We start from the raw sequence: 57,671 nt of genomic DNA, 5'->3' as shown, positions 1-57,671 counted from the left end.
AAAGCTCATAAATCAAAATAAGCCTGATATATTAAATAGAAGGCTGATAAAGAAAAATAAGGGCACATAATTCAAAATGAAGGCTCATTAACCAAGAAACTGGCCCCTTTTAGGCGAGTCCGTATACATTTTTCAGTCTTTCCCGTTTCCAACGTCAAATGTTGGATGTATAAAAGGAGATCCATGCGGTTTCTTTTTGCTTTCAAGCAGTTCTCTGTTTTCGGAAGTGTTCCAGCCGATATCATTCGTTGGATGAACCCATTCGTCCCCAGACATAATCGCAGGATCAGTATTGTCGCTCCATTTTTCAAGCGGGGAATTAGGAGATGCGTATTTGCTGTCTCCAATAATAACTCCGTATGATTTCTCGAATGGAGGTTCAATCTCTATTCCGGTTCCTTTAAAACTTGGTGCATGAATTTGATGGGGCAACGTTCCGTCTATATCGAGCTTTTTCTCTTTCATAGTCTCATCCTTTTTTTAATTATTTTTTTGTCCTTTTTGTGTTTTTATTAGCAAAAAAGGATTGAAAAATAAGGAAAAGGATGAGTGAATGTTTTCTGCTGTTATGATAAAAAATAAAGCCATGCATCATGATAAAGCAGGAGGCAAAAAAATGGCAAAGAGAAAAGCGGAAGTAAATGCAATAGAAAAATATAGTAAAACACCGAAAAAAAACCTGCAGGAAAGCGAATATTCCGCAGAATTCAGTCAAGACGAAGATCCGATGAAAATGGCGAACAGAAATTCAAAACACGGAAGAGAAGGCAGAGCGTAAAATGAAAAAGAAAGAAGATAAGCAAAACTTAAACAGTGCGAATGTCGAATTTGGAAATGAATTTGGAGATATAAATGCAAATAAATTTTTCGAGATATCATTTATGAATCAAAAAAATAAGGAAAAATCTGATCAGAAGTCGAACTGCTAAAATAAAAAGCCGGACCTGCTTTTAAGAGGCCGGCTTTAAGATATTCTTTTTACATGTGTAAATAACAGCTTTTTCTTCATGAGGCGGAAAATAAGCAAGAATCGATGTCGGTTCCATTTCGATTTGTCCAGTCAGCAAATATTTTTCTAAATCAAAAGGAACTTCCTCGAGCATCGTGTGTTTGTAAAGCTCTTTTTCAGTGAGATTTAAATGTTTAAATTCGGAACCGAGCATGTCAGGATCATTAAGGAACCTTTGATATAAAATGAATCTTTCATCTTTTTCATACGTTGGTTCCCACCACGGTTTTCTAGGTTTATATTTTTGACCGGCAAGGTAGTCATATTTCATAAGTCCTTCAACAACGGTCAGTTCTTTCAGTTTCATTGCATTTAAAAAATTCAATAATCGCTTAAACAAATCTTCAAGCTGGTGACCGATTTTTTCCCAGCCATTCTCTTCCCAATAAGTGCCGAATTCTTGGAAAAAGTCAAAAGGAGTAGGGAAGCCTTTTGAAACAAGATATTCAATCGTATGATCCATCCGGTGATCATTCCAATATTTTTCAAGCACATCTTCAACTTGTTTTATTTTAATAATATCATCAAAGGAAAGAACACTATTGCTGAGAATTTCATATGGCGCATGGTCCATAAAAATATATTGATGTTCATTTGCTCGAATCCTTAAACCGGTGCCTCTTAGCATTTTTAAAAATCCAAGCTGAAGCTCTTCCGGACGCAATGCAAAAACATCGTTAAACGTTTTCTTAAACGATGCATAGTCTTCTTCAGGAAGCCCGGCAATTAAGTCCAGATGTTGAGCAATTTTTCCGCCATCTTTCACCATTGTGACCGTACGGGATAACTTTTCAAAATTTTGCTTTCTCATGACAAGTTCATTCGTATAATCGTTTGTGGACTGAACCCCTATTTCGAAGCGGAACAGCCCCGGAGGAGCATTGCGGTTCAAAAACTCTATAACTTCAGGGCGCATAATATCGGCGGTAATTTCAAATTGAAAAACGGTGCCCGGTACGTGTTCGTCAATTAAGAATTGGAACATGTCCATCGCATAGCTTCTGCTGATATTAAAAGTCCGGTCTACGAATTTGATTGTTTTAGCGCCATGCTTCATTAAATAACGAATATCTTCTTTTATTTTTTCACGGTCAAAATAACGCACGCCAACTTCGATGGAAGAAAGGCAAAATTGACAGCTGAACGGACATCCACGGCTTGTTTCAATATAAGTTATGCGCTTGGAAAGATGTTGAATGTCCTCTTCAAACCGAAAAGGGGAAGGAAGTTTCTTCAGGTCCAGTTTATTGCGCTGAGGATTTATCTTCACTTTTCCTTCGTTTCGATATGCAATTCCGTGCACGTTTTCGAATTGTTGATCCCCGTCGAGCTCTGTAAGGAGCTGTTTGAATGTTTCTTCACCTTCCCCGATCACAATAAAATCGAATTCGGGAACCTTCTCCATCCACTCCATCACATCATAGGAAACTTCAGGACCGCCAACAATGATCTTGATGGCAGGATTGATTTTCTTGATCATTTTGATCACTTTAATCGTTTCTTCAATGTTCCATATATAACAGCTGAAACCAATGATATCAGGCTTTTTTCGGAAAAGATCTGTCACAATGTTCATTGCCGGGTCTTTAATTGTATATTCTGCAAGTTCAACAAGATACTCCGGTTCTGCATAAGCCTTTAAATAGCGTATTGCCAAGTTTGTATGAATGAATTTTGCATTCAGCGCCGCACATATTACTTTCATTTATTTCAATCTCCTTCAAGAGAAGCTGCATAATTAAACACAAGTTTTTATTATATCTCATTGTGAAGTTTTTTTCTATAAAATTTTACAATACTAACAATCCATGTCTGCAGATGCTTTAGTCTTGATAATTTAAATTCGATAAGAGGCTGTGCCAAGGAAATTGCAATTTGGCTCGATAATACAATTGTAAGAAGCAACGAAATTCCCGCAAGTAATAAGAAGTTTTCGGGCTCATGGAAAAATTTTTGGAATTCACTTTCACGGAATGTACGGACAAAAAATCCATGAAGCAAATAGACATACAATGAATTTTTTCCCAAGCTAGTAAAGAAATATTGTTTTCTTGGAACGAATGCAAAGAAACTGAAAACCATGATCACACTTAAAATATACAACCCCAGCCTTGTAAACATTGCTGTGAATGAAGCTTCTCCAAGTTCCCCATATGGTTTTGAACCGAGCAGCCATTCATAATTCATTTCCGGATAGAAATAAAATCCGATAAATACGATGATAAAGGCAGCCAGAGAAAATAATCGAAATTTTACTCTAAATAACGCGAATATGTGTTCTTTTCTCAAGTAATATCCAAGCAAAAAGAACGGAAAAAAGACGAACGTTCTTGATAAACTTAAATAATTTGAAACTGAATCGAAATATCCGATCAAAAGCCCAATAATAAGTGCCGCGGTGATCGATACGGCAGCTTTGTATTTGGCAAACAGCAAGAGCATTATATTCCAGCAAAATAAACTGATAAGGAACCACAGAGACCAATGAGGATCGAACGGGTCCATTTTTAGCTTGGACTGCTCATATAAGAAATAATAGAAAATGGAGTATATGATTTGGAAGATAATATAAGGTAAAATTAATTTTTTGGCAATTTTTTTTACGTATCCTTTTTGATAAAAACCTTTTGCAAAAAAACCTGAAACGACGATAAAAGCAGGCATATGAAAGGTATAAATTACTTTATAGATTGTATAGACGGTTTCGTGATCTTCGATAAAGGGCCGGAGCAAATGCCCGAAAACGACAAAGAAGATTAAGATAAATTTTGCATTATCAAAGTAATAATTACGTTGTTTCATTGTTGTCCTCCCTGATTTCTGACCCCGTAATTATCTATATTTATATATCCTTCCCTACTTTACCATGCTGTAAACTAGTAGTTCAGTGTAAAATTATCGGTGTATATGGAAAAAAATAAAATAATTTTAAACATTAAACAGGTAAATTTGTGTTTGAATGGCAATTATTTCTTTCAAACCTCTTATACTTTTATTATAATAGAAAAAAATATAATGATCTTTTATCTGTATTTTAAGATATCGATTTTCGTTCATGTTTTATGAATTAAGGGGGCAAATCATGAAAGGGGTCCAAAAGGTTTTATACAATAATGAAAAAAAAGGCAACAAGAGAGAAAACCTGGTCCAAATCTTAATCGGTATTAATTTTTGGAAAAATTTAAGGCTGGGGCAAAAATATGGAGTTGCATTATTTATTACTATTGGATTGTTCACGATTTCTACTATAATTACATTCGGTTTATTGTCGCAGGTAAACTCTAAAATGGATTCAGTGAAAGAAACGGGCGAAAAAGCCATAAATATGACGGAAGCGGCAGCTATTTTTCATCAAAAAGGAAGTACGATTGGGAATTTTATTATCGATTCAAATCCTAAACATATAACAAATTTTAAAGGGTTAACCAAAAATTTTGACCAATTAAAGAAAAATATTAAGTTTTCTCTTACGACATCGGAAACAAAGAAATTATTTCAACAAATAGATGAGAATGACAAGAAAATTACATTGCTTTTTAATGATGTGATCAAACCTCAGGTAAAGCTTCAGCACGAACGCGAGTATATGCATGAAAAGCTCAAAGCCGATCATTTAATTGCGGAAACGGTTATAAAGCTAGACAAACTACATGAAATTTTGAAAAAAGAACAACAGAATGCCGTCACTTCTGCAAAAGCCGATTTAATTACTACGTTAGTTGTCCTTGTTGTTTCAATTTTTGTATCTGCTTTTTTAGGAATATCAAGCATCTTAATTATCGAAAAACTTGTTTCTGGAAAGCTCGGCCAAATCGTGAACGTTTCAAATGAAATTGCAGCAGGGAATTTAAATATCAAAGCGGTCGAATATTACGGGAAAGATGAAATCGCAGAATTAAGCAAAGCGACAAATTCAATGAAGGAAAAACTCCAGTCGATGATCCATGAAATTTCCGTTGTTTCAAATGATGTAACAAATAATAGCAGCATATTAAATACAGCAGCGATTGAAGTAAGGGCAGCGATCCAGCAAATTACTTCGACCATGCAGGAACTTGCAGGAGGTGCCGAAGAACAAGCAAATTCTGCAACCGGTTTGGCCAAAATGATGGAAGACTATATGCTAAAAGTGAAAAAGGCAAGCGAAAGTGGAATGATGATTCGAAATGCGTCGAATGACGTGTTATCTATGACAAAAGATGGGGATAAATTGATGAGAGAATCCCAGCAGCAAATGGAAAGAATTAATGAAATTATGAAAATATCCGTAGAAAAAGTACAGGGACTCGATGAACAGACGAAACAAATTTCTAAACTCGTTCAAGTGATACAAGAAATAGCCAACCAAACAAATCTCCTTGCCTTAAATGCTGCGATTGAAGCAGCCCGCGCGGGAGAACATGGAAGAGGGTTTGCTGTTGTAGCAGATGAAGTCCGCAAATTAGCTGAGCAAGTTTCGTTTTCCGTTACTGACATCACAAAAATTGTAAAGGGAATTCAATCAGAATCTGACAATGTTGTTTCTTCCCTTCAAGCCGGATATAAGCAAGTGGAAGAAGGCACCGTGCAAATCGAAATTACCGGACAAACATTCCATAAGATTTACAAGGCTGTATCGCTTATGGCTGAAAAGGTAAATGATATTGGGAACAGTATGGAGCAATTGGCTAAAAGTTCAGTAGAAATGAACAGATCGATCGAAAATGTTGCATCTGTTTCCGAACAATCTGCTGCAGGAATAGAACAGGCCAGTGCTTCCATTACGCAAACAAATTACACTGTAGAAGAAATATCAAAGAATTCTCAGTCGCTTTCAGAATTGGCCAATCAATTAAATGCCATGATTGGAAAATTTAAATTGTAAAACAACAGGCCGTTTCTTTTTAGAAACGGCTATTTTCTCAGGTTCTCAATGGAGGATTTTTTGCATATTTTGTCGAATTAAACTTAATTATTGGAAATAGCGGTGAGGAGGAAAAACAGTGGAAGGAGCTTTAACGAACGAAGAATGCCAGCAGCTGCTGGAGAAAATTTCTGCATTAGAAAAAGAAAATAAAAGATTGAAAGAAGAACTTGTAAATAAAAATGATGATTTATACATAGATTTATTTGAAGAAGCCATCGATGGAATCGTATTTTGGCGGGAAAACGGGGAAGTGGTAAAGGCCAATAAATCTTCGGCAAAAATATTTGAATGCAGCCAAAACGAACTATGTGGTAAGAGACTTTTCGATTTTGTTTATGAGAAAAACGAAAAATTCCATACGATTTTCAGTGAATTAAATAGGACCGGAGCGATACGTGACGAACTGCTCTTTCTTATGCCAAACGGTCAGAAGAAATTGCTTGAATTTACTGCCAAAATAAACCGAAACGGATTTAATATTATGATTTTGCGGAATGTTACGGAACGTTTTAAAATGGAAAAGAAGCTGAGAGAGAGTGAGCAAAAATTCCGAAAAATTTTCGACGGCTCTTTTGATGGCATTATTCTTTGGGATGAAAATTTCAAAATCGTTGATGTGAATCAAACTGGGGTTAAAATGCTCGGTCTTTCAAAAGAAGAAATAATCGGTCAATCTTTAACCACCTTGTTGAGTAAATACAATGTAAAAAAAGAAAATCTTGAAGAGTATATGAAAAAACTTGAAAAAGACGGACAAATAACAGGAACGCTTTCTACAAAGATGAATGATACAAAACAAAAGTATTTCGAATTTTCGGCAAAATCCAATTTGATCTCCGGCTTAAATCTATCCGTTTTTCGTGATATTACAGAAAAATTGGAAATGGAAGAACAGCTCAGGAAATCTGATACTCTTCATGTTATTGGCGAGCTTGCAGCCGGCATTGCCCATGAAATCCGAAATCCGATGACAGCGCTTAAGGGATTTATCCAATTGCTTCAGGGGAGCATAAAAGAAGATCATTCGATGTATTTTCATGTCATCTCTACCGAATTGCAGCGCATGGATTCGATTATTAATGAATTTTTGATTTTGGCAAAGCCGCAAGCCGTGAAATTTGTCGAGTGCAACGTAGTAAAAATTATGAGAGAAACAGTCGAACTTTTAAATGCCCAGGCAGTATTGCATGATGTACAGTTCAAAACTTATTATGAAAAAGATTTGCAATTGTTATACTGTGAGCCGAATCAATTAAAAAAGGTGTTTATCAATATTATTAAAAATGCCATTGAAGTTATGCCAAATGGTGGTATTATTACTGTTTCAGTGAAGAAAACAAACGACAATAAAATACATATTTCTGTCGAGGATGAAGGACCTGGCATGTCTGAAGAAAAAATTAAGAAACTTGGAGAACCTTTTTTTACAACAAAAGAAAGGGGAACTGGGCTTGGTTTAATGGTCAGTTATAAGATTGTTGAAGAACATAATGGCGTTATCGATGTACAAAGCAAAGAAGGAATCGGAACAACTTTTCATATTTATTTACCGATTCATAAAGACAGCGAAGGAAAAAGTTTATGAGGAAATATACAATTTGCACATCGGAAATTGGAAACTTATATATAGTTGCAGAGGATGAACAATTGGCTGCAATTCATATTGGCGAGGACGATTTTTATGTCAATGAGACATATGAAGAATTAGTATATGATCCATATCATCCGATTCTTTTAAAGTGTGTTTGCCAGCTCAATGAATATTTCGAAGGAAAACGGAAAAATTTTGATTTGCCATTGAAGCAAATAGGGACTGACTTTCAATTAGCTGTATGGAACCAACTCATTCGAATACCTTTTGGAGAAACGAGAAGTTATCGAGACATAGCTGAAAAAATCGGAATACCTAAAGCTGTAAGGGCTGTCGGCCAGGCAAACAAAGCAAATATGTTTCCGATTATCGTTCCGTGCCACCGAGTGATCGGGAAAAATAAATCGTTAACAGGGTATGCGGGAAACCGAGTAGATATAAAGAAAAAACTATTATTACTCGAAAAATTGGATTTCAAATCGAATGAAAAACGCAAAAAGAAAGGGACCGGCTCAAAAGAAAAGGGTCAGACCCTTCCGAAACAATATATAAACAAACATTGATATAATCATTTCTATATATTGTTATTATTGGAGGGAGTCAGACCCATTGTTTTCGTTTCTTATAAACTATCTTTAACATTTGAAATAAGCTCATCTATGTTTCCAATCTGTTCTCTTGAAACAATTAGTTTTTTTCCAAGATTTAAAGTTTTAATTTTCGCAGTAATCCGTTTGCTTTGATCGCTTATCCCATCTAAATCGGCAACATGTGCTAAACCTATTGTTCGGCGAATTAGTTCGCAGCCTGCAAATCCGGTTGTATCTTTGAAATATTTTTTGAGCACTTTCTCAAGATAGCCCTCCGTTTTGGAATAAGGCTCCATATTCGAATCAGCCCATAATCTGCTATATTCTGCAGTAAACGTTTCCCAAAAAGTTCGAATATGCGAAAAGATGCTTTCCTGTTTGCTTTCACAAGAAATTGCCTGGAAAAGAAGATTGGCAATCACTTGGCCGAGGTCAAAGCCGGCTGGCCCGTAAAAAGCAAATTCTGGATCGATTATTTTTGTTTCAGTCTTACTCGCAAAAACGCTGCCCGTATGTAAATCTCCATGAAGCAAGCATTCAGCCTCCGTTAAGAAACTTTGTTTTAAGAGGGCTGCTTCAAGTTTAACCTTTTCATCTGCCCATAACTTTTTTACTTCGTCTCTTAATTCTTCCTCAAACGAGTTTGTCTCTGAATCAAAGAATGGATCAGTAAAGATAAGGTCTTCAGTTATTTTGCAAAGTTCCGGGTTAATGAATTTTTTGACTAATTCTTTCTTATCACTAGGTTTTGTTCCAAAATCGGATGTAAAGAATAAAGTTTTCGCAAGATATTCACCAAGATGCTTTGAGATTAGGGGATATTCTTCTCCCTGAATTAATCCTTTTCTTGCAATCGAAAGATGAGATAGATCTTCCATCACTGTGATTGCAAATGTTTCATCACTGAAATAAACTTCAGGAACAAACTCGGGAGCAAGTTCTTTAAAAAGCTTTAAAGCATCAGCTTCAATTTTTGCCCGTTTTAATGTAAGCGGCCAAGACTCGCCAACGACTTTTGCGTAAGGGAGAGCTTGTTTTATAATGACACTTCTGCCGCTTAGCCTGTCTTCCACCCGAAAAACAAGGTTTAAGTTTCCATCTCCGATTTCTGCTGTGGTTAATTCAGCATCTTTATGAAATAAATTTAATTTTTTTGCCAATTCTGCTGCTGAAGCTTCATTAAGAGTTTCATAGTTTTGTTGCTGTAATAAAGCCATGTTAAAAATTCCTCCTTATTCAAAGAGGCTTAACAATTATAAAAGCCTCTTTCTCATAATTGAAAGAGGCTTGAAGATTTATGTACTTCTCGCCTCTTATCTGTCAGAAAGTTTCCTTTCTGTTGGAATTAGCACCGTGCCTTGCTGGGGAAAACCCCGGCGCATGCTGCGCCCCATTTTGCAATGGTATTACGGTCGGTTGCTGGGCTTCATTGGGCCAAGTCCCTCAGCCAGCTCTTGATAAGAGAACATTTATTGTTTTTTGTAAAAATTCGTTTGATTGAAATAATAACAGCAGTAAAACAGATATGTCAATATTTTTTCAAATTTCTTAATAAAAGTCTGGCATTCGGTCTTCGAAAATAGGGATCATTTTCCTAACCTTTCCTGTCTCGCTCAAATCAATTTCGGCTACAAGAATTTCTTCCTGCTCTCCGGCTTCTGCAATAATTTCCCCCCACGGATCAATAAACATAGAATGACCAGCGAATGTATTGTTAGGGTCTTGTCCGGAACGGTTGCAGGCAATGACAAAACATTGATTTTCAATAGCGCGTGCGATTAAGAGGCTTCGCCAATGGGAAAGCCGGGAGTGAGGCCATTCCGCCACAACAAACAATGCTTCTGCACCTTTAGATGTATGAGTGCGGATCCATTCCGGGAAACGAATATCGTAGCAAATTACCCCTGCAAACTTTCTGTTTTCAAGCTGAAATAAACCTTTTGATTTTCCGCGGGATAAATAAAGATGTTCATCCATCAGCTTGAATAAGTGGAGTTTACTGTATTCGTGAATTTTATTACCGTGTTTGTCGACAATCAAAAGTGTGTTAAAGACTCCTTCAGAGGTTTTGTTTGCTACAGAGCCGCCAACAAAATGAATCCCGTGTTTTCTTGCTGCATTTTGCAGAAAAACAGTTGTTTCATTTGCATTTTCATCGGCTATTTCATTGATTCGCGTCAAATCATATCCGGTAGTCCATAATTCCGGAAGAAGAATAATATCCGGTTTTTTTGCAGCTGCTTCTTGTATAAGATTTTCCGCAGATTGAAAATTCTTTTTTGGATCGCCAAAGGCAAGATCCATCTGAATACATGCTATGGTTAATTTCATGACCTTCACCCTGTTTTAAAAATTTAATTCTTTACAAGCTTACATTTACGTTATATTATTTTTGACTAGAATTTCAACAATTTTATAAAATGAAAATATTTTCTGATTGTAGGTGTAACAATGAAACATTTCTCCCAATCTGACTTATTAAACAACCTGCCGAAACAATTTTTTGCTTCGCTAGTAAAAAAAACAAACCAATATATTGAGAAAGGCTATGATATCATTAATCTGGGCCAGGGAAATCCAGACCAGCCGACTCCTGAACATATCGTGAAAAAACTTCAGCAAGCAGCAGCAAATCCTGTGAATCATAAATATTCACCATTTCAGGGATTTCGATATTTAAAAAAAGCTGCTGCGTTATTTTACAAACGGGAGTACGGAGTAGAACTGGATCCGGACAAAGAGGTGGCAATATTGTTCGGCGGGAAAGCCGGTCTCGTCGAAATACCGCAATGTTTGTTAAACCCTGGGGATGCAGCTCTAGTTCCAGATCCGGGATATCCGGATTATTGGTCAGGGATTGTATTGGCTCGCGCCGAGATGATCAATATGCCGCTCCTTGAAGAAAACGATTTTCTTCCCAATTTTGCCGATCTGCCGGAAGAAGATGCAAAAAAAGCAAAATTAATGTTTTTGAATTACCCGAATAACCCGACCGGGGCAACGGCGACGAAAGAATTTTTTGAACAGACTGTTAAGTTTGCCGAGGAAAATGATATTTGTGTTGTCCATGACTTTGCATACGGAGCCATCGGCTTTGACGGACAAAAGCCGCTCAGCTTTTTGCAATTTGAAGGTGCAAAAGATGTAGGAATTGAAATTTATACTCTCTCCAAAACTTATAATATGGCAGGATGGCGTGTCGGATTTGCGGTTGGAAATGAAAGCGTAATTTCTGCCATTAACCTTTTACAGGATCATATGTATGTCAGCTTATTTGGAGCTATTCAGGAGGCCGCATCAGCTGCGTTGACAGAGTCTCAGGAATGTGTGGTAAAACTGAACAGTATGTACGAATCAAGACGAAATACTTTGATTAACGGATTAAGGTCAATAGGCTGGAACGTAACAGCTCCAAAAGGATCATTTTTTGCATGGCTGAAAGTGCCGGGTAACTTTACATCAGAACAATTTTCTGATTATCTTCTTGAAAAAGCGCATATCGTTGTCGCGCCGGGCATTGGCTTTGGCAAACATGGAGAAGGCTATGTCAGAGCAGGATTACTTACTTCTGAAGACAGGCTTTTAGAAGCAGTTGAACGAATTAAAGCTTTAAAAATTTTTAAAATGATGGATTGACAAATCAAAATATTCCTGCGATAATCCAAATAAATCTAACACGCAAAAAATTGAATATGAAACAAATATTGTTTTCTTATCAAGAGCAGGCGGAGGGACGAGCCCAATGAAGCCCGGCAACCGACTTAGTTTTATAAGCACGGTGCTAATTCTTGCAGCAATAGCTGAAAGATGAGAAGATCTTAGTTTGCATCACTAACCTCTTCTTGTCGAAGAGGTTTTTTTGTTGAGTTTGAACGAAGGTTATCAACCAATTTTCGAATTTTTCGGCCAGACTTAAGGTTATCGACGCCTGCCGAACAGGAGTAAATGAACCTTTAACGAGAATAAACATTTTTTGAATGTATCAACCAGTTTCCATGAAAGGAAGATTACAATTGAGTGAAATCATTGCGACGTACTTAGTGTTTGACTCTAAACATGACCCGGAAAAAAAAGCGGAAGAAATTGCCCTTGGTTTAACAGTAGGTTCCTGGACTGATTTGCCGGAGCTCGAAAAAAACCAGCTCAAGAAACATAAAGGGAGAGTCGTTTCTGTAGAAGGACTGGCAACCGGGGGAGCTCAAAAAGAAACGGAAGCTTTCATAAAAATCGCTTATCCGACAGTGAATTTTTCTTTTGATATTCCAGCCATTTTAACAACTGTTTTCGGAAAATTATCAATGGATGGAAAAATAAAACTGCTGGATTTACAGTTTAGCAGCGAGTTAAAAAAAGCTTTTCCCGGACCGCGATTCGGCATTCCCGGCATCCGTGAAAAATTAAATGTGTATGATAGGCCGCTCGTCATGAGCATTTTTAAAGGCTTAATCGGCAGGGATCTTAATTATTTGCTTTTTCAGCTGAAGGAACAGGCAAAAGGCGGAGTTGATATTGTAAAAGATGACGAAATACTGTTTGAAAATGAGCTGACGCCATTTGAAAAACGAATAACCGAAGGGAAAAAAGCTCTCCTTGAGGTTTTTGAAACAACCGGGCACCGGACATTGTATGCAGTCAATTTAACCGGGCGTTCGTCAAAGCTTCGCGATCAGGCTAGAAAGGCAGCAGAATTGGGTGCGGATATTTTGCTGTTTAATGTGTTTTCCTATGGCTTGGACATTCTCCAAGAGCTTCGGGAAGATGATAACATTGCCCTCCCGATTATGGCACACCCGGCATTCAGCGGCGCAATCACCTCATCACCTTACTACGGATTGTCCAATTCGCTTTTACTCGGAAAGCTAGCCCGCTATGCGGGAGCCGATTTCTCTTTGTTTCCTTCACCGTATGGGACGGTTGCACTTGAAAGAGATAAGGCAATTGCGGTGGCTGCAGCCTTAAGAGAAAAAGAAAATTATAAGCCGAGTTTTCCGGTTCCTTCAGCAGGCATTCATCCGGGGTTAGTGCCTTTGCTTGTACAGGATTTTGGAATTGACAGCATTATCAATGCAGGCGGCGGTATTCACGGACATCCGGATGGCACGAAGGGAGGAGGACTTGCGTTCAGGCAGGCAATTGATGCAGTTCTTTCCGGCAAATCACTTTCCGAAAGCGCGGAGGCCTTTCCAGAACTTAGAAAAGCAATTGATTTATGGGGCTCTTTCGAGGTGAAGGTATGAAAAAGTTTGCCGTATTTTGTGATTTTGACGGAACGATTACTGAAAAAGATAATATAATTTCGATCATGCAAAAATTCGCTCCACCTGAGTGGATTAAAGTGAAGGACCAAATTTTAGCTCAGGAAATTACGATCCAAGAGGGAGTAGGGAAAATGTTTTCCCTTCTCCCGAGCGGATTAAAAAATGAAATTGTCCATTTTGCTGTTCAGAATGCTTCTATTCGGCCTGGATTTCAAGAGTTCATTATATTTCTTAATGAACATGACATACCATTATTTATTGTTAGCGGCGGAATTGACTTTTTTGTAGAACCAATCCTTGAAAAATTTGGCCCTTTTGCCGGTTTATATTGCAATGGAGCTGATTTCAGCGTGGAAAATATTCAGATACTGTGGCCACACAGCTGTGATGAATATTGTTCAAACGGCTGCGGCTGCTGCAAGCCATCCGTTATCAGAAAACTGGAAGGAAACAGATTTTATAAAATTGTGATTGGTGACTCGATAACGGATCTAGAAGCAGCTAAACAGGCTGATTACGTTCTGGCCCGGGATTTTTTAGAGGATAAATGCGAGGAACTAGGTATTCCATTTGATTCATTTGAAACATTTTTTGATTGTATAGAATCTATTAAATTGATGATTGGGGTGAGAGTATGAGCTTGTTGGCTGAGAGATGGAATGAGCTTGCTGATGTAAAAGATGAATTGGCGGAAAGAGACTGGTTTATGGGAACGAGCGGAAATCTCGCGATTAAAGTTAAAGACAAGCCTTTACAATTTCTTGTAACAGCAAGCGGCAAAGACAAGCGAAAACGTACGGAAGCGGATTTTCTTCTTGTTGATGAAAACGGTCAGCCCGTAGAAAACACTCCTTTAAAGCCATCAGCAGAAACGTTGCTTCATGTAGAAATCTACAAAAAGACGAACGCCGGATGCAGTTTACATGTGCATACAGTTGATAACAATGTCATTTCCGAAATTTACGGTGATAAAGGTGAAGTGACATTTCAAGGTCAGGAACTTATCAAAGCGTTTGATATATGGGAGGAAGATGCTGTACTTAGTTTTCCGATTATTCATAATCATGCCCATATTCCAACATTGGCAAAAACATTTTCTGAGCACGTCAAAGAGGATACAGGGGCTGTATTAATTCGAAATCACGGCATTACTGTTTGGGGAAGAAATGCATTTGAGGCTAAAAAAATTCTGGAAGCGTCGGAATTTTTATTCCGTTATCAATTAAAGCTTCTTGAATATAAGTCATATCAACAGTTTAAAGTTGTCTAAAAAAATGAAAGGAGAATTAAAAATGGCGTACATAGTCTTGCAAAACAGTGGAGAAAAAATTGAAAATCAAAAGGAAGTAGCTGTATTTTTAGAAAATCAAGGGGTAATTTATGAGCAATGGGATATTTCGAAGCTTCCATCCAATCTGCGAGAAAAATATTTATTAACAGATGAAGAAAAAGAACAAATTCTCGAAGTTTTTAAAACCGAAATTGAAGATATTTCTTCCCGCCGGGGATATAAAGCTCAAGATGTTATTTCTCTTGCAGAACATACACCTAATCTGGAACAGCTGCTCGAAAATTTCCAAAGAGAACACCATCATACAGATGATGAAGTCCGATTTATTGTCAGCGGTCATGGAGTTTTTATTATTCAAGGAAAAGACGGTAAATTCTTTGAAGTGCATTTAAATCCGGGAGACTTAATTTCCGTACCTGAAAATACCCGTCACTATTTCACTCTTTCAGATGACCGTAAAGTGGTTGCAGTAAGAATTTTTGTTACAACAGAAGGCTGGGTTCCAATTTACGAAAAGGAAGAAATCGAACAGTAAGAAGTTCCGAATAGCGGCTGAAACAAAAGGGTCTGATCCTAGTATTTGAGGGGTCTGACCCTTTGTTTTTCAATCAGCCCCTTTTTAACTTAATCCTTATTTCTCTAAAAAAATATTTTTAAAATCTTCCGTCATCCTTAAAAAACTGTCGAATAGAAAATCATTTTTTCAAACTTTTAGTCGAAAAAAAAATTCGGGAAAAATAATGTCTAATTTTGCGATTCTATTTACATTTATAGAGATTCTTGTAATATTGAAGTAATATGTTTGCGAATATACTTAAGAAGGTAGAAAAGATTAGGAGGAATAGAGGTTGTGTACTAAAGAACAAAGGATGATGAAAGAAATTCAGCACAAGAGGGAAAAAATGATTGACTTCGCTCAAAAACATGGACTGACAAGTGAAAGAACGATTCGCTGCAGCCAGGAATTGGATATGCTTCTTAATGAATATCAAAGGACATTTCAATGCGGATCAAACAGTAATAAAATAAACACATCTCGAAAACAAATTTTTGTATCATTGCCAAAGGCAGTTGTCAATGCATAAAAGAAAAATTGTTCTTACTTTTATTGATTTTTTCGTTAATTAAGAACAAAGCGACTAAAAGCAGCCATCATAATTCCTGCAGTAAATGCAAGCAGAACATCCCGCCAGCCGAGTGTAGCCGAACTTTGTAAAAACAGAATAGGTAATGCTCCGAGACCGGTGGAAAAAGCTGAAAAAACACTCCCTAATATTACGTCATTCATAACAACTTCATACCTTTCTGTTAATAACATTATTAATTAAATGAATTTTTTAAATTTTCTTATAATAAAAATCATTCGAACACTTTATGCTATGCTTATATTTCGGAATAAAATGTAGAAATAATAAATTTTTCTTACATAAATAAAAATGGCTCTGTCCAAACATTCAAAAACTTTTTACCTCAACAAATTTTATCACTTTCTTTTGGAAGAGAAATTGAATTAAAAAGAGGCTGTCTAAAAAGCCTAAGGGTCAGACCCCATAGCACAATATATAGAACATAATATTGGATAAATGTGCTATATATTGATAAATGCACATGGGGTCAGACCCTTACGAGACATTTTTTTCTTAACACTATTTACTTCTGTAATGTAAGCTTTTTATCAGAAGGCAGGAATATAGTAAGTATACCGAGCATAGGTAAAAATCCAGTAAGGATTATGGTTTTTGTAAGTCCAATGATGTCTGCCAAATACCCGATCCCGATGGATCCGAGAGCTCCCATCCCAAATGCCAGCCCAACTGTTAATCCCGCCATTGTGCCGATTTTCCCTGGTACAAGTTCTTGAGCATATACGACAGTAACTGAAAAGCTGGACATTAAGATAAAACCGCTTATTGTCAGCAATATAAAGGCTGCCACCGGCGGAACATACGGAATTAAAATCGTGATCGGGGCGGCTGCAAGCATGGATAACAGAATAATCGTTTTCTTTCCGTATTTGTCTGAAAGCGGGCCGCCGAAAAATGTTCCTGCGGCTCCGGCAACAAGAAAGGCAAACAAAAACAACTGGGATGTTTTAATGGAAAATGAATACTCATTTATCGCATAAAATGCATAAAAATTTGTCATGCCCGAAATGTACCATGATCGGGCAAAAATTAAAATTAAGATCAATGTAAGAGCAAACGCGACGGACCCTCTGCTTCTAATGCCATTACTTGAAGATGATTTCTTTTTTTTAGTTAAATTGGTTTTCCCAATCTTTAAATTCATTGAGTACCAGTTCGCAATATAAATTAACAGCCCTACTGCTACAGCGGCAACAAGGGTAAACCATACGGCACCAAATTGTCCGAACGGAACGAGAACCACTGCGGTAATAAGCGGTGCGAGCGCTTGGCCTGAATTTCCGCCAACTTGGTATATGGACTGGGCCAAGCCGCGGCGCGGACCTGCCGCCATATAGGCAACCCTTGAACCTTCAGGGTGAAATACAGCTGACCCGAGCCCTATCATTAAAACAGAAATAACAATAATCTCAAATTTTGGAGCAAAAGCAAGCCCGAGAATGCCCATCAGGCTAAAGGTTAACCCGATAGGCAAAGCAAAAGGCTTTGGTTTTTTATCTGTATACATTCCCACAACAGGCTGCATAATGGAAGAAACCATATTTAATGAAAATGCGATTAAACCCAATTGTGTATAAGTCAGCCCCATCGATTTCTCGAGTACGGGGAACATAGCTGGAACGACAGCCTGAATCGTATCGTTCAGCAAATGACACAGACCGATAATTAATAATATTTTAAAAGAGGCAGCTCCTTCTCCTGATCCTTGTTTCTTCGAAATTGGAGCTGTTGCCGCACCAAATCGGCTCATCTATTTTGTCTCCTTTCGGCCAAGCATTATACCTGGTTTCTTAACAGTACATTTGTTTTTGCATCTCAGGCCGTGCTCTCTTAATCTTGTTTTCTATTCAAATATCAAGCGGCAAATTAATAACCGCTTTCGTGCCTTGTTGTTTATTGCTTAAAATCTGAATTGTTCCGCCAAAAGAATCTACAATTCGTTTGCATATAACAAGCCCTAATCCGGTTCCGGTATCTTTTGAAGTATAAAAAGGTTCAAAAATCTTCGAAAGATCTTCCTCCGCAATTCCTAGCCCTGTATCCGTTACTTCGATAATGCATGATCGATTTTCTATTATTATTTCGACTTTTAATATTCCGCCGTCCGGCATCGATTCTATTGAATTTTTAGTTAAATTTAAAATGACCTGTTTTATTTGATCCTTTGTACATTTTACTAGTACAGGTTCTGGAGGAAGCAAACAATAATATCGTACGTTATAGAGATTTGCTTCTGACAAAATAAGCGGATTAAGCTCAGTTAAGATATTTCGCAAATCTAAAACTTCTAATATTTGTGCAGTCGGTTTTCCAAGAATAAGAAATTCACTGACAATTTCATTAATTCGTTTGATCTCATTATTAATGACTGAGAAATAATACTGGTCTTTTTCGTCTTTGTATTTTTCGCTCAAAAGCTGAATAAGACCTTTTATTCCGGTAAGAGGATTCCTGATTTCATGGGCAGTGCCGGCTGCCAGAGTTCCGACAAGCTCCAGCTTTTGTGCTTCATTTTGCGCCTTTTCCTTTGCTGCCTGCCTTTTTAATAAAACATATTTAATCAGTAAAAATAAAATATGGCACAAAATAAGAATTCGAATCAAAAATTCGAAAATTTTAGGCAATATAGCAGATAGTTGAAATTCCTGAATCTCTGCTTTGATACTCCATGGCAAAAGCTCAAGAGGCACGACTACCCATTTCTGAGTTTTTATTGATAAAGCATCGGCCGCATTAATATTTATAATTGATTTGTCATCCTCATTAACTATGTAAAGCTTTGTATCCGGTGTAAGTTCCTTCATGATATTTTGAATATAATCGATGCGGAGATAGGCTACTAAAATTGAACGAATTTCTCTTTTATCATTAAAGACAGGGACGGCTAATCCAATGACTTTTTGTCCATTGCCGAGCATTTCGGGATGATCGGAAATAATCGTATCTTGCGTTAATATAGCTGTGTTGATAAAGTCATGCTCAGACAAATCTGCATTGGATAAAAAATCGTTTGACCCAGTGATGACCTTGCCGGTTCGGTCAAGCAAATAAAGACCTCCATAACGAGGATCACTTTGTTGTGTTTGCCGAAAAAGGGAGGCAAGATTTTCTGGATATGGCTGAAAATTTTCTACTAAGATTGAAATAATATCAAGACTTGTGACTGTCTGGGTTATTAATTGGTCCCAGCTTTTTTGATGAATGGAGGCGACCCATTTCGAGTAATTTTTTCTTTTCAGGAAATCCTCATCCAGTAGATGGTGAATTTGATAAAATGATCCTGCAAGCGCAGGAATAATAACAATAATGAAGTAAATGAAAAAACTTTTCTTCAGTTTGTCCATAATATAACCTCAAATACAAATTCCAAACATCCTTTATTATAACATAATTTTTCAGCTGCTGGGTTTACACATGCAATTTGGGCAAAAAATAGACCGGAACATGAATTATTTAAAGATTTGCTAAATAAAAGCCAAATGTAAACGTTAAAATGATTTTCAGGAGGAAAAACATGACTGAACATTGCTGCAGAATAACACTTACGATCCTTGAAACAAGTGATATTCACGGAAATATTTAAAACGGAACTGCTTGCCAATTATTTTGTTAAACACAAAACAATAAGAGCTACTGAATCAACATTGGAGAGTTTTTGCCGGACCTTAACAAATAAGCCCTACGTAACTGTATGAATTGACATGATTTTTCAATTTCTTTATAATTAGTTGATACGAATATTAAAAAGGAAGATTTTAAATGAGTTCTGAGAGTGTTAGTCAATCTTTGAAATTATTCATTGTTCTTTCTAGGGCTTATAAAGCTATCGATGAACAAGTTAATAAATTTATCCAAGCAAACGGATTGAATCCGACTGAATTTGCCGTTCTTGAATTACTTTATCATAAAGGAAGACAGCCGTTGCAGCAAATCGGCAATAAGATCTTGCTGGCAAGCGGGAGCATTACATATGTTGTTGACAAATTAGAGCAGAAAGGGTTATTGGTCCGCGCCGCCTGCCCAAATGACCGAAGAGTGACGTATGCTCAAATTACTGAAAAAGGAAAATCGTTTATTGAGAGTATTTTTCCGGAGCATGAACAAAATATCCATCAGTTGATGAGCCATCTTACAGAAGAAGAAAAAGAAACTGCCATTTATTTGTTAAAAAAACTCGGATTATCCGTTCGCAAATATTAGCGCGGTCCAATTGTGGACCGTTTATTATTTTGACTAAAAGAAATGGCCGATTTAAAAAAGAAAAAGGAAAACTGCAAGTGCCTGACGAAGTGTTTATATTGGTTTTCAATATTTATGTCAGGGAGGAAAAAATGAGATTTGAAGAGTATACATATACCCGGCCTGATGTCGAAAAAGCCGAAAAGTTATTTCAATCTTCACTAGAAAAGTTTCAAAACGCTTCATCAGCCGAAGAGCAAATAAAGGCGATCAGTGAGATTAATAAGATTCGCAATGACATCGGCACGATGTTTAATCTTTGCTATATTAGGCACTCCGTTAATACGAACGATGAATATTATAAAAATGAACAGGATTACATGGATGAGATTCAGCCTGTAGTTGAAGGGCTTGTCACCAAATACTATAAGGCCCTTGTTCAATCGCCATTCCGAAAGGAGCTGGAAAAGAAGTGGGGGAAACAATTGTTTGCATTGGCAGAGGCCCAGCTTAAAACCTTCTCCCATGAAATTGTTCCCCTTCTTCAAAAAGAGAATAAACTTTCAACAGAATATACGAAATTACTGGCTTCTGCCAAGATCTTTTTCGAAGGTGAGGAACGGACTCTTGCACAATTGGAGCCGTTTACTGAATCAACGGACAGGGGCATGAGAAAAAAAGCAAGTGAAGCTAAGTTTGGTTTTCTAGCTGAAAATGAGGAAACATTGGATCGAATTTATGATGATCTTGTGAAAGTACGGACAGAAATTGCCCAAAAACTTGGATATAAGAACTTTGTAGAACTAGGCTATTATCGTATGTTCCGTACGGATTATAATGCAGAAATGGTTGCTAATTTCCGCAAGCAGGTAGAGGAGTATATTGTTCCGATTGCCACAAAACTAAAAGAACGCCAGCGTGTGCGGATTGGTGTGGAAAAATTAAAATATTATGATGAAGGGTTTAACTTTAAGACCGGAAATCCAACACCTAAAGGAAGCCCTGAATGGATCATCGAAAATGGGCAAAAGATGTATGATGAACTTTCAGTTGAAACAGGAGCATTTTTCCGCTATATGCGGGAAAACGGCTTAATGGACTTAGTTGCAAAAAAAGGAAAAGCCGGCGGAGGCTATTGTACATTCATCGAAAACTATAAATCTCCGTTTATTTTTTCGAACTTTAATGGAACTTCAGCAGATATAGACGTATTAACGCATGAGGCCGGACATGCCTTCCAAGTTTATTCTAGCAGACACTTTGACACCTCTGAATACTTTTGGCCAACATATGAAGCTGCGGAAATTCATTCGATGAGTATGGAATTTTTCACATGGCCATGGATGGAGTTGTTCTTTAAAGAAGAAACAGAAAAATATAAGTTTGCTCATTTGAGTTCATCATTATTATTCCTGCCTTATGGGGTATCAGTTGATGAATTCCAGCACTGGGTTTATGAAAATCCGAAAAGCACTCCAAAAGAAAGAAAGCAGGCATGGAGAGAAATTGAAAAGAAATATTTGCCTCATAAAGATTATGATGGAAATGAGTATCTTGAAAACGGCGGATTTTGGCAGCGTCAAGCTCATATTTACAATTCTCCATTTTATTATATCGATTACACACTTGCACAAATTTGTGCATTCCAGTTCTGGAAACGTTCGAGGGAAAATCGGGAAGAAGCATGGCAAGATTATGTAAATCTTTGTAAACTTGGCGGCAGCCTTTCTTTTACGGAGCTTGTTAAAAAAGCCAACTTAATTTCGCCTTTTGAGGATGGTTGTGTCCAGTCTGTTGTTGGTGAAATCGAAAAATGGCTTAATTCCATTGATGACAAATCTTTATAAGGGACTAGCCCAAAAGCATAGGGTCAGCCCCCTCCTATACAACATATAGATAACACGTCTAAAACCATTCTATATATTGCCATTGTTGGAGGGGGCAGACCCTTATTAGCAGCCCCTTTATTAATTTGTTTTTACGATAATCTCGTCATCTTGCAGTACTGCATTCAATTCTTTTGCATCAGGCTGATCGAGTACAAAATCAGCAATTTTGTCTTCTAATTGTTCTTGAATGACGCGGCGAAGCGGACGTGCACCGAATTCAGGAATATATCCAAGTTCAACAAGCTTCTCTTTTACTTCAAGTGATACTTCAATTTTGAGACCTTGTTCCTCCAATGTTTCGTTTAATTCTTTGAGCATTAAGTCTACAATTTTTAGAAGATCCTCTTTTTCAAGAGATTTGAACTCAATGATGCTGTCAAAGCGGTTTAAGAACTCAGGCTTGAAGAAGCTGCCAAGTGAATCCAGGATGCTTGTTTCTTTTATTGCATCACTCTTATCAAATCCGACTTTAATGGTTTTATGACCGACGCCGGCATTACTTGTCATAATAATGACTGAATCTTTAAAGCTGACTGTCCGGCCTTGGCTGTCAGTTAAACGGCCGTCCTCAAGAATTTGCAGGAACATGTGCTGAACATCCGGATGCGCTTTTTCAATTTCATCAAGCAAAATGATGCTGTACGGGTTGCGGCGCACCTTTTCTGTCAGTTGTCCTGCATCTTCATGTCCTACATATCCAGGAGGAGAGCCGATGATTTTAGATATGCTGTGTTTTTCCATATATTCGCTCATATCCAGACGAATCATGGCATCTTTTGAGCCAAACAGCTCTTCAGCCAAAACTTTTGTCAATTCTGTTTTACCGACTCCTGTTGGGCCGACAAACAAGAATGATCCGATCGGACGGTTCTTTGACTTGAGACCTGCGCGGCTGCGACGTATTGCTTTCGCCACTTTCTTTACAGCTTCCTCTTGGCCGATCACTTTAGTTGCAAGGTTTGCTTCCAGATTTTTCATCTTCTCTTGTTCATCTTCCTGGAGTTTTCCTATAGGAATTCCGGTTTTCTTTTCGATAATTTCTTGAATGTGCTGAACAGTAATTTCTGGCCGGTTTGTTCCATTTTGATTAATTAACAATTTTTCCAGTTTTGCTTCTTCATCTCGAAGTCGAGCAGCTTTTTCATAGTTTTCTTCTTTTATTGCCGCTTCTTTTTCTTTCGAAATTTCACTTAAGCGTTTTTCGATTTGATCACTGTCTGCATTTTCGAAAAGCAGATTCATCTTTGAACCGGCTTCGTCCATTAAGTCAATCGCTTTGTCCGGAAGGAAGCGGTCTTGGATATAACGATGTGACAGATTCACACACGCCCTGATCGCTTCATCTGTGTATTTCACTTCATGATAATCCTCATATTTTGACTGAATGCCTTTTAGGATTTCATATGCTTTTTCAAGTGATGGTTCGAGTACTTGTACCGGCTGGAATCGGCGTTCTAATGCAGGATCTTTTTCGATTTGGCGATACTCTTTCAATGTAGTTGCCCCAACTACCTGCAGTTCGCCGCGGGCAAGAACAGGTTTTAAGATATTTCCTGCATCCATAGACCCTTCAGCCGAACCGGCACCAACCAACAGATGGATTTCATCTATAAATAGAATAATGTTTTTTCTTGCTTGCAATTCGGAGATAAGTTGTTTCATTCTTTCTTCGAATTGACCGCGAATACCTGTATTGGCAACAAGGGATGCGACATCAAGCAAATACACTTCTTTGCTAAAAAGTTTGGCTGGCACTTTACCCTCTGCTATTTTTAAGGCAAGCCCTTCAACTATGGCTGTTTTTCCGACACCTGGTTCACCGATTAACACCGGATTGTTTTTATTGCGGCGATTCAATATTTCAATAACGCGGTCTACTTCTTCCTCACGACCGATCACTGGATCGATAAGGCCGGCTTTTGCCAACTGGGTTAAGTTACGCCCAAATTGGTCGATAAATCCGCCGCCCCTGTTGTTAGCTTGCTGGGCTTGAACTCCGCTAATACCACTCATTCCAGTCATTCCGTTCATATCATTTTCCGGAAAAGCTGAAAATTGTTTAAATAAGTCCTCAAATGAAGATTGGTTAAAGCCTGAAAATCCCATCGAAGAACCAAAAGCAGCGCCTAATTTTGATCTTTCTTTACGGTAGCAAACGCTGCAAAGGTGATAATGCTGTTTGTTGCCATTAATATTGACATCCAATTCAATAACAGCTTCATTTTTCTGGCATTTTTGGCAGAGCATTTCAACTCCTCCTTTGACTTTGACTATATTTGACTATTTATGCTCTTAGTATACTTTGACCTTTTTTGACTTTCAAGTATTTTGTTTTTAGAAATTTATTCCAATTTAATAAAAAAGCTCGTCTTTCTTTGTCCGCTTATTCATATATATGTGCTAGGGAGGGGACATAAGTGAGAACAAACTGGTCTCAAGCTATGCAAATTGCTGCCGTTTATGTCGGAACGGTTGTGGGAGCTGGATTTGCAACCGGAAAGGAAATAGTCGAATTTTTTTCCCGATTTGGATTTATTGGAATGATTGGAATATTAATGGGAGGCTATATTTTTATTATTTTGGGGTCAAAGTTAATGAGAATGGCAGCGGCGATAGAGGCTGATTCTTATCAAGATTTTAATCTTTATTTATTTGGCCGCCATTTCGGAACTCTTATAAATATATTAATGCTTGTTATGCTTCTTGGCGTTTCCGCTGTTATGCTGTCAGGGGCCGGGGCAGTATTTGACGAGCAGCTTGGATTATCGAGGCTGACAGGAATTATTGTGACAATTGTTTTTTCGATTTTCGTAATGATTGCAGGAATTAAAGGGCTGTTTGCTGTTAATACTTTCGTCGTTCCGATTATGATCACTTTTAGTTTTTTTTAATGTTCATTTCTGTTCAATTGCCACATTTTCAAGACCAGCTTTTATCGATTCCTTTTGCTGAAGATGGGTGGAAATCAGTCATTGCCCCGTTTTCATATACTGCTTTTAATATCTCCCTCGCACAGGCAGTATTAGTGCCGGTTGCAAAGGAAGTAAAGGATGATCGGACAATAAAGTGGGGAGGAATTTTAGGTGGATTGGCATTAACATTCATCCTGCTATCGAGCCATATAACATTGATTATGCTTCCTGATTTTAGAAGCTATGAAATTCCAATGGCAGTTACGATGAAAAATTTAGCCTCCGGATTTTATTGGATGTATGTTCTTATTATTTATGGAGAAATCTTTACCTCGATCATCGGAAATATTTTCGGATTGGAAAGACAGTTAAAGAAGTATGTATCAACATCACCCATCATAACTGTATCAGGGATTTTTGTTATTGTTTTTCTTATCAGTCTTGTAGATTACGGTACATTGCTTTCCTATTTATATCCTGTTTTTGGATATATTAGTTTAATCTTTATGATCTTATTATGGATCAAACCTTTTAAGAAAAAATGAAAAAGAAAGAGGCTGACTTATAAACAAAGGGACGGACCCTTAAAAGTCAACCTCTTTGATTATTCACTTTTCTTTCATGATAGTTTTTGCCATTTGCAGAAAGGCATCGCGATGATCTGCATCATCTTTTGTATACATTGTTAGTTTTAATGGAAAGTCAAGATTGTTGATTAAATAGGCTGTTACTGTCTCGCTATTATTGGACGCTTCCATTACAGTGCTCTTTTCAAATAGTGGATCTTCAGGAGCTTGAAGGGTCTTAACGTTATCATTTATGGCTTGCAATTGGGCTTTTGTTGCAACAGTGATCGTATTCCAATCTTGATCTTTCGGGATAAGCTCTATTCGCATAAAGATTTCTTGATTATCAGTCAAATAAAGCACATCTTTAAAAGGCTCTTCTGCAGTCAGTTCATATTCAGGAAGTACGTATATTGAGTAATCTTTGGTATTGTTATATTTTAGAAAAGCCGTTTCTTCTTTTGTTTCTCCGTTAATTTTGTATTGAATGTTTTGTTCCGGTATACGGACAACCCCGTTTTCAGTGGCTTTCTTATTCGTTTCGTTTTCCGTGTTTGAAGAATTATTATTTTGTCCCAGCTCCTCTGCGGCCGGTTGTTGTGCGTTGCTGTCACCTTTTGCACTGTTTTTTGAGCTAGTGGCAGTTCCGCAGCCTGTAAGAGCGAGAGTTAAGAAGAACATAGCAAATAAGATTTTTTTATACTGTTTCATTTAAAATTGATCCTCCCTGAGTTTTAGAAACTGTTTACTCTTTTTGACGATCCTTACGGTAAATTGTTTCAATGATTATATTTTTAGTAAAGGGGTTCTGCTAAAAATAAGATAACATGGAAAAATCGGACAAACAACCGAATTATGAACCGGGTAATTGGTCTTATTACTAAAAAAATAGCAGCCATTACGAGCTGCACTTCATTTTAAAGGCATAAAAACTAATAAGAATAGATTAAAAACTAAATGAGAAACAATGACAAGTGAAATGCTTTTTTTCCATGCGTAAAGGAAGCCCCAATAAATTCCGCTTATGAATGCTGCAAACGGCAAAATCATAAATTCCGAATAAATATTGACGCTTGCATATAATAAAGCAGCAATCGCAATGCTTAACGTACGATTTAAATGCCTCGAAATTCTTTTTTGAACAAAACCCCTCCAAAAAATTTCTTCGCCTGGAATAATAACTAAAATTAATACGATATAATGCCATATTTCAGTAGGTGAAAAGCGATTGTAAAGTTTGTTGACGTCATTTTTAAAGGGCAAATGAAGTCCATCAATCAAGCCGTTTCCTGCTAAAAAAACACCAAATAGGACAAGTCCGGAACCAATTCCGTAGGACAGGAAGTTTATAAAAGATGCATGATCATCGAAATTTTCTTTCACAATTGAGTAGCTAATGAGTAGAAGCATTGACGCAGTAAGCATATACCAAAACACAGACTTATCTTTAAAAGTAAAAAAAAGCAGAAGATGTGCCAGTATAATTCCGATTATTAAGGTTAAATCGGAGGCGCACTTTTTCATCTATTCTTCTCCTTTCATTCTTGGACAACAAACCTTATTTTAACAAAAAAGCATCAACATTTGTAAGGAAAAGATTTCTTTCCCGATTTGTGAAAATAACACAACGTCCCTAGGCAAAACTACAAAATGACGAAAGAAAGGAGGGTACAATTTTGACAAAGTCTAAAAAAGAAAAAGAGCGGGCATGGACAATACGAAAACAGGACCAGAATCCACATGGCAAAGTAAAATCTTTTCAAGAATTAGAACAAAACAAAAAATAAGGATAAATTAAGGCTCCCTGAGATTTTTCCTTAGGGAGCAGACTTTTTTATATTTATAATAACTAACTTGCGTGTTAAAATATCACTAGCAAAAAAAGAAGCAAAAGCAGCCTTTAGATTATTCCATCATTTCCTATTGGGCCGTTTCTTTTATTATTTTATAATTTTTATGATTAACCACTGTCCGTTGCTCTAATTCAAGATCCCGGTAATTTTCCATATATGTTAAGTCAACGATTACAGAATTTTCATTGACCTTTTCTACGATGCCTTGTAAACCATTTTTAAATTCAATTACATTTCCCACTTCAGCTTTTTTCAATCAGCCTCACTCCTTTATCTTCCAATATGCATCTTTATACAAATAGTTGCACAAAAAATCTGTTAGTAAAGAAATGTTTTTCAATGATTATTAAATTGTAAATACAGATAGCTTATCACAAAATTGGCTATTTTAAAATTACAATTTTATGAATTTATAAATGATAAGAAGTAAATTTTCGTTTATGATTATGATTAGAGATTTTGCAACATGAAAACAGGGGGTTCAAGGAAATGAACGAAGAAATGATTAATGAAGTACTGGATAAGCTAAAAAAAGGCGAAATTTCTGAGTACTATGTTTCGAAAGATAATTTTCTTTCATTTCGAAGTGTTCTTGTAAAACGGCCGGATTTTAAACATTTTAGAGGAATCGCCCAGCGGGGTGGAGATGTAATTTATTGCTACCTTGAAGCCCCAAGAAGTTAATTTTAGAGAATATATGTTATATATCTATATCAAGTCCTGAACGAAAGACCCATAAATAAAGATTGGAAAAAAGCGTTTAACTAAAAAGTTTTAAAAAAAACATGAAAATATTAGTTGTTTCCGTTGTCTGTGCAGTTAGGAAATGCTATTCTTTTTTTGGGATGTCAGTTGTCTGATGACTTAAAGAACATAATCAAAAATCCTGCATAAATACATGATAAAAATTTCCCTGGAGAAAATAAACAGCATGGGATGAAATGTTTACAAAGAAAGAAATCATTTTCGTATGTTTTGCCGGCAGGTTGACTTATATGAATGTTTTTTTTAGTCAATTAGGCAACCATCTTGCAGTTTCCATTTAACAACCATGATTCTATCAATTAAGTAAAGGAGTATGATTTAATAATGGTCCAAAAACAATTTAAAGTAATCGCTGATACAGGCATTCATGCCCGTCCTGCAACTTTACTTGTACAAGCTGCAAGCAAATTTGAGTCCGAAATTACCCTTGAATACAAAGAGAAAAAAGTTAACTTAAAATCAATAATGGGAGTAATGTCGCTTGGTGTTGGAAAGGGTGCTGATATCAAAATTATCGCAGAAGGAAGCGATGAAGAAGAAGCAATGAGAAGCTTAGAAGAAACTTTGAATAAAGAAGGTCTGGCGGAATAATGGATTTTATGAAGGGAATCGCTGCATCCAGTGGAATTGCGATTGCAAAAGCATACATGTTAGCAGAGCCTGATCTCTCTTTTGAAAAGAAGCTGGTTGATGATTCAGTTAAGGAAATTAAACGTTTTCAATCTGCTTTAACAAAAGCAAAGACAGAACTTGAAGGTATTCGCGACCGTACAAACAAGGAGCTGGGATCTGATAAATCGGCAATTTTTGAGGCACATCTCTTAGTGTTAAGCGATCCTGAACTGATCACCCAAATCGAAGATAAAATTAAAACTGAAAAAGTGAACGCAGAGTATGCCCTCAAGGAAACAACTGACATGTTCATTGCCGTGTTTGAGCAAATGGATAATGAATATATGAAGGAACGTGCTGCAGACATACGTGATGTAACAAAACGAGTACTTTCTCATCTTCTCGGTTTGCAAATTGTAAATCCAAGCATGATTAATGAGGAAGTTATCATTGTTGCGGAAGATTTAACACCTTCAGATACAGCTCAATTGAATCGTCAATTTGTGAAAGGCTTTACAACTGATGTTGGCGGAAGAACATCTCACTCAGCGATTATGGCTCGTTCTATGGAAATCCCGGCCGTTGTCGGAACAAAAACGGTCACGAAAGAAATTAATAACGGCGACTTAATCATTGTTGATGGATTAAAAGGAGAAGTCCATATTAACCCGTCACAAGAAACGATCGAAAAATATAAAAAAGAACAGGCTGAATTTGAAGCACAAAAAGCTGAATGGGCTAAGCTTGTAAATGAAAAGTCATTTTCAGCAGACGGCCATCAAGTTGAGCTTGCTGCCAATATAGGTACGCCAAATGATTTAGAAGGTGTTATTAATAACGGCGGGGAAGGAATTGGACTGTACCGCACTGAATTTCTTTACATGGGACGCGGCCAGCTGCCGACTGAAGAAGAGCAATTTGAGGCATATAAAGCGGTCCTTGAAGGAATGAAAGGAAAACCGGTTGTCGTTCGAACTCTTGATATTGGCGGTGACAAAGAACTGCCATATATGAACCTTCCAAAAGAAATGAATCCGTTTCTCGGTTTCAGGGCAATCCGCCTTTGTCTTGAAGAACAAGATATGTTCCGAACACAGCTCAGGGCTTTATTAAGAGCAAGCAGCTATGGAAACTTGAAAATTATGTTTCCAATGATAGCAACGCTTGATGAATTCCGTGAAGCAAAGGCGATTCTAGAAGAAGAGAAAGAAAAGCTTGTTTCAAATGGAACGGATGTTTCAGACAATATTGAAATAGGAATCATGGTTGAAATTCCATCCACTGCGGTCATTGCCGATCAGTTTGCCAATGAAGTTGATTTCTTTAGTATTGGAACAAACGATTTAATTCAATATACGATGGCAGCAGACCGCATGAATGAGAGAGTTTCCTATTTGTATCAGCCATATCACCCGGCTATTTTGCGCCTTGTTAAAATGGTGATTGACGCAGCCCATAAAGAGGGCAAGTGGGTAGGAATGTGCGGTGAAATGGCGGGAGATGAAATTGCAATTCCAATTCTTCTCGGTCTCGGATTAGATGAATTCTCAATGAGTGCAACTTCCATTTTAAAAGCACGTTCCCAAATTCGCCGCCTATCAAAGAGCGGCATGGAAAAACTGGCTGAACAAGTCTTGCAAATGAAAACAACAGAAGAAGTATTACAAGCAGTGAAATCTGTAATGAAATAAATTTTTACTCGTTTTTTTACTATCGATAATTGTGGTAAATAGGAAATAAGCTAATCATCCTTAATGTTCCCCTTTTTTGACCGGTTTTGCCGGTCATTTTTTTGTTTCAGTAGCTATTTTTCTTTTTTTTTGCAGTATAATGAAAAGAAAGAGTAGAGGAGGATATTTATGGATCTAAAACTTTCCGGTAAAACTGCTTTAATTGCTGCTTCAAGCCAAGGATTGGGACGGGCAATTGCAGAAGGACTATTAAAAGAAGGAGCGAATGTTGTTATATCAGGGCGAGATGAATCAAAGTTGAAACAGGTGGTAACAGAAATCGATCCTGAAGGGTCGGGAAAAGCTGCGTTTGTTCGAGCAGATGTTACAAATCAAAATGATATTAAAGAAATGGTACAAACAGCAATTAATTCTTTCGGAAGACTCGACATTCTTGTCAATAATGCCGGGGGCCCGCCTGCAGGTTCTTTTGAATCACTTACAGATGAGGATTGGCAGGCATCATTTGAATTGAATTTGCTTTCTTACATAAGGCTGATCAGAGAAGCGTTGCCTGTTCTTAAGATGAATGGCGGAAAAATTATTAATATTGCATCATCATCTATAAAAGAACCAATTCCTGGGCTGATACTCTCAAATACATTCAGGACAGCAATTGTCGGGTTGTCGAAAACTCTTGCACAAGAACTTGCCCCTTATAACATCTTAATTAATACAGTCGCTCCCGGAAGAATCGCGACTGACCGCGTAAGGCGCCTCGACCAGGTAAATGCAGAAAAACTCGGCATCACTAGAGAAGAAGTCGAAGCAAAGATAAAGGAATCGATACCATTGAAACGGTATGGAACTCCTCAGGAGTTTGCAAATTTTGTTGTTTTCTTGGCATCTGAGGCAAATACTTATGTAACGGGCAGTTCGTTTCTAATTGACGGCGGAATGATCAAATCGATTTAAAAGCCCTTTAGTCATTGCAGGTAAGATTCCAAATATTACTCTTTCCATACGTTTATTGCCATTAAAAATGGGCAAAGGTATGTATATGGAAGGAGGAATGCAATATAAAAAGCAAATTTCTTTTGTTACTTGCATTATTGATAAATATTTTTTTTGTTTCTGGCTGTATGCCAGGTTCCGATCAGCTGATTGCAAATCGGCATGCAGAAGTATTATTAACAAATAACAATGAATTGCAATTCCGTTTTAAAATTAATGAAAATCTATTTGCCGATCATTCAACTTATAAAGTAAGAATTTCGATTCATGACAAACAATTGGCAGCGGCTATTGGAGCGACACAAATTGTTTACGGGGAAAACGAAGTTGTTAATGGCGAATACATAGAGGCAAATGAATCAAATGAGCGAATTATTTTTATGGAGCCCATTCCATTAAAAAGAGATATTCATGTTTTCGAGATAGAAAACATGATTATTAAAGACAAGGCAGTTTCGATCGAAGTGTTCAATGATGAAGGAGTATTGGGCCGGACTTACTTGACAAATTTTTCAAGCCAGCTTTGATATGGTTTATCGATTCATAAAACAGGTAATAAAAATACGTGCATGAAATTGTAGAATGATGAGGCTGTCTCATATGGGTCTGACCCTTGTGCTTTTGAGACAGCCTCATTTTTTAAAAAAAGAATTGAGAAATGATAGAATAAAAATAACACGAATTTAGGGAGGAGAATGAACATTTGTTAATTTCTGAAAATACTGTAGTCGGTTTTATTGGTCAAGGTGTCATGGGAAAAAGTATGGCAGGACATATTCTTAAAAGCGGTTATCCGCTTGTGGTATATACACGGACAAAGAATAAGGCAGAAGAACTTTTGGAAAAAGGTGCAGAATGGGCTGATTCACCAAAAAAAGTTGCAGAGAAAGCTAAAGTCATAATTACGATTGTAGGGTATCCTTCTGATGTGGAAGAAGTTTATCTTGGAGAAAAGGGAATTATTCATCATGCAAAACAAGGAAGCTATCTCATTGATATGACGACTTCAACTCCTACACTTGCAGTGAAAATTTTTGAGGAAGCAAAAAAGAAAGGGTTAAAAGCACTCGATGCTCCTGTATCAGGCGGTGATATCGGCGCAAGGGAAGGAAAACTGTCAATCATGGTAGGAGGAGAATATGAAGATTTTGCGGCTGTTAAACCAATTTTAAGTCTCCTCGGCACTAATATTGTATATCAAGGAGATGCCGGTTCCGGTCAGCACACAAAAATGTGCAACCAAATTGCCATTGCTTCAAACATGATCGGTGTATGCGAAGCTATAACATACGCTGAAAAAGCAGGATTAAATCCGAAGAATGTTTTAAAGAGCATTGCTTCAGGCGCTGCAGGGAGCTGGTCACTGTCTAATTTGGCGCCAAGAATGATTGATGGAAATTTTGAACCCGGCTTTTACATAAAGCATTTCATAAAAGATATGAATATTGCCCTTGAAGAAGCGGAAAAGCTAGGCCTTACAATACCGGGATTATCCTTGGCAATATCTCTTTATTCCCAATTAGCTGAAAAAGGAGAAGAAAACAGCGGCACTCATGCTCTTTATAAATATTATAACGATAACGAAAATGTTTAAAGCGTTCAATAATAATCTATGCCAGAAATGTTAATAGCTCTCTGTATAATCGATCCTTCATTTTTTTATATTAAGGTAAAGGAGGATTGAGAGCTTTGGCAAAAAAAACAAAAAGAATGACCCTCAGCAAAAAAACAAAAAGGGATTTGATTCCGCGGTATTAAACCAGGAATATGCCCATGAATTTGGCAGTGCTGCAACAAATAAAATTCATAATGATAAAGCAAAAAAAGAGAAGGCATCAAAAAATAACGGAAAGTATAACAAATAAAAAATGGGCTGACTCAAAAGCAAAGGGTCAGACCCCTCCAATAAAATATATAGACAATCCAACCATTCTATATATTTTTATTGCCGGAGGGAGTCAGACCCTTATGAGTCAGCCCCTTTTATTTACTCACTTCCATCAAATAGTTTTCAATCCTATTAAGTCCTTCTTCCAAAGTGTCCATTGAATAAGCAAAGGAAAGCCGGAAGTACCCTTCGCCTAGACTGGAAAACGCACTTCCCGGTACGACGGCAACTTTTGCCTCGTGTGCTAGAGATAAAGCAAAATCAAAAGATTTTATACCGGAAACGGGAATTTTTACAAAGAAATAAAATGCGCCTTCCGGTTTTACAACATCAAATCCCATTTCTGTAAGTCTGTTGTAAACGTAATCGCGCCTTTTTCTATACTCGGCTCTCATTGGCAGCGCATCATCAATACCAGCAGTCAGTGCCTCTAATGCAGCCATTTGTGAAATAGAAGTAGCGCAAGTAACATTATATTGGTGAACTTTTATAATATGTTTTGCAATATTATTAAATGTATACAGCATCCCGATTCTCCAACCTGTCATGGAGTGAGATTTTGACAGCCCGTTGATCACGATCGTCTTTTCTTTTAAAAACTTTGCAATCGAGGTATGCGGCCTTTCATAGACAATTTCACTGTAGATTTCATCGGCAAGGATAAAAATATCCTTATCACGCAACAACTCTGAAATTTCGTATAATTCTTTTTCCGATAAGCTGACTCCTGTAGGATTGGATGGATAAGGCAATACAATGCATCGTGTTCTATTTGTTATGTACGGTTTTATAACATCAACCGTCATTTTGAAACCGTTCCTCGTTGTATCGGCGTAAATTGGTTTTGCTCCGCAAAGGCGAATAATTGGCTCGTAACCGGGATAAACAGGTCCAGGCAAAATGACTTCACTGTCCCAGTCTAAAATGGTCCTGAAGGCAATGTCAATTGCCTCGCTTGCGCCTGAAGTGATGATTACCTCGGAATCGGGATCATAAACAATATCGTATTTTTTTAAATAATATTCTGCAGCTGCTTTTCTGAGCTCGATCATTCCTGCATTATGAGTATACATTGTAAAATCATCATGTATAGCTTTTATTCCGGCTGCTTTTACATGTTCTGGAGTCGGAAAATCTGGCTGGCCGATTGTTAAAGAAATCATTCCTTCAGTTCCGCCAACCATATTAAAAAATTTTCGTATTCCTGAAATTTCAATGTTTGCTGTCCTGTCATTTATTAAATGTTCCACCTTGTTCATCCTTTCCGGGCTTATTTTCAAATGTATCTTGATTTTATATGATAAATCAGAATAACAAAAGGACTTAACAGATAATAAAAAACCTCCCGATTACTCGGGAGGAATCTATCATAATGTGATCTCTCTTAGTATCCATAGTCCCAATCGATCTCATCTTCATGCCAAAATACAGGGAAAACAGTTCCAAAGTCGACAATTTTGTTTTCAAGCTTGCAAATACAATGTTTACAGCCGCATTGGCTTTTGATCTCTTCATAAACAGTGTGTTCTACATCTTCAATAATTGTTACTGAATGGTCAGCCTGAAAAAGAATTGCCGTACCTTTCATAATTAAATCGCACCCTTCATTTTTTAAAAGTTGAAAAAAATTTGTACTTGATTTTAGTACGTTAGTATTTTAGTCCTCTTTTGTTAAAAGGACCAGATACTCTTGTTAATGTTCACAAAAATTTCATTTTGTAAACGGTTTCTATAAATTGGAGTTAAAAAACATTTTAAGGAAAATTGGAATATTTCTGAATAATATAATGTTATAATGTAATTGTGAAATCAAACTTGACGATTGGGGGATAATGAATGGATACAATTGTAGAGCAACAGCCATATGAGGAGAAAAATGAATATGGAGGTTTTTGGGTCCGCTTTGCTGCATATTTAATTGACAGTATCATTTTAGGGATACCTTTAACAATTTTATCGTTTATTATCACTGTGGTCTTTTTTGGGGCATCCGGTGGTTTTGATGCGGCATTGACTGATCCAAATTATTTGGAACAGGATCCTGCGGATGCTGGTGCAGTTGCTTTTGCTGGCGCTTACCTTGTAAGCTTACTATTTAACTTTATCGTATCATTCTTATATTTTGCAGGACTGCATGCGTCAAAATGGCAAGCGACGATTGGAAAAAATCTGCTTGGTCTGAAAGTAACAGATATGGATGGAAATCGGATTTCTTTCGGGCGTGCCCTCGGACGCTATTTAGCAATGACGTTCTTATCTTCCATTTTCTTGATTGGTTACATTATCACTGCTTTTACAGAGAAAAAGCAAGCCCTTCATGATTTAATTGCCCGAACAGTCGTTGTAAAAAAATAAAATTGTACTAATATCATTTGTTTATGAGCATAAAAAAGGGTCTGACTCATATGGGTCTGACTCCTTCTGACAATAACAATATATAGAAAGGTTTTATTAGTGTTGTCTATATATTTATTGGAGGGGTCTGACCGTTTGCTTTTGAGTCAGCCCCTTTTTGCTTCTAAATCATTTTTAGTTTGTAAAAATTTTGTAAAGATAAAGGAAATATTTAGCATTCAATGGAAATATAGATATATGTTTTTAAAAGGAGTTGACAAAGGTGGAACTGCTTGAAAAACCTGCTGATGAACGAATTAATCGTTCGAATCAGTGGAGCCTTTATTTTTCCTTGCCAATTTTATCGTGGGCACTATATGACTTTGCCAACACAATTTTTTCATCAAATATAAATACAATTTTTTACCCGTTATATTTAAAGGAAGTAATTGGTGAAAATGAGGTTCTAAATCAAATTGCAAGCACTTTTGTATCATATTCAAACGCGGTTGCAAGCTTTTTTCTTGTACTATTTTCACCATTATTTGGAGTTATGATTGACAGGACTGGACGAAAGAAGAAATATATCGTTTCTTTTACATTAGTTGCAGTAGCTTCCACAGTGTTAATGGGAGTGTTCGGAGGACTCAAGCAGTCAGGACAATTGTTTGGGCTTCCGGTTTCGCTGGCCCTTGTGATTTTGCTTTTTATTATTGCAAAATTTTTTTATCATTCGAGCCTTGTTTTTTATGATTCGATGATTTCTGATTTGGCAGAGAAGGAGGAAATCCCGCTTATTTCCGGATTTGGGGTTGCAGTTGGGTATATCGGAACACTTGTTGGTTTGGCTGTTTATCCGTTCATCGGGGATGACGGTTTTCATGAAGCATTTATTCCGACAGGGGTCTTTTTCTTACTGTTTTCGTTGCCGCTGTTTTTCTTTGTAAAAGATAAGCCTCATCCTGGGCAAAAGAAAGAGTTATTTTTATCCGGATATAAAGAAATCTATAAAACCTTTAGAGAAATGCGTCTCTATAAATCTGCTTTCCTTTTTATGATTGCTTATTTCTTCTTAAATGATGCGATTGCAACATCAATTGCCATGATGGCTGTGTATGCAAAAGCGATCGTAGGCTTTACTACCGGAAAATTTATCTTGCTGTACTTAGTTTCAACAGTTTCGAGTATTATCGGCTCTTTTATTTTCGGTTATATAACAAAAGAAAAAGGAGCAAACAAGTCGATAATGTATATAGGAAGCCTTCTCTTCATTGCACTGTTGACCGCAACAATTGCTGTTAATGAAGCAATGTTTTGGGTCGCGGGAAGCATGTTTGGGATTGCACTCGGTTCTATGTGGGTAACAACGAGGGCGTACATTATTGAATTAACTCCGAAAGAAAAGAGGGGACAATTTTTCGGGTTATTTGCTTTTTCGGGCAAAGTCTCGTCTATTATCGGACCTTTCTTGTACGGCACGATCACCCTTATTTTTGCTGATTTTGGTAATCTCGCAAGCAGGCTGGCCATCGGCTCGTTAATGATTTTGACTCTTGTCGGTCTTTGGTTCCATGCGAAAATTCCAAAAACCAAAACAAATATTTAGTTAATGGCCCGTTTAATACGGGTTATTTTTTTGTATTCTGAAAATTAGAACAGTTAATGAATTTTTATATAACTGATAAGAATTTATTTCCATTCGTGTTATATTATTTTATATAACTCTATTATTTTGGAAATGGAAGGGCGAACAAGAAATGGAGAGCAAAAAAGGAATTTTATTGGAAAGCGGTACAAATGAACTGGAAATCGTGGAATTTGGAATTGGCAGAAATAAATTTGGCATAAATGTTATTAAGGTAAAGGAGATCATCAATCCGGCACCTGTTACTCCAGTGCCCCATGCACATAAAAATGTTGAAGGCATTATTGAGTTAAGGGGAGAGGTTCTGCCTGTAGTGGACGTAGCACATGCCCTCGGTTTCCCGCCATCAGAACATCCCGGGCAAGACAAGTTTATCGTTGCAGAATTTAACAAACAAAAAATCGTTTTCCATGTACATAATGTAACGCAAATTCACAGAGTATCATGGGATCAAATTGAAAAGCCGTCCGAAATGTATCAAGGAGCTAACAGCCAAATTATTGGGGTGATCAAACTGAACGGAGAAATGGTACTTTTGCTTGATTTTGAAAAAATCGTTGTGGATATAAATCCTCAATTAGGCATCAATGTCCAGCAAATTAAAAAGCTCGGGAAGCGGGAACGCTCAAGTAAACGGCTTCTTATAGCTGAAGATTCTCCTTTGTTAAGAAAATTATTACATGATACATTAGGAGAAGCTGGATTTGAAATGATTGAGTTTTTTGAGAACGGACGAGAAGCCTGGCAATATTTAGAGAATCTTGTTCAGTCCGGCAAGGATATTACCAAGGAAATTCAATTAATTATCACGGATATTGAAATGCCTCAGATGGACGGGCATCACTTGACAAAACGGGTTAAAACTCATCCTGAGCTTTCTAAAGTGCCTGTTATTATTTTCTCATCTCTAATAACAGAAGATCTTCGCCATAAAGGGCAAATGGTTGGGGCAGATGCACAAGTTAGCAAACCAGATATAGCGGATCTAGTATTATTAATCGATAAATACGTATTGTGAAAAAGCCGGTTGCCGGCTTTTTTTCTAGCTTAATAACTTTCTCCTAATTTTTTGAAGACAGGTTTTTGATAGCTACGGGTTTTTTTATTTGGTTCTTTATTCATTTCTTTTAAGCCTGTATAAGATTGCAAAAGTTTTTTTGCCTGGTTTAAAGATAAGCGGGATTTTGGATTGCGGACGTTTTGGTTTAAATGTCCCAAGTGAGGCAGTAATTTCATGTCATTTTTGGATGGAGGAATATGAAAGGAATAATCCCCGCAAACAACAAGGACGGCTGACTGCTGCTGACTGAATTTCGGGTTTTGTGAAAAATGAAGTCCGATTTTTTCTGCTTTTCCTTCTGATATTAATTTTTTTAAAGCCTCATGTTTGAGTTTATATAAATATTTTGGGTTTGGAGCAGTTTTTGCATGACGGTTTACGGTAAAAATGGCTTGTGCGAGGTTTTCAATTGTTGAATCTAATCGGGGATGACTGCTGTTTGTCCTGTTCAAAATAAAAGCTCCTTTCATAATTATTGAGGGAATAACTTTATTATATACCATTTTCTGTACTTTTGGAAAGAATACGGTTTCATTTTTTATTATTTAACTTATGTCAAGCATACTAATTTTATTTTATTAACTAAAATTAATAAAAAGGTTCTGACTTCCTCCAACAATGATAAAATATAGAATAGTTTTTAATGATTGTCTATAAGTTGGAGGAATCCGACTTTAACCCCTTTATGAAGAAATGATTACTCTTGTACCATTTGGAACGGTTTTTGCCAATTCTAATACATCTTTGTTGTACATTCTTATACATCCTTTTGATACTGCTTTTCCAATTGATGAAGGGTCGTTTGTGCCATGAATTCCATATCCCGTTTTGGATAGTGAAAGCCACATAACACCATATGGGCCGCCGGGATTTGGTTCCCGGTTTACTATGACATATTCTCCTTGAGGGGTTCCTGATAACATTTTTCCAATTGCAATGGGATAAGTTTTCACGAGCTGCCCACTTTTATATAATCTTATTTTTCGCTGATTCAAAGAAACTCTGATTTCAAATGGTATGGTATTTGGATCGGGAAGGCCGGGAATGTTAATGAATTGACCTGGTGCGATCATGTTGGGGTTAATAATTGATGGATTTGCAGCAAGTAATGTTTGTAATGGAATTCGGTAATTACGGGCAATGACCGCCAATGTTTCACCGGGCTTTACTTTGTAGTACACTATATCACACCCTTATTTTTAGTTAGCTAGATACATGTTTAGCATTGTAAATATTCATAGCCTTGCTTCGCTCACACCGCCTTATTACGTTGGTTATGTTTTAAAATAAAACCTATTTCCATGTTTAAAGTTGGGAGTTAAAACTCATGCACGTATTTTATGAATTTGTTAAGAGAGTGAAGACAGTCAGTTCAGGTTGGGATAGGAATCGAAAAGGCATTCTTGTTGTACCAAGGCCTCGATTGACATATAGTGTTAACTGCTCTGAGTTCCCCGTTTTGTAAAATCCTTCAATATATTTTTCTGCGAAGGGAGGTGTTATAAGTGCTCCAATAAAAGGTATTTGCACCTGACCTCCGTGGCTGTGGCCGCTTAATTGAAGGTGGATATTGAAAGAAGAAGCCGCGTCTGCCAAATCTGGTGCATGAGAAAGAAGGATTGTAAATGCATTCTTGGGGATGCTGCTTACTGCTTTGTTAATATCTGGCTTCCCGAGCATTGCATCATCAATCCCGGCAATAAATATTTTGCTGCCATCAAGCAATCGAATTTCATGCGATTGATTTTGAAGGGTTTTAAAGCCTGATTGTACCATAATCTTCATATAGATGTCTGATCCATACCCGCCGTGATCATGGTTTCCGTAAATGGAAAATTTCCCGAAAGGGGCATAAAGGCGGCTTAATAATGGGGCAATTTTATTGGTTTCGGAAAATTTATTTGGTTCATCCATTAAATCGCCAGTAAAAAAAATAACATCCGGCTTTAATGAGTTTATTTTTGAAATTAATTTCTCAAATTGGGTTAAATTATATTGGAAGCCTAAATGAGTGTCACTGAACTGAACAATTTTAAATCCGTTGAATCCTTTCGGTATTGAACGATGGCGAAAAGTATAATTGTTTATCTTTAGCATTTTTGGTTCTATTTCCCGGGCATAAAAATAGCCGCCCGATCCTGCAGCTATTGCAGCAAAAAAAGTTGCAAAAATTCTTTTAAGAAATACTCTTCTTGTTACTTTCTTGTACATAAAAACTCCAACCTATCGTTCAGTATACCTTATATATACTAACAAACTCCATCTTGAAAAAGAAGTATATTTTAACATATATCTCAATTTTTCGTTTTTTGTACTTCAAATTCGAAAATTCTATAAAAAATAATAAAAATTTTCTCCGATGTTGCCGCATATATGAAAGGCGAATGCATTACAATGGATGGCGGACGATGGTTCAACAACATCTATTTTAGAGTGTAAAAAAGGGGCTAAAAGCAAAGGGCCATATACCTCCTCGATACAACATAAAGCGTAAATACTGCCATTCTCTATATTGTCATTGTTTGAGGAAGCCGACCCTTTTGACCCAGCCCCGATTATTATTGATAACTTACAGCTCTTTGTTTAAGAGCTTTCCATGAATCAATGAAACGATTTTTGTTTACCTTTACTTGTTTTTTTCCGGATAGAGGATCGTTTAAATAGACATTTTTGCTATCATATCCAACAAGTACGACAACATGTAAATCTAAAGGAGTTTTGATGGTTTGTTTTTCGTGTCGCCATGTTTCCCATCTGTCCGGAAGACGATAATCCCCGGTTGTCCAAACAACAACAGGATATCCTTTTGACACATGTGAAAGGATTTCATCAAAAGGCCGATTGGTTAAATTTTTGGCTCTTCCCGGAAGGTAAATGTTGATTAAATCCACCATTGGTTTATCAAACACAGCATATCCAGCATTTTTGCCAGTCATGTCACCAACAAAACCAACCCCCGGGTCCCCCCATTTTATAATATCCCCCGTTTTTGACCGTATGAGCGGATCGGAATCCTTCTTGATTTTTCTGTATAGTTCCATTTTGTTTACTTTGACTCCTGCATATTGCAGCATCATCGTAAGGCTGGTTACTTCGCAGCCATACTTTAATTCCGGATTTTGCTTTATTAAAGGTACGTTTAGTAATTGTTTTTGTAACTCATGTTCTTTTTTAGGCTCCCTCTTCATTATGGTTTGTGAACGAACTTGATGCTCTGTTTTGTTTTCAAATGCTTTTTCAGTAACAGGTTGGTTCGTATTAAGCGGCATGCTTTGTTTTTCAGTATTTTCAAAATGGCTGCAGCCGAGCAACGGGAAGAGGACTGCAATGAAATGAATTTTTTTCACTTCAATCCACCTCCATTCGGCTTATCAGTAGTTTTTGCTTAACAATCTGCATTATGAGGCAGTATTTTAGGTATGATTCCCTTGAATTTCTAGTCTGTCGTAAATTATTTGCAATACGGCTGAAAAGAATTTTTATTTAATTAATGATAAAATGATGATAACGAAAGGTATGGAGGTTCTGCGAATGGATGCATTGGATATATTAACAAATTTAGATAACGTTATTCCCTATTTTCAACCAATATTCAGTGCAGATGAACATAAAGTCATCGGTTACGAAATATTAGGAAGATATAATAATGAATCGGAAATAATTAGCCTTGGCCCTTTTTTTCATGATCATCAAATTCCTGAAGAATACAAGCTAGAAGTAGATAATACTGTTTTAACGAAAGCGTTGGAAAAAGCAATTTCCTTGGATCAAGATGTTCTTTTGTTTGTAAACAGGGATGCAGAACTCTTAATGCATGATAATGGCGAACATTTTCTTCAGCTTTTGCTTGAATATCAGCAAAAAGGAATAGCACTTGAAAGAATCGTCATCGAAATTTCGGATCGAAATTATGAAGGCAGACCGGATCATCTCGAGCATCTCTTGAATTATTATAAAACGTTCGGTTTAAAAATTGCGATTGATAAAATAGGAAACGACAGCAGCCATCTTGATCGAATTGGACAGTTGTCTCCTGATATTTTAAAAGTAGATCTTGGAGCATTAAGATCTATAAATACTGGACCGTCATATCAGGCTATATTGTACTCATTGTCGCTTTTGGCAAGAAAAATCGGAGCAATGTTGCATTTTGAAAATATTGAAACCGCTTACCAGCTGCAATTTGCCTGGAAAAATGGGGGGCGTTATTTTCAAGGATTTTACTTACATAAACCATACGGTGAATTTATTTCAAGAGAACTGTTAAAAGAATGGTTAGGGAAGGAATTTCATCAATTTATTTCCTATGAAAAAAAGAAGCTTGAGGCACTTTTTAACATTTCTGAGGAGTTCCAGGAAAAAGTACAAAATTTACTTAATAAGTTCAAAAAATATGAGGATTATACCGAATTGCTTCATTCTTTTGCCAAACACTTGGACGGGATTGCCTTCAGGATGTACGTATGTGATGAAGACGGTTTCCAAAAATCACCTAATATCTTCAAAAAAGATAAAAACTGGATTTTGCAAAATGAATATTTGAAGAAAAATTGGAGCTGGCGCCCTTATTTTTTAGAAAATATTATCCGAATGAGGAATGAAAAAAAAGGAATTTTATCTGATTTGTACAGCGATATTGAAACGGGCGAAACAATCCGCACCTTTTCTTTCCCATTAAACAACAAGGACTTTCTTTTTATCGACTTATCATACAATTATTTGTATGAACATGAAGGATTGCTGTAAAAAAATTGAGGACCAGACCCCCGAGAATAGAATTTTCTTTGAAGCGGCAACTTAATTTTAACAGTATGAAAAAGGAGGTATTCCTTTGAGTTTATTTATGTTAATTCTATTAGTTGCCGGAATCGGGGTTCTTGTTTTTGCATTAAGGTATACATGGAGCTTAGCAAAGAGTCAGAAAAATGTTAAAGGGGATTTGGATTCAGAAATTCCCGGTCCTGTGCAAAGACACGCTTATATCAACAATCCAATTTTTCTGACATATTTAATCTTTTTTCTATTGCTTATTCTTACGATCATTTTTTCAGTTTTAGCGTATAATTGGTAAATGGGAGGGCCAGGCCTCCTCTTCTTAGAAAAAAAGGTGTCGATTGGCGACACCTTTTTATAACTTGAGAAGGCTTTTTAATTTTTCTAAATCAAACCCGGCAACAATTTCTTCTCCTATTACAACCGTTGGAGTAGAGTATGACTTGTATTTATTAATTAGTTCATCTCTTGCACGATTGTCTTTTTTAATACCTTTTTCATCGTATTCAATCTTATTTTCCTGCAAAAATCCTTTTACAACGGTACAAGTCGGACAGTCGGGCTGGCTGTAAACAGTTATCTTTTCCAAAGTCTTTTCCTCCATTAACTTACACTCGACGCAGTTATTGTTTTGTAAGATAATCTATTATTCCCATAGCACATATCTCGAAGTCAAGTGAAAGGATTTGAAATACAGAGTGGTTTGAAGGAATATTTTTGCTGGCCAAATATTCAGTCACTCGTTTTCTTAACCGAGCTTCTGTTTCATGCACCTGCATTTCCGTTGTTTCTTCCTGTTCAAACGCCAATTTCGCCTCTTCGAGAAAAACAGGTAGCCAGTATCGTATTTGCTTGTATACTTCATTAGGTTTTTCAGATACGCCGTAATGGCTAAAGAAAATATAGCGTAAGTCCATATTTTCAAACAGTTGCAGTGAAGCAAGCATTTTTTCCGGGTCAAACTGATTAGGGGACGTTGATGGCAAATATAACTCTATTCCGTCTTTAATAAGCGCTTGATAAAAAACTCCTGCGGTATCACCTGTAAACATTCCATTTACACCCGGATGGTAAATACTAAAATGGTGATTTGAGTGTCCCGGTGTATCATAGAAGGTCAGTGTGCAATTTTCGCTGATAGAAAGCGTTTCCTTATTTTTCTTGATAATCACTCTATTTTCCGGAACTGGTACAACCGGGTCAAACAAGGCATTAAATTTATCTCCGTATACGGCTTTTGCTCCGGCAATCAGCCTTTCAGGGTTTACAAGGTGCCTTGCCCCTTTTTCATGAACGACAATTTTTGCGTTTGGGCAGTATTCTAATAATAAACCTGCTCCTCCCGCATGATCCAAATGTATATGTGTGACAATAATGTATTTTATGTCTTCCGGCGATATGTTTAAGTTTCGTAATCCTTCCAGGATAAACGGAACAGAAGGGCTTGCAGATGTTTCAATAATCGTTAAATCAATTTCTGTCAGTAAATATGCACCTGTTCGTTCTTTCATTCCTAAATCTATTGCATCAATTAAGAAAATATTGTTTTCCACTTGTACAGGACTATTCAAAAAATCACTTCCTTCAAAAATTTTTAATTGTACAAATACCTTTCATTATTTTATTCTGTTAGTATTGGCATGTAAAGAAAAGCAATCGAATATTCAAAAACCATTCTTTTGGGATATAAAAATGAATATCGTGTAACCTAGTTATATCAGGTTTGTTTTGTTTGAAAGGAGAGGGAGCATGTCACAGCTTCAAGGTATTTTGACAAGATTGAAAAACTTGCAGGACCAATCTGGCGGTTCAGAACCTGTTCAAAGATTTTTTGAGGTAAATGGCGAAAGAAAGTGTCAGGTAACTTATCATCCAAAGACTGAAACATTTGAATTAGAAGTATATAACGATAAAGAAAAGCCAAAGAAATATCAATTTGATAACATTGATATGATTACAATCGAAATCTTTGATTTAATTCAGTAGCATAACTGAAATCGGGGCCTCTAACTGGTCCATTTTTACTTTAAACACACATTGAACGCGCACGATTTAAAAACTGTGTTAAAATGAGGGTATATTTTAGAAATTTAATGAGGAGTTTTTTTGTGATGATAAGTTTGGACAGCGGGGAGTTTTTAAATTTTAGTATTAAAGATGTGATGATTCCTTCAGAACGTGTTGCCCATGTGCAAATCGGAAATAATTTGGAGCATGCACTGCTTGTATTGACAAAAAGTGGATATTCGGCTATTCCTGTACTTGATCCGCATTATAAGTTGCATGGATTAATCAGCCAACCGATTATCATGGATTCAATTCTTGGCATTGAACGAATAGAGTTTGAACTACTGGAAAAGAAACGTGTAGAAGAAGTCATGAATAAATCAATCCCGTGTTTAAGGATTGATAGTTCTAGTGATTTTTCGTTGGAGCTTCTTGTCGACCATCCGTTTTTATGCATTGTTGATTATGAAGGATATTTTGAAGGAATTTTAACGAGAAGAAGTGTTCTGAAACGGCTAAACAAATATCTTTTCAGATCACATAATCACTAGCTCCATTTAAGGGGCTGAATTTTTTTCTGCCGTTTTAATTTTTGTAATAAATTGTATGGATGGATATAATTTCAGGGGTGATATGGTTGGGATAAGCTTTAAAAAAACAAGTAACAAATTCACAAGCAAATAAATAATACTAAGAAAAACTTATTTAGGAGTATTGGTATGTTATCTCTTTCAGAGTTTCAATTGCTTTCAGTTTTGGCTCAGGAAATGAATATGAGGAAGGCTGCTGAAAGGCTGTTTGTATCTCAGCCTGCTCTTTCACAGCGATTGCAAACGATTGAAAAGGAATGGGGAACACAACTTTTTCTTCGTTCTCAAAAAGGGCTGACGCTTACTCCGGCAGGAGAATACGTTATTTCTTTTGTAAAAGAGGTGCTGGCAAAGGAAGAAAAAGTTCGCGAGTCCATACATGCCCTTAATACAGAAGTCCACGGCACTTTAAAAATCGCTGTTGCTTCGATCGTCGGCCAAAATTGGCTTCCACAAGTTCTAAAGAAATTTGTTAATCGATACCCGCATGCTAAAATATCGCTTATAACCGGATGGAGCAGCGAAATATTAAAAACGTTATATGAGGATCAAGTGCATATAGGAATTATTAGAGGGACCCCCGACTGGAAAGGGGTTAAGATTCATTTGTTTAAAGACAGCCTATTTTTGGTCGATACCGAAATAACAAAGCCCGAGCAAGTCTTTGAAACAGACAGGCCTTTTATTCAATTTAAAAGCGACTCAAATTATTATCAAGAAATTCAGGACTGGTGGCACCGCCAGTTTAAGACTGCTCCAAAACGAACGATCGTTGTTGACCAGATTGAAACATGCAAACAGATGACTTTCAACGGAATCGGCTATGCCATTTTACCGGCAATTACATTAAATGGAGCAGATAAAAACATTTTTAAAATCCCTCTTTTAGATGAACATAACGAACCAATCAAGAGGGATACATGGCTCCTTGGGTATGAATCAGCTTTTCAATTAAAGCAGGTGCAAGCTTTTGCAGATTTGATTATGGAACATATAAAAGAATCCGAGAAGGAATGAAAAATTTTATATAATAAAAAGAAATTTGAGAATAGTTTTTTACGTTCTTCTTGTCTTCAATATTTTTGTTTGATAAAGTATTTTTAGCATATACATAGAGGAGGACTTTCCGATGAAAATGATGGATGCCAACGAAATTATTTCATTCATTCAAAATAGCAAAAAAACTACACCGGTAAAAGTTTACGTAAAAGGTGATATTTCAGAAATTGATTTTGGCCCAAGTGCAAAGACTTTTCTTAATGGGAACACAGGCGTTGTTTTTGGCGAATGGAGTGAAATAAATCAAGCACTTGAAGCCAACCAAGCGAAAATTGAGGAATATGTTATTGAGAATGACCGCCGCAATTCTGCGATCCCTCTGTTAAATATGAAAAACATCAAAGCGCGGATTGAACCAGGTGCGATAATCCGAGACCAAGTTGAAATTGGCGACAATGCCGTCATTATGATGGGTGCAGTGATTAATATTGGAGCTGTTGTCGGGGAAGGGACAATGATTGATATGAACGCTGTTCTCGGCGGCCGTGCAACAGTAGGTAAGAATTGCCATGTTGGTGCAGGTGCTGTTTTGGCCGGGGTTATTGAACCACCTTCTGCCAAGCCTGTTGTCGTTGAAGATGATGTTGTAATTGGAGCGAACGCAGTTGTACTGGAAGGCGTGACAGTAGGCAAAGGAGCGGTCGTTGCTGCCGGAGCAGTTGTTATAGAAGATGTTCCACCGTATACAGTTGTGGCAGGTACACCTGCACGTGTTATTAAAGAAATCGATGAAAAGACGAAATCAAAAACAGAGATTAAGCAGGAACTTCGCCAGTTATAATAAATGAAAAAACACTACTAGCGTGGATCAATATCCGCGCTTTTCTATTAGGGGGGAAAATAGTGGAAACAATAACAAGTCCGTTTGTAAAAATCCGACGTGATCTGCATCAAATTCCAGAACTCGGCTTTCAGGAATTTAAGACACAGCAGTATTTATTAAATTATTTGCAATCTCTGCCTCAAGAAATAGTTGAAATAAAAAAATGGAAAACAGGGCTTTTTGTTAAAGTTAAAGGAAAAAATCCAAGCAAAACTATTGGATACAGAACAGATATTGATGGGTTGCCGATTTCAGAAGAAACAGAATTGCCATATCGATCAATTCATGAAGGGAAAATGCATGCATGCGGCCATGATTTCCATATGAGCATTGCGTTGGGGCTCGTTACATATTTTGCAAACAATCCAATCGATGATCATCTATTATTTATTTTTCAACCTGCTGAAGAAGGTCCGGGCGGCGCAGAGCCAATGCTAAAGTCAGAAATCATGCAGAAGTGGAAGCCGGATATCATTTTTGCCCTGCATATTGCACCTGAATACCCTGTAGGTACAATTGCAGTTAAAAAGGGACTACTATTTGCGAATACCTCTGAATTGTTCATTGATTTGAAAGGAAAAGGAGGACACGCTGCTTATCCTCATCAGACGAATGATATGATTATAGCGGCTTGTTCACTTGTTACCCAGCTTCAGACTATTGTGGCAAGAAACGTTGATCCTCTTGATAGCGCCGTTATTACAATTGGTAAAATTACCGGTGGAACGGTGCAAAATATTATTGCTGAGAAAGCAAGACTGGAGGGGACAATCCGGACCCTTTCCGTAAACTCCATGAAAAAAGTGAAAGACAGAATCTTGTCCTTAATAAAAGGTATAGAAACAGGATATGAATGTGAAGTTAGCGTGGACTTCGGTTCTATGTACCATCAAGTCTTTAATGATGAAAAGATTACGGAAGAATTTATGGATTTTATTAGAAATTATACGGACATTCATGTCATTGAATGTAAAGAAGCAATGACTGGTGAGGATTTTGGCTACATGCTAAAAGAAATTCCTGGTTTCATGTTTTGGCTTGGAGTTGAGTCCGAGTTCGGGCTCCATCATTCAAAATTGAATCCAAATGAAGCTGCAATTGAGAAAGCCATTTCTTTTCTCACGAAATACATTGAATATAAAGGAAATCGATAAGGAGGCTGTCTGAGACAGCCTCTTTTCCGATCACTTTTGAAAAAAGCATATTATTTTGAACCCTATCATTTTCGTGATAAACTATAAACGTGGAAAGAAGAAAATATTAACAGGCTCTAATTTTTAAATAAATATAGAATATAAATGTGTGAAAAGGGATAAATAATTAATGTGCCTTTTATTTCGGTATAATAATTAATATTTATTTAAAAAAATTATAATTTAATATTGACTAAAAATAAGCCTTGGACTATAATGATATTTGAAAGTAAGAAATGGGACAAACCTTTAAGGTTTTGCCCATTTAATATATATATTGGAGGGATCATAAATGCCAGAACGCATGGTAGGAAAACAAGCACCACGTTTTGAAATGGATGCAGTTATGCCAAACAAAGAATTTGGGAAAGTAAGCCTTGAGGAAAACATGAAAAAGGGTAAATGGACAGTTCTTTTCTTCTATCCAATGGACTTCACATTTGTTTGCCCAACTGAAATTATTGCATTATCTGACCGCTACGATGAGTTTGAAGATTTAGATGCTGAAGTAATCGGCGTATCTACAGATACAATTCACACACACTTAGCATGGATTAAAACTGATCGTAAAGACAATGGTCTTGGAGATTTAAAATATCCTTTAGCAGCTGATACTAACCATGTTGTTTCCCGTGAGTATGGTGTACTTATTGAAGAAGAAGGCGTTGCACTCCGCGGACTATTCATTATCAGCCCAGAAGGCGAGTTAATGTATTCTGTAATTCACCACAATAATATCGGCCGCGATGTAGATGAAACATTGCGTGTTCTTCAAGCTCTTCAAACTGGCGGACTTTGCCCTGCAAACTGGAGACCGGGACAAGCAACTTTAAACGTTTAATATCATTTTCAAATTAAAAAGGCCTAACCATTGCTGTTAGGCCTTTTATTAGATGAATCTGTTCAGAACTTTGATACGTTCTTGATTCGTACAAGAAGGAGGAGAACGATAATGAAGTTACGCGAACCAATGCCTGAGTTGAACGGTGCGACTGCGTGGTTAAACGGTGAAGTTACAAGAGAACAGCTTATTGGTGAAAAACCTACACTTATTCATTTCTGGTCAATCAGCTGCCATTTATGTAAAGAAGCTATGCCTCAGGTAAATCAATTTCGGGACGAATATAAAGACAAACTTAATGTTGTTGCTGTCCATATGCCTCGTTCCGAAAATGACCTTGATATTGAAGATATTAAGAAAGTAGCAGCTGAGCACGGAATCACTCAGCCAATTTTCATTGACAGCGAGCATAAGTTAGCAGACGCATTTGAAAACCAATACGTTCCAGCGTATTATGTATTTGATAAAGACGGAAACCTTCGTCACTATCAGGCTGGTGGAAGCGGAATGAAAATGCTTGAGAAACGTGTAAATCGTGTCTTAAGTGAAACAGAACAAAGTGCTTAGTAAAGATTGGTCTAAAGGCCAATCTTTTTTGACTTTATGTATCTTTCTCTTAGACTGTGAAAAGCTGTTGTTTCATGTAACTTTTTATAAACTGTAACGTCTCTTAATGTAAACAATGAAGGGACGTTGGCGGTAAAATGAAGTTAAAACAGATTTTTTATTTGTTTATTTTACTTATTTTCATATTCTCCGGCTGCAGCAGCAATAGTGGTGAGAAAAAAAGTGAATACGGAAAAATGGCATCACCTAATTCCGATGCTATATCTAGTCAAAATATTGCCATGCAGGAAAAGGTAGAAGAGACTGCAGTAACAGCAGGGGAAGAAACAAACAATAAAGCAATGGCGGCAACGGAGCGCATGGTTATTTATTATGCAGAGTTGAATTTGCGTGTTAAAGATTTTAATAAAGCCCAAAAGTCAATTGAAGAAAAAGCTAAAAAATACGGAGGCTATATCGTTGATTCAAATGTCTTCCGTGAAGGTAAAAGGCAGATAGAAGGTACGTTAATGCTCAGAATCCCAGAAGTTAAGTTTGATGAATTTTTGAGAGATGTACAAGGAGAGGCTGTCGAAGTTCTGCTACGCCATGTCAGCGGTCAAGATGTAACGGAAGAATATGTGGATTTGGAGTCAAGATTACGATCAAAAAAAGCGGTCGAAGAACGTCTCCTTGAATTCATGAAAAATGCCCAGAAAACTGAAGATTTATTGAAGATATCCACTGATTTATCAAAAGTGCAGGAGGAAATTGAACAATTAAAAGGGAGAATAAAATATTATCAAAACCAGACGGCTTTCTCTACAGTAACGATTTCATTATACGAAGATAAAATTGTTATTCCGGAAATTAAAAAAGAGGATCTAAATACTTGGGAAAGAACGAAAAAGCAATTTGCAGAAAGCTTAAACCTTCTTTTAACTGCAATTTCCGGTATGACAGTCTTTATATTCGGAAATTTGCCAATTTTACTGCTTATTGTGCTTGCAGGAATAGGTGGTTACTTGATTGTAAAAAAGTATAAGAAAAAAGGGAATCATCGGCAAGAATAGAGATGAAAATAAAAATAAAAATGGGGCTGACTCATAAGGGTCTCGATCCTTCCGGCAATAACAATATTATATAGAATTATTTTATTAATGATTTTCTATATTGTATTGGAGGGGTCTGACCCTTTTCTTTTAAGTAAGCCTCATTTTTTTTTTATACTTCCATAATAATAGGAAGGATCATTGGTCGGCGTTTTGTTTTTTCATAGAGGAACGGTGCAAGTGTATCTGTAATTTCATTTTTTATTTCTGACCATAAAGTTGTTTTTCTTTCCATTACTTTGTTCAGATGTTTTGTTATTAAAGTTTGGGCATCATTGATAAGGTCTCCCGATTCCCTCATATATACGAACCCGCGCGAAATAATATCAGGACCGGCTGCAATTTTAAAATCTTTCATATTAATGCTGACAACAACAACCACCAGTCCTTCTTCAGATAAAATACGGCGATCTCTTAAAACAATATTTCCAATATCACCGACGCCGCTCCCGTCAATATATACAGATCCTGAAGGGATTTTTCCTGTTACTCTTGCTTCATCTTCACTTAAAGCAAGAACTTCGCCGTTGTCCATAATAAAGCAATTTTCCTCAGGTATTCCGCAGTCAACAGCAAGTTTTACATGCATTTTCTGCATCCGGTATTCCCCGTGGATCGGCATAAAAAATTTAGGCTTCATTAAGCGGAGCATTAATTTTTGTTCTTCTTGACCGCCATGTCCTGATGTATGAATGTCATTTAACGATCCATGGATAACCTCCGCACCGGCTCGGTAAAGAAGGTTGATTGTTCTGCTGACGCTTATCGTATTCCCCGGAATTGGAGAAGATGAGAAGACGACAGTGTCTCCCGGAATAATTTGTATTTGGCGATGTGTTCCATTGGCAATTCGTGAAAGGGCAGCCATTGGTTCTCCTTGGCTTCCGGTACAAAGTATGGTTACCCGGTTTGCAGGAAGGCGATTAATATGCTGTGCATCGATAAACGTATCTTTAGGTGCACGAATATAGCCCAAATCTCTGCCAATCTCAATAGCTGCCTCCATGCTCCGTCCAAAAACCGCAATTTTCCTGCCATTCATAACAGCCGCTTCTGTTACTTGTTGAAGTCGATGGATGTTTGATGCAAAAGTCGCGAAAATGATTCGGCCATCTACTTTTCTGAAGATGTCTTGAATGCTTTCTCCGACACGCCGTTCTGACATGGTGAAATTTGGGATTTCACTATTGGTACTGTCAGAGAGCAAGCAAAGTACTCCTTCTTTTCCTATTTCAGCCATTTTTGTTAAGTTTGCAGGCTCGCCTACTGGAGTGAAATCAAATTTAAAATCGCCTGTGTGAACAATTTGCCCTGCAGGCGTTTTAACGACAATCCCGTATGAATCAGGAATGCTGTGAGTGGTTCGGAAAAATGTAACCGATGTTTTACGGAATTTAATGACGTCATCTTCTTTAATTTCATAAAGCTTTGCATTTCTTAGAAGACCATGTTCTTCCAGTTTGTTTTTTATTAAGCCTAATGCTAATTTTCCACCGTAAATCGGAATATTTATTTCTCTGAGCAAGTAAGGAATTCCGCCGATATGGTCTTCATGTCCGTGTGTTACGAAAAGGCCTTTAATTTTGTCTTCATTCTTAATAAGGTACGAGTAATCAGGTATAACATAATCGATACCCAGTAATTCGTCTTCAGGAAACTTGATTCCTGCATCAATTAGAATTATTTCATCTTGAAATTGAACTGCATACGTATTTTTGCCGATCTCTCCAAGGCCCCCCAGGGCGAATACGGCAGTTTGATCATTTTTTACAAATTTCATAAATTATTCAATCTCCAATACTTTAAAGTCTTCATTTTGTTGCTCATACTCTAGAAAAGCACCCGAAACAGGCTGTATAAATTCAATATTTATAGTCCTGTCTGCCAGTTTAGATCGAACATCTCTTTCTGATTCAGCTTCAATATAAAGGGTTTTTGTTTTTTCCCTTACTGGTACTTGTGTAATGGATTCCTGGTAAAATACTTTGAAAATCATTTAAATTCTCTCCTTACTCCGAAATAACTTTTTTATAATATAAGAAAATATAGTGCATTTCATGTTTATCGCCGGCGTGATTTCTAGAAACGGAAAATTTTGTTTGTATGTAAAACAACTGATTATCAATTTACAATAAGGAAGGAGCCCTTCGCAAGCTTGAAGGGCTCATAAAAAAACATTTTAAGCAATTGATTTTTTACGAAGCAATTCCTTCCACTGTTTTAAGAGCTTCTTTCTAAGCTTCTTTAACATAGTGGATCAACTCCTTACTTCTTATTTTAAACAATCCTTGTCCAAAGTAAAGCAATCAAGGAAAATGTTTAAAAAGAATAATTTCTAAAAAGGGCTTTTTATTATATTATATGATAAATCATAGGTTTTTTTCATGGGGATAACTGGAATTCTTCGTTTTCCCATAATTCTGAAAATGTAAATAAAAGGCATTACTTCTACTCGCGAGAAAATTTTGGAGGAAACGATAGGAAAATTATATGGAGCAATGTTTGGGTTGGGCTTAATTTAATATCTTCGAAGAAAAAAAAGAAAAATCGGGAAAAAGGCCGCTGCATAAATTTCCGATTCCATTTAAATTATAAAGAAGCTGACTCTTTACATTTTTTGAGCCAGCCTTTTTTATTAAATAAAAAATTTATCGTTCAATAGGGATTGCGTTTTCAATCGGCTTAAACGGATTTTGTTTATCAATATGATCATAAAACATAATACCGTTCAAATGATCAATTTCATGTTGAAACACAATAGCCGGCAAGCCTCTCAATCTCAGTTTGACTTCATTTCCATCAATATCATAGCCTTTCACAGTAACGCGGGCATATCTAGGTACATAACCGGGGATGGATTCGTCAACAGATAGGCATCCTTCTCCGGATGTTAAATAAGCCCGTTCAACAGAATGGCTTGCAATTTTTGGATTGAATAGAGCATAACTGTAAAGAGCTCCCTTTTCGTCATGGACATGGACAGCGATCATGCGCTTTGAAACATTTATTTGCGGTGCGGCGAGACCAATCCCCGGTCTTAAGCCATACTGCGCAGAAATTTCTGGATTTTGGCTGTTTATTACATATTCCAACAAGCTTTTTAATATACGTTTATCCTCATCTGACGGCGGCATATCGACTTCTTCAGCAACTTTTCGTAAAGTTGGATGCCCGTCGCGGATGATGTCATCCATCGTTAACATAAAAACACACTCCTTATGGCTTTCAATGCATTTAAGAGATCTTCTTACTCATAAGTACGATTTTAGTCTAACAAAGAAGGCAAAAAAAGTTAACAAAAAACGAGCATGAGTATTAAACTCCCAACCCTAACATGGAAATGGATCTCATTTATATAGTTTACCAACATAATAAGGCGGTGTGAGCGAAGCAAAGCTCTAAATATTTACAAAGCTAAACAAGTATCTTGCTTAAGATAAGTTTAGCTTTTCTATTTTTGTTAGCGTAGCTCCGCCCCTTTTCCACAAAAAAAGAGAAGATGCTAAGTGCACCTTCCCATTCTTCCTATCAAGCCCGTTCAAGCCTGTCAAGCCGCTTCCGCTTTTATTAGTTCCAGCACGCACAGCCAACGATGATGAGGAGAATAAATAAGACTACGATTAGCGCAAATCCTCTTCCGTAACCATGACAGTAGCTTGGATAACAACAATAACCGTATCCACCGTATCCGTACATAAAGGATAACCTCCCCTTAAAATATTTCGTCCAGAAAAGGAATCTATATCTGGCGATTACTATAGCCTATGAGTGTAAAAAGCTACTCGTTTAGGCCTGTGCCCAATCATAATTGAATTATTAAAGAATACAATGGGTAATAGTACAAGCCCTTATCCTCTATTCCTTGTATTGTATTTTGTCAAAAGCAGAAACTGCAGAGAAAGCAATAACTATTATTTCAGGGAGGACGAACATTGTCGATCTTAAAAAATAGTCGTTTGTATTTACTATTTATTGTCGTTTTTTTACCATTAACAGGCTGTTTCGGCCACCGAACTTCTGAAGAGAAAATATATGAAGTGCTTGAAAAAGTGGTTGCTCTTGAGGAACCTTTTGAAGAACAGCAAGAACAACTAGTCAAATTGGAAAAAGATGAGAAAGCTCTATTTGAAAAAATAATTGCCCTTGGAATGGACGAATATGGCCAAATCGTAAAGATGTCTGATGAAGCACTGACCATAATTAAAAAACGAAAGGAACATCTTTTGAAAGAAGAAAAAAGTATGAAAGCTTCTTCGAAAGAATTTGCGAAATTAACATCAATTATCGATGATATAAACGATCAAGAGTTAAAAAAGCATGCTGAACAATTATATAATATAATGATGGACCGATATAAAACTTATCATATACTTAATAAGCATTATTCGAAAGGTCTTGAATATGACAAGGAATTGTATGAGATGTTCAAGCAGGAAGATATAACACTTGAACAGCTTGAAACTCAGATTCATATAATAAATGAATCATACAAAAAAGTCATTGAAGCAAATAAAGCATTCAATAAATTAACTGAGGATTATAATAACGCGAAAAGAAATTTTTATGAAAAAGCAAAATTTAAAATAAAATCTCATTAAAAGAATCAGCTAATATTGCTGGTTCTTTTTTTATATGATAATGAATTATTTTATTAATATAATAATATTATTAATATGAATACTTACTTTATTATAACACGATAGAAATTCCAAAAAGTTTTATAGTACAGATTTATGCTTTTTAATAATACAGTTTGAGAGTTTAGTTAATAAACAATTCGAATATGTAGACAAAAAAACTTATTGTAAAGTATTTGACGAGTTTCTTTTTTATATGTACACTTAAAATGCATAGGGTTGTTGTATTAATGTTGTTTAGAAATAAATTGATACAGAATGAGAGAAATCGTGAAAATCATAATCGAACGTTTTTAAATAGCAAACTTGTGGAAAACTGCATAGAGTGTGGTTTTTCAGACGTTCATTACAGAAAAGGAAAACTCCAAAATTTTCCGTTTGACAGCATGGTTCAACGCCCCAAAGATCGTACAGGTTTCTAATTAGCCTTGCATTTGGGCAATCTATATTTGCATTTTTATAACTATCCATTTAAATCGTTTTAAGAGAAAGGAAGAGGTGGCAATAATGACTTCTAAAACAAAGAAGGATCTATTGGATGTTAAACATTCGCTTGAAATAATTGAGCAGCAGTTCGAAACGTTTCAAATTCTAAATGAAGACGGGCAAGTCGTAAATGAAGCTGCAATGCCGGAATTAAACGATGAACAATTACAAGAATTAATGCGCCGCATGGTTTATACACGTATCCTCGACCAGCGCTCCATTTCTTTAAATCGTCAAGGACGCTTAGGTTTTTATGCACCGACAGCCGGACAGGAAGCTTCCCAGCTTGCTTCACAGTTCGCATTAGAAAAAGAGGATTTTATTTTGCCTGGTTACCGTGATGTTCCGCAAATCATTTGGCATGGACTGCCGCTATATCAAGCTTTTTTATGGTCCCGCGGCCATTTTCAAGGAGGACAAATTCCTGAGGGAGTAAATGTAATTGCTCCACAAATTATTATAGGTGCCCAATACATTCAGGCTGCAGGAGTTGCACTTGGCATGAAAAAACGCGGAGCTAAATCTGTTGCCATAGCGTATACAGGTGACGGCGGTGCTTCACAAGGCGACTTCTACGAAGGTATAAACTTTGCAGGTGCTTTCAAGGTTCCGGCTATTTTTATTGTACAAAATAACCGTTTTGCGATTTCTACACCTGTTGAAAAACAGTCTGCAGCAAAAACAATTGCGCAAAAAGCTGTTGCAGCCGGAATTCCGGGAATTCAAGTAGATGGAATGGATCCGCTGGCAGTCTACGTTGCTGTCCGGGATGCTCGTGAACGCGCTATTAACGGAGAAGGACCTACTCTAATCGAGACATTAACATACAGGTACGGTCCGCACACAATGGCCGGAGATGACCCAACACGTTATCGTACATCTGATTTAGACAGCGAATGGGAAAAGAAAGATCCGCTTGTTCGTTTCCGTAAGTTCTTGGAAAATAAAGGAATATGGAATGAAGAAATGGAAAATGAAGTGATTGAAAAAGCGAAAGAAGATATTAAAGAGGCGATCAAAAAGGCTGATGAAGCACCAAAACAAAAGGTGACTGACTTAATGTCTGTTATGTATGAAGAAATGCCTGCCTACTTAAAAGAACAATTTGAAATTTATAAAGAAAAGGAGTCGAATTAAGCCATGGCGCAAATGACAATGATTCAAGCAATCACGGATGCGTTACGCACAGAAATGAGAAATGATCCGAATGTATTAGTATTTGGAGAAGATGTGGGCGTAAATGGCGGCGTTTTCCGAGCAACAGAAGGCCTTCAGCAAGAATTTGGCGAAGAACGCGTGTTTGATACTCCGCTGGCTGAATCCGGTATCGGGGGACTCGCGATTGGCCTTGGTTTGCAAGGCTTTCGTCCGGTTGCTGAAATTCAGTTTTTCGGTTTTGTATACGAAGTAATGGATTCTATCAGCGG

60 protein-coding genes, 2 pseudogenes and 2 riboswitches (1 of these 64 only partly in view) are annotated in these 57,671 nt (G+C 36.9%); of the genes and pseudogenes, 38 read left to right on the top strand and 24 right to left on the bottom strand.

From position 1 onward, the window contains the following. Positions 1–132 precede the first annotated feature (132 nt). A complete protein-coding gene (locus PB1_RS02130; RefSeq protein WP_003350464.1) occupies positions 133–465 on the bottom strand; it encodes a DUF3905 domain-containing protein in 333 nt (110 codons plus the stop codon). A gap of 151 nt (positions 466–616) precedes the next feature. Here PB1_RS02130 and PB1_RS17750 point away from each other — a divergent pair, with 151 nt between their 5' ends. Together PB1_RS17750 and PB1_RS17745 are read left to right on the top strand one after the other, a co-directional pair. Further along, positions 617–778 (top strand): hypothetical protein, encoded by a 162-nt coding sequence (locus PB1_RS17750; protein ID WP_162829152.1) that lies wholly within the window; start codon positions 617–619, stop codon positions 776–778. Between the two features lies 1 nt (position 779). After that, entirely contained in the window at positions 780–929 is a 150-nt protein-coding gene (locus tag PB1_RS17745; protein WP_003350461.1) for a hypothetical protein, read from the top strand. A 21-nt stretch (positions 930–950) separates the two neighbouring features. On the opposite strand, the gene PB1_RS02120 is transcribed toward PB1_RS17745, so the two are convergent. Both PB1_RS02120 and PB1_RS02115 read right to left on the bottom strand, forming a co-directional pair. Then, entirely contained in the window at positions 951–2,714 is a 1,764-nt protein-coding gene (locus PB1_RS02120) for a B12-binding domain-containing radical SAM protein (RefSeq protein ID WP_003350459.1), read from the bottom strand. A gap of 50 nt (positions 2,715–2,764) precedes the next feature. Then, complete coding sequence (locus PB1_RS02115) at positions 2,765–3,811, bottom strand: acyltransferase family protein (RefSeq protein WP_003350458.1); 1,047 nt, start codon at positions 3,809–3,811, stop codon at positions 2,765–2,767. Positions 3,812–4,091: 280 nt separating this feature from the next. Here PB1_RS02115 and PB1_RS02110 point away from each other — a divergent pair, with 280 nt between their 5' ends. From PB1_RS02110 to PB1_RS02100, 3 genes are all read left to right on the top strand, one after another. After that, on the top strand, positions 4,092–5,873 hold the full coding sequence (locus tag PB1_RS02110; RefSeq protein ID WP_003350457.1) for a methyl-accepting chemotaxis protein: 1,782 nt from the start codon (positions 4,092–4,094) through the stop codon (positions 5,871–5,873). Between the two features lie 118 nt (positions 5,874–5,991). Then, a complete protein-coding gene (locus tag PB1_RS02105) occupies positions 5,992–7,500 on the top strand; it encodes a PAS domain-containing sensor histidine kinase (protein WP_003350456.1) in 1,509 nt (502 codons plus the stop codon). Next, complete coding sequence (locus PB1_RS02100) at positions 7,497–8,069, top strand: methylated-DNA--[protein]-cysteine S-methyltransferase (RefSeq protein WP_003350455.1); 573 nt, start codon at positions 7,497–7,499, stop codon at positions 8,067–8,069. Before PB1_RS02105 ends, PB1_RS02100 begins: the two co-directional genes overlap by 4 nt. Positions 8,070–8,128: 59 nt before the next feature. On the opposite strand, the gene mtnK is transcribed toward PB1_RS02100, so the two are convergent. After that, a complete protein-coding gene (gene mtnK, locus PB1_RS02095) occupies positions 8,129–9,313 on the bottom strand; it encodes an S-methyl-5-thioribose kinase (RefSeq protein WP_003350454.1) in 1,185 nt (394 codons plus the stop codon). 93 nt (positions 9,314–9,406) lie between these two features. Beyond that, positions 9,407–9,560: riboswitch (SAM riboswitch) on the bottom strand. An 84-nt stretch (positions 9,561–9,644) separates the two neighbouring features. Next, positions 9,645–10,427 carry a carbon-nitrogen family hydrolase gene (locus tag PB1_RS02090; RefSeq protein WP_003350453.1) on the bottom strand — a complete coding sequence of 261 codons (783 nt, stop codon included), beginning with the start codon at positions 10,425–10,427 and terminating at the stop codon, positions 9,645–9,647. A gap of 120 nt (positions 10,428–10,547) precedes the next feature. On the opposite strand from PB1_RS02090, the gene PB1_RS02085 reads away from it, so the two are divergent. The 6 genes from PB1_RS02085 to PB1_RS02060 all read left to right on the top strand — a co-directional run bounded on the left by PB1_RS02085 (position 10,548) and on the right by PB1_RS02060 (position 15,730). Continuing rightward, complete coding sequence (locus PB1_RS02085; protein WP_003350452.1) at positions 10,548–11,732, top strand: pyridoxal phosphate-dependent aminotransferase; 1,185 nt, start codon at positions 10,548–10,550, stop codon at positions 11,730–11,732. A 73-nt stretch (positions 11,733–11,805) separates the two neighbouring features. Beyond that, a riboswitch (SAM riboswitch) is annotated at positions 11,806–11,910 on the top strand. Positions 11,911–12,109: 199 nt separating this feature from the next. Then, the gene (locus PB1_RS02080) at positions 12,110–13,333 is read left to right on the top strand and encodes a 2,3-diketo-5-methylthiopentyl-1-phosphate enolase (protein ID WP_003350451.1); all 1,224 of its coding nucleotides are present in this window, start codon (positions 12,110–12,112) and stop codon (positions 13,331–13,333) included. Continuing rightward, positions 13,330–13,992: a 2-hydroxy-3-keto-5-methylthiopentenyl-1-phosphate phosphatase gene (locus PB1_RS02075; RefSeq protein ID WP_003350450.1), complete on the top strand. Its 663-nt coding sequence runs from the start codon at positions 13,330–13,332 to the stop codon at positions 13,990–13,992. The genes PB1_RS02080 and PB1_RS02075 overlap by 4 nt, the downstream gene beginning before the upstream one ends. Then, positions 13,989–14,624, top strand: a complete 636-nt coding sequence (locus PB1_RS02070; RefSeq protein WP_003350447.1) for a methylthioribulose 1-phosphate dehydratase — start codon at positions 13,989–13,991, stop codon at positions 14,622–14,624. The genes PB1_RS02075 and PB1_RS02070 overlap by 4 nt, the downstream gene beginning before the upstream one ends. 22 nt (positions 14,625–14,646) lie before the next feature. Further along, positions 14,647–15,180 (top strand): 1,2-dihydroxy-3-keto-5-methylthiopentene dioxygenase, encoded by a 534-nt coding sequence (locus tag PB1_RS02065; RefSeq protein WP_003350446.1) that lies wholly within the window; start codon positions 14,647–14,649, stop codon positions 15,178–15,180. 313 nt (positions 15,181–15,493) lie between these two features. Next, entirely contained in the window at positions 15,494–15,730 is a 237-nt protein-coding gene (locus tag PB1_RS02060) for an aspartyl-phosphate phosphatase Spo0E family protein (RefSeq protein ID WP_003350445.1), read from the top strand. A gap of 59 nt (positions 15,731–15,789) precedes the next feature. Here PB1_RS02060 and PB1_RS16725 read toward each other — a convergent pair. The 3 genes and pseudogenes from PB1_RS16725 to PB1_RS02050 form a co-directional block, all read right to left on the bottom strand. Next, positions 15,790–15,933: pseudogene (locus PB1_RS16725) on the bottom strand (ZIP family metal transporter); the annotation flags it as partial. 362 nt (positions 15,934–16,295) lie between these two features. Beyond that, a complete protein-coding gene (locus PB1_RS02055; protein WP_003350443.1) occupies positions 16,296–17,540 on the bottom strand; it encodes an MFS transporter in 1,245 nt (414 codons plus the stop codon). Positions 17,541–17,637: 97 nt separating this feature from the next. Further along, on the bottom strand, positions 17,638–19,134 hold the full coding sequence (locus tag PB1_RS02050; protein ID WP_003350442.1) for a PAS domain-containing sensor histidine kinase: 1,497 nt from the start codon (positions 19,132–19,134) through the stop codon (positions 17,638–17,640). 415 nt (positions 19,135–19,549) lie between these two features. On the opposite strand from PB1_RS02050, the gene PB1_RS02040 reads away from it, so the two are divergent. Both PB1_RS02040 and PB1_RS02035 read left to right on the top strand, forming a co-directional pair. Next, positions 19,550–19,990, top strand: coding sequence for a MarR family winged helix-turn-helix transcriptional regulator (locus PB1_RS02040; RefSeq protein ID WP_003350440.1), 441 nt, complete (start codon positions 19,550–19,552; stop codon positions 19,988–19,990). Positions 19,991–20,121: 131 nt separating this feature from the next. Continuing rightward, positions 20,122–21,816, top strand: a complete 1,695-nt coding sequence (locus PB1_RS02035; protein ID WP_003350438.1) for a M3 family oligoendopeptidase — start codon at positions 20,122–20,124, stop codon at positions 21,814–21,816. Positions 21,817–21,936: 120 nt separating this feature from the next. Here the strand turns inward: PB1_RS02035 and PB1_RS02030 are convergent, their stop codons facing one another. Then, on the bottom strand, positions 21,937–24,105 hold the full coding sequence (locus PB1_RS02030; RefSeq protein ID WP_003350437.1) for an ATP-dependent Clp protease ATP-binding subunit: 2,169 nt from the start codon (positions 24,103–24,105) through the stop codon (positions 21,937–21,939). A 170-nt stretch (positions 24,106–24,275) separates the two neighbouring features. Between PB1_RS02030 and PB1_RS02025 the strand changes: the two are divergent. Next, a pseudogene (locus tag PB1_RS02025) lies at positions 24,276–25,315 on the top strand (YkvI family membrane protein). Between the two features lie 63 nt (positions 25,316–25,378). Here PB1_RS02025 and PB1_RS02020 read toward each other — a convergent pair. Both PB1_RS02020 and PB1_RS02015 read right to left on the bottom strand, forming a co-directional pair. Continuing rightward, positions 25,379–26,047, bottom strand: a complete 669-nt coding sequence (locus PB1_RS02020) for a hypothetical protein (RefSeq protein WP_003350436.1) — start codon at positions 26,045–26,047, stop codon at positions 25,379–25,381. A 201-nt stretch (positions 26,048–26,248) separates the two neighbouring features. Then, positions 26,249–26,860 (bottom strand): CPBP family intramembrane glutamic endopeptidase, encoded by a 612-nt coding sequence (locus tag PB1_RS02015; protein ID WP_003350435.1) that lies wholly within the window; start codon positions 26,858–26,860, stop codon positions 26,249–26,251. A gap of 152 nt (positions 26,861–27,012) precedes the next feature. Between PB1_RS02015 and PB1_RS17965 the strand changes: the two genes are divergently transcribed. Continuing rightward, positions 27,013–27,123, top strand: a complete 111-nt coding sequence (locus tag PB1_RS17965) for a DUF6254 family protein (RefSeq protein ID WP_003350434.1) — start codon at positions 27,013–27,015, stop codon at positions 27,121–27,123. A 133-nt stretch (positions 27,124–27,256) separates the two neighbouring features. Here PB1_RS17965 and PB1_RS02010 read toward each other — a convergent pair whose 3' ends face one another. Continuing rightward, positions 27,257–27,445 (bottom strand): YkvS family protein, encoded by a 189-nt coding sequence (locus tag PB1_RS02010; RefSeq protein WP_003350433.1) that lies wholly within the window; start codon positions 27,443–27,445, stop codon positions 27,257–27,259. A 233-nt stretch (positions 27,446–27,678) separates the two neighbouring features. Here PB1_RS02010 and PB1_RS02005 point away from each other — a divergent pair, with 233 nt between their 5' ends. The 7 genes from PB1_RS02005 to PB1_RS17960 all read left to right on the top strand — a co-directional run bounded on the left by PB1_RS02005 (position 27,679) and on the right by PB1_RS17960 (position 33,115). Next, entirely contained in the window at positions 27,679–27,873 is a 195-nt protein-coding gene (locus tag PB1_RS02005; RefSeq protein WP_003350432.1) for a hypothetical protein, read from the top strand. 405 nt (positions 27,874–28,278) lie between these two features. Beyond that, the gene (locus PB1_RS02000; protein WP_003350431.1) at positions 28,279–28,545 is read left to right on the top strand and encodes a phosphocarrier protein HPr; all 267 of its coding nucleotides are present in this window, start codon (positions 28,279–28,281) and stop codon (positions 28,543–28,545) included. Beyond that, on the top strand, positions 28,545–30,257 hold the full coding sequence (gene ptsP, locus PB1_RS01995) for a phosphoenolpyruvate--protein phosphotransferase (protein WP_003350430.1): 1,713 nt from the start codon (positions 28,545–28,547) through the stop codon (positions 30,255–30,257). The genes PB1_RS02000 and ptsP overlap by 1 nt, the downstream gene beginning before the upstream one ends. A 168-nt stretch (positions 30,258–30,425) precedes the next feature. Further along, positions 30,426–31,211 carry an SDR family oxidoreductase gene (locus PB1_RS01990; RefSeq protein ID WP_003350429.1) on the top strand — a complete coding sequence of 262 codons (786 nt, stop codon included), beginning with the start codon at positions 30,426–30,428 and terminating at the stop codon, positions 31,209–31,211. A 167-nt stretch (positions 31,212–31,378) separates the two neighbouring features. Then, positions 31,379–31,777 (top strand): hypothetical protein, encoded by a 399-nt coding sequence (locus tag PB1_RS01985; RefSeq protein ID WP_238533073.1) that lies wholly within the window; start codon positions 31,379–31,381, stop codon positions 31,775–31,777. Between the two features lie 176 nt (positions 31,778–31,953). Then, positions 31,954–32,844, top strand: coding sequence for an NAD(P)-dependent oxidoreductase (locus tag PB1_RS01980; RefSeq protein ID WP_003350427.1), 891 nt, complete (start codon positions 31,954–31,956; stop codon positions 32,842–32,844). Positions 32,845–32,929: 85 nt separating this feature from the next. Beyond that, complete coding sequence (locus tag PB1_RS17960) at positions 32,930–33,115, top strand: hypothetical protein (RefSeq protein ID WP_081485598.1); 186 nt, start codon at positions 32,930–32,932, stop codon at positions 33,113–33,115. 118 nt (positions 33,116–33,233) lie between these two features. On the opposite strand, the gene PB1_RS01975 is transcribed toward PB1_RS17960, so the two are convergent. Both PB1_RS01975 and PB1_RS01970 read right to left on the bottom strand, forming a co-directional pair. Beyond that, positions 33,234–34,388, bottom strand: coding sequence for an aminotransferase A (locus PB1_RS01975; protein WP_003350426.1), 1,155 nt, complete (start codon positions 34,386–34,388; stop codon positions 33,234–33,236). Positions 34,389–34,522: 134 nt separating this feature from the next. After that, positions 34,523–34,726, bottom strand: coding sequence for a hypothetical protein (locus tag PB1_RS01970; protein ID WP_003350424.1), 204 nt, complete (start codon positions 34,724–34,726; stop codon positions 34,523–34,525). A gap of 248 nt (positions 34,727–34,974) precedes the next feature. Between PB1_RS01970 and PB1_RS01965 the strand changes: the two genes are divergently transcribed. From PB1_RS01965 to PB1_RS01955, 3 genes are all read left to right on the top strand, one after another. Next, positions 34,975–35,493, top strand: coding sequence for an RDD family protein (locus tag PB1_RS01965; protein ID WP_003350423.1), 519 nt, complete (start codon positions 34,975–34,977; stop codon positions 35,491–35,493). Between the two features lie 262 nt (positions 35,494–35,755). Then, complete coding sequence (locus PB1_RS01960; protein WP_003350419.1) at positions 35,756–37,078, top strand: MFS transporter; 1,323 nt, start codon at positions 35,756–35,758, stop codon at positions 37,076–37,078. Between the two features lie 151 nt (positions 37,079–37,229). Continuing rightward, positions 37,230–38,135 carry a chemotaxis protein CheV gene (locus tag PB1_RS01955; protein WP_003350418.1) on the top strand — a complete coding sequence of 302 codons (906 nt, stop codon included), beginning with the start codon at positions 37,230–37,232 and terminating at the stop codon, positions 38,133–38,135. A gap of 29 nt (positions 38,136–38,164) precedes the next feature. Here PB1_RS01955 and PB1_RS01950 read toward each other — a convergent pair whose 3' ends face one another. The 4 genes from PB1_RS01950 to PB1_RS01935 all read right to left on the bottom strand — a co-directional run bounded on the left by PB1_RS01950 (position 38,165) and on the right by PB1_RS01935 (position 41,524). Next, positions 38,165–38,647 (bottom strand): YkyB family protein, encoded by a 483-nt coding sequence (locus tag PB1_RS01950; protein ID WP_050979084.1) that lies wholly within the window; start codon positions 38,645–38,647, stop codon positions 38,165–38,167. Positions 38,648–38,860: 213 nt separating this feature from the next. Next, entirely contained in the window at positions 38,861–39,361 is a 501-nt protein-coding gene (locus PB1_RS01945; RefSeq protein ID WP_174269845.1) for a L,D-transpeptidase family protein, read from the bottom strand. Between the two features lie 154 nt (positions 39,362–39,515). After that, positions 39,516–40,388 (bottom strand): metallophosphoesterase, encoded by an 873-nt coding sequence (locus PB1_RS01940; protein ID WP_003350415.1) that lies wholly within the window; start codon positions 40,386–40,388, stop codon positions 39,516–39,518. Between the two features lie 347 nt (positions 40,389–40,735). Continuing rightward, complete coding sequence (locus tag PB1_RS01935; protein ID WP_003350414.1) at positions 40,736–41,524, bottom strand: C39 family peptidase; 789 nt, start codon at positions 41,522–41,524, stop codon at positions 40,736–40,738. A gap of 184 nt (positions 41,525–41,708) precedes the next feature. Here PB1_RS01935 and PB1_RS01930 point away from each other — a divergent pair, with 184 nt between their 5' ends. Both PB1_RS01930 and PB1_RS01925 read left to right on the top strand, forming a co-directional pair. Continuing rightward, on the top strand, positions 41,709–42,923 hold the full coding sequence (locus PB1_RS01930; RefSeq protein ID WP_003350413.1) for an EAL domain-containing protein: 1,215 nt from the start codon (positions 41,709–41,711) through the stop codon (positions 42,921–42,923). A gap of 85 nt (positions 42,924–43,008) precedes the next feature. Beyond that, positions 43,009–43,248 (top strand): hypothetical protein, encoded by a 240-nt coding sequence (locus tag PB1_RS01925; protein WP_003350412.1) that lies wholly within the window; start codon positions 43,009–43,011, stop codon positions 43,246–43,248. Between the two features lie 57 nt (positions 43,249–43,305). Here the strand turns inward: PB1_RS01925 and PB1_RS01920 are convergent, their stop codons facing one another. Together PB1_RS01920 and PB1_RS01915 are read right to left on the bottom strand one after the other, a co-directional pair. Then, positions 43,306–43,539, bottom strand: a complete 234-nt coding sequence (locus tag PB1_RS01920; protein WP_003350411.1) for a glutaredoxin domain-containing protein — start codon at positions 43,537–43,539, stop codon at positions 43,306–43,308. 34 nt (positions 43,540–43,573) lie between these two features. After that, on the bottom strand, positions 43,574–44,521 hold the full coding sequence (locus PB1_RS01915; protein WP_003350409.1) for an MBL fold metallo-hydrolase: 948 nt from the start codon (positions 44,519–44,521) through the stop codon (positions 43,574–43,576). Positions 44,522–44,699: 178 nt separating this feature from the next. On the opposite strand from PB1_RS01915, the gene PB1_RS01910 reads away from it, so the two are divergent. From PB1_RS01910 to PB1_RS01875, 8 genes are all read left to right on the top strand, one after another. Then, a complete protein-coding gene (locus PB1_RS01910; RefSeq protein WP_003350407.1) occupies positions 44,700–44,936 on the top strand; it encodes a YkuJ family protein in 237 nt (78 codons plus the stop codon). A gap of 125 nt (positions 44,937–45,061) precedes the next feature. Then, positions 45,062–45,508 (top strand): cyclic-di-AMP-binding protein CbpB, encoded by a 447-nt coding sequence (cbpB, locus tag PB1_RS01905; protein WP_003350406.1) that lies wholly within the window; start codon positions 45,062–45,064, stop codon positions 45,506–45,508. A 168-nt stretch (positions 45,509–45,676) separates the two neighbouring features. Next, the gene (locus PB1_RS01900; RefSeq protein WP_003350405.1) at positions 45,677–46,564 is read left to right on the top strand and encodes a LysR family transcriptional regulator; all 888 of its coding nucleotides are present in this window, start codon (positions 45,677–45,679) and stop codon (positions 46,562–46,564) included. 112 nt (positions 46,565–46,676) lie between these two features. Then, entirely contained in the window at positions 46,677–47,387 is a 711-nt protein-coding gene (gene dapD / locus PB1_RS01895) for a 2,3,4,5-tetrahydropyridine-2,6-dicarboxylate N-acetyltransferase (RefSeq protein ID WP_003350404.1), read from the top strand. A 62-nt stretch (positions 47,388–47,449) separates the two neighbouring features. Beyond that, positions 47,450–48,583, top strand: a complete 1,134-nt coding sequence (locus tag PB1_RS01890; protein WP_003350403.1) for an N-acetyldiaminopimelate deacetylase — start codon at positions 47,450–47,452, stop codon at positions 48,581–48,583. A gap of 331 nt (positions 48,584–48,914) precedes the next feature. Continuing rightward, the gene (locus PB1_RS01885) at positions 48,915–49,463 is read left to right on the top strand and encodes a peroxiredoxin (protein WP_003350402.1); all 549 of its coding nucleotides are present in this window, start codon (positions 48,915–48,917) and stop codon (positions 49,461–49,463) included. Between the two features lie 111 nt (positions 49,464–49,574). Then, on the top strand, positions 49,575–50,030 hold the full coding sequence (locus tag PB1_RS01880) for a TlpA family protein disulfide reductase (protein WP_003350401.1): 456 nt from the start codon (positions 49,575–49,577) through the stop codon (positions 50,028–50,030). 137 nt (positions 50,031–50,167) lie between these two features. Next, positions 50,168–51,082, top strand: coding sequence for a DUF4349 domain-containing protein (locus PB1_RS01875; RefSeq protein ID WP_003350400.1), 915 nt, complete (start codon positions 50,168–50,170; stop codon positions 51,080–51,082). 151 nt (positions 51,083–51,233) lie between these two features. On the opposite strand, the gene rnjA is transcribed toward PB1_RS01875, so the two are convergent. From rnjA to PB1_RS16715, 4 genes are all read right to left on the bottom strand, one after another. After that, the gene (gene rnjA, locus PB1_RS01870; protein WP_003350399.1) at positions 51,234–52,901 is read right to left on the bottom strand and encodes a ribonuclease J1; all 1,668 of its coding nucleotides are present in this window, start codon (positions 52,899–52,901) and stop codon (positions 51,234–51,236) included. Between the two features lie 3 nt (positions 52,902–52,904). Next, entirely contained in the window at positions 52,905–53,117 is a 213-nt protein-coding gene (locus PB1_RS01865; RefSeq protein ID WP_003350397.1) for a DNA-dependent RNA polymerase subunit epsilon, read from the bottom strand. A gap of 652 nt (positions 53,118–53,769) precedes the next feature. Then, a complete protein-coding gene (gene def / locus PB1_RS01860) occupies positions 53,770–54,324 on the bottom strand; it encodes a peptide deformylase (protein ID WP_003350396.1) in 555 nt (184 codons plus the stop codon). Between the two features lie 364 nt (positions 54,325–54,688). Further along, complete coding sequence (locus PB1_RS16715) at positions 54,689–54,817, bottom strand: YjcZ family sporulation protein (RefSeq protein ID WP_081485582.1); 129 nt, start codon at positions 54,815–54,817, stop codon at positions 54,689–54,691. Between the two features lie 236 nt (positions 54,818–55,053). On the opposite strand from PB1_RS16715, the gene PB1_RS01855 reads away from it, so the two are divergent. From PB1_RS01855 to PB1_RS01845, 3 genes are all read left to right on the top strand, one after another. Beyond that, positions 55,054–55,719 (top strand): YkyA family protein, encoded by a 666-nt coding sequence (locus PB1_RS01855; protein WP_003350395.1) that lies wholly within the window; start codon positions 55,054–55,056, stop codon positions 55,717–55,719. 546 nt (positions 55,720–56,265) lie between these two features. Further along, positions 56,266–57,381: a pyruvate dehydrogenase (acetyl-transferring) E1 component subunit alpha gene (gene pdhA / locus PB1_RS01850; RefSeq protein WP_003350394.1), complete on the top strand. Its 1,116-nt coding sequence runs from the start codon at positions 56,266–56,268 to the stop codon at positions 57,379–57,381. Positions 57,382–57,384: 3 nt separating this feature from the next. Then, on the top strand, positions 57,385–57,671 hold the 5' portion of the coding sequence (locus PB1_RS01845; RefSeq protein WP_003350393.1) for an alpha-ketoacid dehydrogenase subunit beta. 691 nt of this gene lie beyond the right edge of the window; only the first 287 of its 978 coding nucleotides appear in the window; the start codon lies at positions 57,385–57,387; its stop codon lies off the right edge, out of view.

Source organism: Bacillus methanolicus PB1, from assembly GCF_000262755.1.
Classification (GTDB): Bacteria; Bacillota; Bacilli; order Bacillales; family Cytobacillaceae; genus Bacillus_Z; species Bacillus_Z methanolicus.
This window is presented reverse-complemented; position numbering and strand designations above follow the sequence as displayed.

What these genes read in the sequence shown, in the direction of transcription:
- PB1_RS16715 (WP_081485582.1), bottom strand. Translation starts at nt 54,817, where the DNA reads ATGTACGGATACGGTGGATACGGTTATTGTTGTTATCCAAGCTACTGT.
- PB1_RS01885 (WP_003350402.1), top strand. Translation starts at nt 48,915, where the DNA reads ATGCCAGAACGCATGGTAGGAAAACAAGCACCACGTTTTGAAATGGAT.
- PB1_RS01930 (WP_003350413.1), top strand. Translation starts at nt 41,709, where the DNA reads ATGGATGCATTGGATATATTAACAAATTTAGATAACGTTATTCCCTAT.
- PB1_RS02100 (WP_003350455.1), top strand. Translation starts at nt 7,497, where the DNA reads ATGAGGAAATATACAATTTGCACATCGGAAATTGGAAACTTATATATA.
- PB1_RS02015 (WP_003350435.1), bottom strand. Translation starts at nt 26,860, where the DNA reads ATGAAAAAGTGCGCCTCCGATTTAACCTTAATAATCGGAATTATACTG.
- PB1_RS01900 (WP_003350405.1), top strand. Translation starts at nt 45,677, where the DNA reads ATGTTATCTCTTTCAGAGTTTCAATTGCTTTCAGTTTTGGCTCAGGAA.
- PB1_RS01940 (WP_003350415.1), bottom strand. Translation starts at nt 40,388, where the DNA reads ATGTACAAGAAAGTAACAAGAAGAGTATTTCTTAAAAGAATTTTTGCA.
- cbpB (WP_003350406.1), top strand. Translation starts at nt 45,062, where the DNA reads ATGATAAGTTTGGACAGCGGGGAGTTTTTAAATTTTAGTATTAAAGAT.
- PB1_RS02110 (WP_003350457.1), top strand. Translation starts at nt 4,092, where the DNA reads ATGAAAGGGGTCCAAAAGGTTTTATACAATAATGAAAAAAAAGGCAAC.
- PB1_RS01880 (WP_003350401.1), top strand. Translation starts at nt 49,575, where the DNA reads ATGAAGTTACGCGAACCAATGCCTGAGTTGAACGGTGCGACTGCGTGG.
- PB1_RS01910 (WP_003350407.1), top strand. Translation starts at nt 44,700, where the DNA reads ATGTCACAGCTTCAAGGTATTTTGACAAGATTGAAAAACTTGCAGGAC.
- PB1_RS01950 (WP_050979084.1), bottom strand. Translation starts at nt 38,647, where the DNA reads ATGAAAGGAGCTTTTATTTTGAACAGGACAAACAGCAGTCATCCCCGA.
- PB1_RS01875 (WP_003350400.1), top strand. Translation starts at nt 50,168, where the DNA reads ATGAAGTTAAAACAGATTTTTTATTTGTTTATTTTACTTATTTTCATA.
- PB1_RS02000 (WP_003350431.1), top strand. Translation starts at nt 28,279, where the DNA reads ATGGTCCAAAAACAATTTAAAGTAATCGCTGATACAGGCATTCATGCC.
- PB1_RS02050 (WP_003350442.1), bottom strand. Translation starts at nt 19,134, where the DNA reads ATGGACAAACTGAAGAAAAGTTTTTTCATTTACTTCATTATTGTTATT.
- PB1_RS01965 (WP_003350423.1), top strand. Translation starts at nt 34,975, where the DNA reads ATGGATACAATTGTAGAGCAACAGCCATATGAGGAGAAAAATGAATAT.
- PB1_RS02120 (WP_003350459.1), bottom strand. Translation starts at nt 2,714, where the DNA reads ATGAAAGTAATATGTGCGGCGCTGAATGCAAAATTCATTCATACAAAC.
- PB1_RS02115 (WP_003350458.1), bottom strand. Translation starts at nt 3,811, where the DNA reads ATGAAACAACGTAATTATTACTTTGATAATGCAAAATTTATCTTAATC.
- ptsP (WP_003350430.1), top strand. Translation starts at nt 28,545, where the DNA reads ATGGATTTTATGAAGGGAATCGCTGCATCCAGTGGAATTGCGATTGCA.
- PB1_RS17750 (WP_162829152.1), top strand. Translation starts at nt 617, where the DNA reads ATGGCAAAGAGAAAAGCGGAAGTAAATGCAATAGAAAAATATAGTAAA.
- PB1_RS01990 (WP_003350429.1), top strand. Translation starts at nt 30,426, where the DNA reads ATGGATCTAAAACTTTCCGGTAAAACTGCTTTAATTGCTGCTTCAAGC.
- PB1_RS02035 (WP_003350438.1), top strand. Translation starts at nt 20,122, where the DNA reads ATGAGATTTGAAGAGTATACATATACCCGGCCTGATGTCGAAAAAGCC.
- rnjA (WP_003350399.1), bottom strand. Translation starts at nt 52,901, where the DNA reads ATGAAATTTGTAAAAAATGATCAAACTGCCGTATTCGCCCTGGGGGGC.
- PB1_RS02040 (WP_003350440.1), top strand. Translation starts at nt 19,550, where the DNA reads ATGAGTTCTGAGAGTGTTAGTCAATCTTTGAAATTATTCATTGTTCTT.
- PB1_RS02090 (WP_003350453.1), bottom strand. Translation starts at nt 10,427, where the DNA reads ATGAAATTAACCATAGCATGTATTCAGATGGATCTTGCCTTTGGCGAT.
- PB1_RS01955 (WP_003350418.1), top strand. Translation starts at nt 37,230, where the DNA reads ATGGAGAGCAAAAAAGGAATTTTATTGGAAAGCGGTACAAATGAACTG.
- PB1_RS02055 (WP_003350443.1), bottom strand. Translation starts at nt 17,540, where the DNA reads ATGAGCCGATTTGGTGCGGCAACAGCTCCAATTTCGAAGAAACAAGGA.
- PB1_RS02020 (WP_003350436.1), bottom strand. Translation starts at nt 26,047, where the DNA reads ATGAAACAGTATAAAAAAATCTTATTTGCTATGTTCTTCTTAACTCTC.
- PB1_RS02005 (WP_003350432.1), top strand. Translation starts at nt 27,679, where the DNA reads ATGAACGAAGAAATGATTAATGAAGTACTGGATAAGCTAAAAAAAGGC.
- PB1_RS02030 (WP_003350437.1), bottom strand. Translation starts at nt 24,105, where the DNA reads ATGCTCTGCCAAAAATGCCAGAAAAATGAAGCTGTTATTGAATTGGAT.
- PB1_RS17745 (WP_003350461.1), top strand. Translation starts at nt 780, where the DNA reads ATGAAAAAGAAAGAAGATAAGCAAAACTTAAACAGTGCGAATGTCGAA.
- def (WP_003350396.1), bottom strand. Translation starts at nt 54,324, where the DNA reads ATGTTAACGATGGATGACATCATCCGCGACGGGCATCCAACTTTACGA.
- dapD (WP_003350404.1), top strand. Translation starts at nt 46,677, where the DNA reads ATGAAAATGATGGATGCCAACGAAATTATTTCATTCATTCAAAATAGC.
- PB1_RS01865 (WP_003350397.1), bottom strand. Translation starts at nt 53,117, where the DNA reads ATGATTTTCAAAGTATTTTACCAGGAATCCATTACACAAGTACCAGTA.
- PB1_RS02085 (WP_003350452.1), top strand. Translation starts at nt 10,548, where the DNA reads ATGAAACATTTCTCCCAATCTGACTTATTAAACAACCTGCCGAAACAA.
- PB1_RS02075 (WP_003350450.1), top strand. Translation starts at nt 13,330, where the DNA reads ATGAAAAAGTTTGCCGTATTTTGTGATTTTGACGGAACGATTACTGAA.
- PB1_RS02130 (WP_003350464.1), bottom strand. Translation starts at nt 465, where the DNA reads ATGAAAGAGAAAAAGCTCGATATAGACGGAACGTTGCCCCATCAAATT.
- pdhA (WP_003350394.1), top strand. Translation starts at nt 56,266, where the DNA reads ATGACTTCTAAAACAAAGAAGGATCTATTGGATGTTAAACATTCGCTT.
- PB1_RS01985 (WP_238533073.1), top strand. Translation starts at nt 31,379, where the DNA reads ATGCCAGGTTCCGATCAGCTGATTGCAAATCGGCATGCAGAAGTATTA.
- PB1_RS02070 (WP_003350447.1), top strand. Translation starts at nt 13,989, where the DNA reads ATGAGCTTGTTGGCTGAGAGATGGAATGAGCTTGCTGATGTAAAAGAT.
- mtnK (WP_003350454.1), bottom strand. Translation starts at nt 9,313, where the DNA reads ATGGCTTTATTACAGCAACAAAACTATGAAACTCTTAATGAAGCTTCA.
- PB1_RS01970 (WP_003350424.1), bottom strand. Translation starts at nt 34,726, where the DNA reads ATGAAAGGTACGGCAATTCTTTTTCAGGCTGACCATTCAGTAACAATT.
- PB1_RS02065 (WP_003350446.1), top strand. Translation starts at nt 14,647, where the DNA reads ATGGCGTACATAGTCTTGCAAAACAGTGGAGAAAAAATTGAAAATCAA.